Origin of the sequence: Shewanella sp. FJAT-52076 (genome assembly GCF_019457455.1) — a bacterium.
GTDB lineage: Bacteria > Pseudomonadota > Gammaproteobacteria > Enterobacterales > Shewanellaceae > Shewanella > Shewanella zhangzhouensis.
In genome coordinates this window covers 107672-165342 of sequence record NZ_CP080415.1, presented here as the reverse complement: position 1 = coordinate 165342, position 57671 = coordinate 107672, and the positions used below count along the sequence as shown (strand labels likewise).

Annotated in this window: 48 protein-coding genes, 1 pseudogene and 1 riboswitch (2 of these 50 running past the window's edge); of the genes and pseudogenes, 23 read left to right on the top strand and 26 right to left on the bottom strand. The window is 55.8% G+C overall.

Annotated elements, in window-relative coordinates:
• The 7 genes and pseudogenes from K0H79_RS00720 to K0H79_RS00690 form a co-directional block, all read right to left on the bottom strand.
• Positions 1-1913 carry the 5' portion of an NPCBM/NEW2 domain-containing protein gene (locus K0H79_RS00720; RefSeq protein ID WP_220077006.1) on the bottom strand. 1414 nt of this gene lie to the left of the window's left edge, so 1913 of the gene's 3327 nt are visible here — the first part of the coding sequence; its start codon is at positions 1911-1913; the stop codon falls past the left edge of the window.
• Positions 1914-2126: 213 nt separating this feature from the next.
• Positions 2127-2924, bottom strand: a complete 798-nt coding sequence (locus tag K0H79_RS00715; protein ID WP_220077005.1) for a bifunctional 2-polyprenyl-6-hydroxyphenol methylase/3-demethylubiquinol 3-O-methyltransferase UbiG — start codon at positions 2922-2924, stop codon at positions 2127-2129.
• 100 nt (positions 2925-3024) lie between these two features.
• The gene (locus tag K0H79_RS00710; protein ID WP_220077004.1) at positions 3025-3825 is read right to left on the bottom strand and encodes a phosphatase PAP2 family protein; all 801 of its coding nucleotides are present in this window, start codon (positions 3823-3825) and stop codon (positions 3025-3027) included.
• Positions 3826-3879: 54 nt separating this feature from the next.
• Complete coding sequence (locus tag K0H79_RS00705; RefSeq protein WP_220077003.1) at positions 3880-5094, bottom strand: histidine kinase dimerization/phospho-acceptor domain-containing protein; 1215 nt, start codon at positions 5092-5094, stop codon at positions 3880-3882.
• Positions 5091-5750, bottom strand: coding sequence for a response regulator transcription factor (locus K0H79_RS00700; RefSeq protein WP_220077002.1), 660 nt, complete (start codon positions 5748-5750; stop codon positions 5091-5093). Before K0H79_RS00700 ends, K0H79_RS00705 begins: the two co-directional genes overlap by 4 nt.
• Positions 5747-6058, bottom strand: a pseudogene (locus tag K0H79_RS00695) (GIY-YIG nuclease family protein); the annotation flags it as partial. The gene K0H79_RS00700 and the pseudogene K0H79_RS00695, both read right to left, overlap by 4 nt.
• Before the next feature lie 5 nt (positions 6059-6063).
• Entirely contained in the window at positions 6064-8211 is a 2148-nt protein-coding gene (locus K0H79_RS00690) for a S9 family peptidase (RefSeq protein WP_220077001.1), read from the bottom strand.
• 151 nt (positions 8212-8362) lie between these two features.
• Positions 8363-8573: riboswitch (FMN riboswitch) on the top strand.
• 167 nt (positions 8574-8740) lie between these two features.
• Between K0H79_RS00690 and ribB the strand changes: the two genes are divergently transcribed.
• Positions 8741-9409 carry a 3,4-dihydroxy-2-butanone-4-phosphate synthase gene (gene ribB, locus K0H79_RS00685; RefSeq protein ID WP_220077000.1) on the top strand — a complete coding sequence of 223 codons (669 nt, stop codon included), beginning with the start codon at positions 8741-8743 and terminating at the stop codon, positions 9407-9409.
• 326 nt (positions 9410-9735) lie between these two features.
• Positions 9736-12945 carry an EAL domain-containing protein gene (locus K0H79_RS00680; RefSeq protein ID WP_258405513.1) on the top strand — a complete coding sequence of 1070 codons (3210 nt, stop codon included), beginning with the start codon at positions 9736-9738 and terminating at the stop codon, positions 12943-12945.
• Positions 12946-12986: 41 nt separating this feature from the next.
• On the opposite strand, the gene ftnA is transcribed toward K0H79_RS00680, so the two are convergent.
• On the bottom strand, positions 12987-13514 hold the full coding sequence (gene ftnA, locus K0H79_RS00675; protein ID WP_220066315.1) for a non-heme ferritin: 528 nt from the start codon (positions 13512-13514) through the stop codon (positions 12987-12989).
• A gap of 212 nt (positions 13515-13726) precedes the next feature.
• Between ftnA and K0H79_RS00670 the strand changes: the two genes are divergently transcribed.
• The 4 genes from K0H79_RS00670 (at position 13727) to moeB (ending at position 20022) form a co-directional block, all read left to right on the top strand.
• Positions 13727-16807: an efflux RND transporter permease subunit gene (locus K0H79_RS00670; RefSeq protein ID WP_220076998.1), complete on the top strand. Its 3081-nt coding sequence runs from the start codon at positions 13727-13729 to the stop codon at positions 16805-16807.
• Entirely contained in the window at positions 16804-17874 is a 1071-nt protein-coding gene (locus tag K0H79_RS00665; RefSeq protein WP_220076997.1) for an efflux RND transporter periplasmic adaptor subunit, read from the top strand. Before K0H79_RS00670 ends, K0H79_RS00665 begins: the two co-directional genes overlap by 4 nt.
• A gap of 136 nt (positions 17875-18010) precedes the next feature.
• Positions 18011-19252 carry a gephyrin-like molybdotransferase Glp gene (gene glp / locus K0H79_RS00660; RefSeq protein ID WP_220076996.1) on the top strand — a complete coding sequence of 414 codons (1242 nt, stop codon included), beginning with the start codon at positions 18011-18013 and terminating at the stop codon, positions 19250-19252.
• 5 nt (positions 19253-19257) lie between these two features.
• Complete coding sequence (gene moeB / locus K0H79_RS00655) at positions 19258-20022, top strand: molybdopterin-synthase adenylyltransferase MoeB (protein ID WP_220076995.1); 765 nt, start codon at positions 19258-19260, stop codon at positions 20020-20022.
• A 25-nt stretch (positions 20023-20047) separates the two neighbouring features.
• Here the strand turns inward: moeB and K0H79_RS00650 are convergent, their stop codons facing one another.
• The 7 genes from K0H79_RS00650 to K0H79_RS00620 form a co-directional block, all read right to left on the bottom strand.
• On the bottom strand, positions 20048-21241 hold the full coding sequence (locus K0H79_RS00650) for an HD-GYP domain-containing protein (protein ID WP_220066310.1): 1194 nt from the start codon (positions 21239-21241) through the stop codon (positions 20048-20050).
• A 214-nt stretch (positions 21242-21455) separates the two neighbouring features.
• A complete protein-coding gene (locus K0H79_RS00645; protein ID WP_220066309.1) occupies positions 21456-21686 on the bottom strand; it encodes a hypothetical protein in 231 nt (76 codons plus the stop codon).
• The gene (locus K0H79_RS00640; protein ID WP_220078053.1) at positions 21686-22420 is read right to left on the bottom strand and encodes a DNA-binding protein; all 735 of its coding nucleotides are present in this window, start codon (positions 22418-22420) and stop codon (positions 21686-21688) included. The genes K0H79_RS00645 and K0H79_RS00640 overlap by 1 nt, the downstream gene beginning before the upstream one ends.
• 8 nt (positions 22421-22428) lie before the next feature.
• Positions 22429-22986, bottom strand: coding sequence for a core component of ECF transporter (locus K0H79_RS00635; RefSeq protein ID WP_220066308.1), 558 nt, complete (start codon positions 22984-22986; stop codon positions 22429-22431).
• Positions 22976-23557: an energy-coupling factor transporter transmembrane protein EcfT gene (locus tag K0H79_RS00630; RefSeq protein WP_220076994.1), complete on the bottom strand. Its 582-nt coding sequence runs from the start codon at positions 23555-23557 to the stop codon at positions 22976-22978. Before K0H79_RS00630 ends, K0H79_RS00635 begins: the two co-directional genes overlap by 11 nt.
• An 86-nt stretch (positions 23558-23643) precedes the next feature.
• The gene (locus K0H79_RS00625) at positions 23644-25134 is read right to left on the bottom strand and encodes an ATP-binding cassette domain-containing protein (protein ID WP_220076993.1); all 1491 of its coding nucleotides are present in this window, start codon (positions 25132-25134) and stop codon (positions 23644-23646) included.
• The gene (locus K0H79_RS00620) at positions 25131-27218 is read right to left on the bottom strand and encodes a TonB-dependent siderophore receptor (RefSeq protein WP_220076992.1); all 2088 of its coding nucleotides are present in this window, start codon (positions 27216-27218) and stop codon (positions 25131-25133) included. The genes K0H79_RS00625 and K0H79_RS00620 overlap by 4 nt, the downstream gene beginning before the upstream one ends.
• A 352-nt stretch (positions 27219-27570) precedes the next feature.
• On the opposite strand from K0H79_RS00620, the gene K0H79_RS00615 reads away from it, so the two are divergent.
• Positions 27571-28929, top strand: a complete 1359-nt coding sequence (locus K0H79_RS00615; protein ID WP_220066304.1) for an isochorismate synthase MenF — start codon at positions 27571-27573, stop codon at positions 28927-28929.
• A 59-nt stretch (positions 28930-28988) separates the two neighbouring features.
• Here K0H79_RS00615 and K0H79_RS00610 read toward each other — a convergent pair whose 3' ends face one another.
• Positions 28989-29720 carry an ABC transporter substrate-binding protein gene (locus K0H79_RS00610; protein ID WP_220076991.1) on the bottom strand — a complete coding sequence of 244 codons (732 nt, stop codon included), beginning with the start codon at positions 29718-29720 and terminating at the stop codon, positions 28989-28991.
• A 275-nt stretch (positions 29721-29995) separates the two neighbouring features.
• Between K0H79_RS00610 and K0H79_RS00605 the strand changes: the two genes are divergently transcribed.
• Together K0H79_RS00605 and K0H79_RS00600 are read left to right on the top strand one after the other, a co-directional pair.
• Positions 29996-30655: a 7-cyano-7-deazaguanine/7-aminomethyl-7-deazaguanine transporter gene (locus K0H79_RS00605; protein ID WP_220076990.1), complete on the top strand. Its 660-nt coding sequence runs from the start codon at positions 29996-29998 to the stop codon at positions 30653-30655.
• Between the two features lie 82 nt (positions 30656-30737).
• Entirely contained in the window at positions 30738-31199 is a 462-nt protein-coding gene (locus K0H79_RS00600) for a GNAT family N-acetyltransferase (RefSeq protein WP_220076989.1), read from the top strand.
• An 878-nt stretch (positions 31200-32077) separates the two neighbouring features.
• On the opposite strand, the gene K0H79_RS00595 is transcribed toward K0H79_RS00600, so the two are convergent.
• Positions 32078-34204 (bottom strand): HAMP domain-containing sensor histidine kinase, encoded by a 2127-nt coding sequence (locus K0H79_RS00595; RefSeq protein ID WP_220076988.1) that lies wholly within the window; start codon positions 34202-34204, stop codon positions 32078-32080.
• A gap of 2 nt (positions 34205-34206) precedes the next feature.
• Positions 34207-35589: a sigma-54 dependent transcriptional regulator gene (locus tag K0H79_RS00590; protein WP_220066299.1), complete on the bottom strand. Its 1383-nt coding sequence runs from the start codon at positions 35587-35589 to the stop codon at positions 34207-34209.
• Between the two features lie 331 nt (positions 35590-35920).
• Between K0H79_RS00590 and K0H79_RS00585 the strand changes: the two genes are divergently transcribed.
• The 9 genes from K0H79_RS00585 (at position 35921) to K0H79_RS00545 (ending at position 43854) form a co-directional block, all read left to right on the top strand.
• Positions 35921-36679 (top strand): substrate-binding domain-containing protein, encoded by a 759-nt coding sequence (locus K0H79_RS00585; protein WP_408733380.1) that lies wholly within the window; start codon positions 35921-35923, stop codon positions 36677-36679.
• Positions 36676-37383: an ABC transporter permease gene (locus K0H79_RS00580; protein ID WP_220076986.1), complete on the top strand. Its 708-nt coding sequence runs from the start codon at positions 36676-36678 to the stop codon at positions 37381-37383. The genes K0H79_RS00585 and K0H79_RS00580 overlap by 4 nt, the downstream gene beginning before the upstream one ends.
• Positions 37383-38075 (top strand): energy-coupling factor ABC transporter ATP-binding protein, encoded by a 693-nt coding sequence (locus K0H79_RS00575; protein ID WP_220076985.1) that lies wholly within the window; start codon positions 37383-37385, stop codon positions 38073-38075. The genes K0H79_RS00580 and K0H79_RS00575 overlap by 1 nt, the downstream gene beginning before the upstream one ends.
• Entirely contained in the window at positions 38059-38649 is a 591-nt protein-coding gene (gene mobA, locus K0H79_RS00570; RefSeq protein WP_220076984.1) for a molybdenum cofactor guanylyltransferase MobA, read from the top strand. The genes K0H79_RS00575 and mobA overlap by 17 nt, the downstream gene beginning before the upstream one ends.
• Before the next feature lie 15 nt (positions 38650-38664).
• Positions 38665-40464, top strand: a complete 1800-nt coding sequence (locus K0H79_RS00565) for a bifunctional molybdopterin-guanine dinucleotide biosynthesis adaptor protein MobB/molybdopterin molybdotransferase MoeA (RefSeq protein ID WP_220076983.1) — start codon at positions 38665-38667, stop codon at positions 40462-40464.
• A 9-nt stretch (positions 40465-40473) separates the two neighbouring features.
• Positions 40474-41457 (top strand): GTP 3',8-cyclase MoaA, encoded by a 984-nt coding sequence (gene moaA, locus K0H79_RS00560; RefSeq protein WP_220076982.1) that lies wholly within the window; start codon positions 40474-40476, stop codon positions 41455-41457.
• 61 nt (positions 41458-41518) lie between these two features.
• Positions 41519-41965 carry a hypothetical protein gene (locus K0H79_RS00555; RefSeq protein WP_220076981.1) on the top strand — a complete coding sequence of 149 codons (447 nt, stop codon included), beginning with the start codon at positions 41519-41521 and terminating at the stop codon, positions 41963-41965.
• 19 nt (positions 41966-41984) lie between these two features.
• Positions 41985-42800 (top strand): bifunctional DNA-formamidopyrimidine glycosylase/DNA-(apurinic or apyrimidinic site) lyase, encoded by an 816-nt coding sequence (mutM, locus tag K0H79_RS00550; protein WP_220076980.1) that lies wholly within the window; start codon positions 41985-41987, stop codon positions 42798-42800.
• Between the two features lie 163 nt (positions 42801-42963).
• Positions 42964-43854, top strand: a complete 891-nt coding sequence (locus K0H79_RS00545; RefSeq protein WP_220076979.1) for a DMT family transporter — start codon at positions 42964-42966, stop codon at positions 43852-43854.
• Between the two features lie 67 nt (positions 43855-43921).
• Here K0H79_RS00545 and K0H79_RS00540 read toward each other — a convergent pair whose 3' ends face one another.
• From K0H79_RS00540 to coaD, 6 genes are all read right to left on the bottom strand, one after another.
• Positions 43922-44926 (bottom strand): sphingomyelin phosphodiesterase, encoded by a 1005-nt coding sequence (locus tag K0H79_RS00540; protein WP_220076978.1) that lies wholly within the window; start codon positions 44924-44926, stop codon positions 43922-43924.
• A gap of 173 nt (positions 44927-45099) precedes the next feature.
• A complete protein-coding gene (locus K0H79_RS00535; RefSeq protein ID WP_220076977.1) occupies positions 45100-46857 on the bottom strand; it encodes a glycosyltransferase family 39 protein in 1758 nt (585 codons plus the stop codon).
• Between the two features lie 8 nt (positions 46858-46865).
• Positions 46866-47531 carry a TVP38/TMEM64 family protein gene (locus tag K0H79_RS00530; protein ID WP_408733379.1) on the bottom strand — a complete coding sequence of 222 codons (666 nt, stop codon included), beginning with the start codon at positions 47529-47531 and terminating at the stop codon, positions 46866-46868.
• Positions 47532-47539: 8 nt separating this feature from the next.
• The gene (locus K0H79_RS00525; RefSeq protein WP_220076976.1) at positions 47540-48271 is read right to left on the bottom strand and encodes a glycosyltransferase family 2 protein; all 732 of its coding nucleotides are present in this window, start codon (positions 48269-48271) and stop codon (positions 47540-47542) included.
• 136 nt (positions 48272-48407) lie between these two features.
• A complete protein-coding gene (locus K0H79_RS00520) occupies positions 48408-49892 on the bottom strand; it encodes a capsule assembly Wzi family protein (RefSeq protein WP_220076975.1) in 1485 nt (494 codons plus the stop codon).
• 10 nt (positions 49893-49902) lie between these two features.
• Complete coding sequence (gene coaD / locus K0H79_RS00515) at positions 49903-50385, bottom strand: pantetheine-phosphate adenylyltransferase (RefSeq protein ID WP_220076974.1); 483 nt, start codon at positions 50383-50385, stop codon at positions 49903-49905.
• Positions 50386-50673: 288 nt separating this feature from the next.
• Here coaD and K0H79_RS00510 point away from each other — a divergent pair, with 288 nt between their 5' ends.
• From K0H79_RS00510 to K0H79_RS00490, 5 genes are read left to right on the top strand one after another with little or no spacing between them, the layout of a single operon-like run.
• A complete protein-coding gene (locus K0H79_RS00510) occupies positions 50674-51882 on the top strand; it encodes a glycosyltransferase family 4 protein (protein ID WP_220076973.1) in 1209 nt (402 codons plus the stop codon).
• Positions 51883-51905: 23 nt separating this feature from the next.
• The gene (locus K0H79_RS00505; RefSeq protein WP_220076972.1) at positions 51906-52280 is read left to right on the top strand and encodes an HAD hydrolase family protein; all 375 of its coding nucleotides are present in this window, start codon (positions 51906-51908) and stop codon (positions 52278-52280) included.
• A 7-nt stretch (positions 52281-52287) separates the two neighbouring features.
• Positions 52288-53871 carry a capsular biosynthesis protein gene (locus K0H79_RS00500; RefSeq protein ID WP_220076971.1) on the top strand — a complete coding sequence of 528 codons (1584 nt, stop codon included), beginning with the start codon at positions 52288-52290 and terminating at the stop codon, positions 53869-53871.
• Positions 53868-54590, top strand: coding sequence for a glycosyltransferase family 2 protein (locus K0H79_RS00495; RefSeq protein ID WP_220076970.1), 723 nt, complete (start codon positions 53868-53870; stop codon positions 54588-54590). Before K0H79_RS00500 ends, K0H79_RS00495 begins: the two co-directional genes overlap by 4 nt.
• Before the next feature lie 50 nt (positions 54591-54640).
• Positions 54641-55618: a WavE lipopolysaccharide synthesis family protein gene (locus K0H79_RS00490; RefSeq protein ID WP_220076969.1), complete on the top strand. Its 978-nt coding sequence runs from the start codon at positions 54641-54643 to the stop codon at positions 55616-55618.
• 54 nt (positions 55619-55672) lie between these two features.
• Here the strand turns inward: K0H79_RS00490 and K0H79_RS00485 are convergent, their stop codons facing one another.
• Complete coding sequence (locus K0H79_RS00485) at positions 55673-56770, bottom strand: glycosyltransferase (protein WP_220076968.1); 1098 nt, start codon at positions 56768-56770, stop codon at positions 55673-55675.
• A protein-coding gene (locus K0H79_RS00480; RefSeq protein ID WP_220076967.1) for a hypothetical protein crosses the window boundary here: on the bottom strand, positions 56767-57671 show its 3' portion. Its footprint extends 196 nt past the window's final position; the window shows 905 of its 1101 coding nt (coding positions 197-1101); its start codon lies beyond the right edge, outside the window; the stop codon is at positions 56767-56769. The genes K0H79_RS00485 and K0H79_RS00480 overlap by 4 nt, the downstream gene beginning before the upstream one ends.

Genomic DNA, 57671 nt, shown 5'->3' with positions numbered 1-57671 from the left:
CCGTCGTACAGCGCCTCTGGGTACATGGGGATAATGGCACCGGCACGGACAAACACCGGGATGGTGTTCAAATCCACCTGATAATCGATGCTGGCGCCGCCTTCAGGGGCATCCACCACCCGGCCGTCCCAGTAATCAATCCACTGGCCTTTGGGCAGGTACACGTCTTCACGCCAACCTTTGCTGGCTGTCTGTGAGCGATACACGGGGGCCACCAGCATGTCTTTACCCAGCAAAAACTGATACTTGTGCGCTTCTGTGTTGGCAGTGGGGTCGTCGCTGTAGTCCCACATCAGGCCGCGTACTATGGGCGCGCCGGTTTGCTCGGTTTCAAATGCCGTGGTGTACATGTAGGGGGTGAGGCGCATTTTCAGCTTCAAATAGTCGCGGTTGATGCTGCGATAGGGCTCATCGAACCACCAGGGGTGCTTGCGCGCCGCTTTTGACCAACCGGACATACCCATCAGCACAGGGGTAAAGGCCTTCCACTGCAAATCACGGGTAAAGGTTTCCGGGCTGCCACCAAAAATGGCGTCCACATCGCCGGTGGCATAAGCCTGACCGGACAGACCCGAGCCAATGAGGGTGGGAATATGCCAGCGGATATAGTCCCAACTGCCGGACTGATCGCCGGTCCAGGTCACCGCGTAGCGCTGCATCCCGGCCCAGCCCATCACGGTCCAGAGGAAGGGGCGCGAGTCTGAATTATCCAGAATGCCATCGGCGGCGGCTTTGTTGGCATCCAGCGCATGCTGATAACCCTCACCGGTCCAGGCCACATCGAGTTTTTGCGCCCGGGTGCCTGCCTTGCCTACTTCCCAGGCGATTTTATCTACCCCATCTTCGGTCCAAAGGCCGGTTCTGAAGCCGTATTTGGCAAGCCCTTCAACCACCTTGGGCAGGTCGGTATAGCCGCAGCCATAACCGTCGTTGGGTAATATCCAGCCGCCGGGCATATCATGCTCGCGATATTTTTTGGCAACTGAATCAATCACATCCGGCGTAGTGCCCGTAGGGCCATCGCTCCAGCCATCGGGCACAGTGCCGGGCTTTTTGACGTTGTCGCCATCGTTGTAACAGTCGGCGTCGCCGTATTCAAATGCCCAGCGCGGGATGAGTCTGGCGCGGCCGGTGAGCTCGGTGTAGTCGGCCAGCACCTGTTGAATGCTGCCGGGGGCGAAAAAGAAGGCATCGAAGCGGGTTTCATCGTGGCCGAGGCGCAGGGCGTCGCTGCTTCTGAAGTCATAGCTGCCGTTGGCCCAGGTGTTGCGCAGCACGCCATAACCCTTGCTCGACAGGTAAAAGGGCGCCGGACTTGGTCTGTCGCCCTCTTCCCAGCCACCTGAGTATGAGATTTCCAGGCTCTTGCCCTTGAACTCAAACGCGCCGTTTTGCTGGCCGCCACCGAAGAAGCGCTCGTCGGCATCTGTACTGAGGGTCTGTACCGTGCTGGTGTCACCCAGCTCCAAACTTTGCAGCTCCTCGGTGATAAGGGTTTTGTTATCAGGCTGATACAGAGCAAAGCGCAGCGGCGCTTCATAAATTCGCAGTGCCAGCGCCTCGGTTTTCAGCAGCCGATAGTCGCCCTCATCGCTTAAAGTAAAGGCCACCGCCGGGTAATCGTTTTTAATCACAATGGCGGCGGCCTTGCTGCCCTCGCTCACCAGCTTGCCATTGGCCCCCGCCTGAATGCGGATAAGCGCAGGCTTGAGCACACTCAATTGCACCAGGGCACCGCTGTCGGTGCGAATATTGACGGTGGCACCGTCCTGTTTGAGGGTATCCAGCTTGCCCACGGGGGCGGCATTGGCAATAAATCCGAGAGGCGCCATCATCAAGGCCACGGCCAGCGCCAGTGGGCGGGGTCTGGCACGGGAGCGCCATGCAGAAAGTGAGGGTGAGAGGCTTGCCATAATTATCCTTATCGTCAAACGGCCCTGTGACTTGCAGCTACTGATGACACCCTGGCAAACACACCCAAAGGCAGCAGTGACTGTGGTCATCTTTTCAATCAGATGACTATAAGAACAGCTTAAACGAAAGTTTTCAACACTTTTGAAAGCTTTCGATTTTGATTACCAATTTGGCTTAACCCGACATTCTACACCTTGAGAAAAGCGTCACTCTCATGCTATCGGCTTACGGGCCTTGATGGAAAATACCATTGGAATGGGCTTGCCATTGATGCGCTGGCGAAAACGGCCGGGCTCTTCTTCTGCGAGGTTTTCGAAGCAATTGTAGGGGCTGAAGTCATATTCACGCAGCGACTCTATCACCAACCCGGCGTTAATCAGCGCCGAGACCACCTGCCCCAGATCGTGTGACCAACTGACCATGGTGTTTTCGGCGTCGTGGCTGTTTTCGGTATAACTGCCCTCTTGCTCCACATCGGCCTTGCCGGTGTGGAAGTAATCATAACCATCGAGCAGCGCCTTGATGGGGTGAAACTCGGCGAGAAAAAATAGCCCACCGGGCTTAAGACAGGAAGCAATGGTGTTGGCCCAGGCGGTTAAATCCGGCAGCCAGCAAAGCACCCCGTAAGAGGCATAGACCAGGTCAAAGTCGCCCTCAATCAGGTGGCGGGCATCCAGGACATTGCCACACACAAACTGCACAGGCACTCCGAGGTTTGCCTCGATATTAAGGGTATCTGTAATCTGATTCGCGGCGGCAATGGCCTTGGGAGACAGGTCAAGCCCAGTCACGGAGGCGGCGCCCTCACGGGCCCAGGACAGGGTGTCCTGACCAAAGTGACACTGCAGGTGGAGCACACTTTTACCCCGCACATCCAGCTCGGCAAGTTCTATTTCGCGAAGGCTTGTGTTACCGGCCATAAAACCGGGCATATCGTAAAAGTCGGATTCGAGATGCAGCTCGGTACGGTTATCCCAAGCGAGCTGATTGATAGTGAGAAAGTCGTCCATGAGAAGTCATCAAAGCTGGTTAGCGGTAGATGCCGTCAACCATAAGCCCCTTGGCCGCTTTACACCAGCTTTGATTTGCTCCGGGATCAAGGTGCCAGGCTCAACCGGCGAGAGAAACCTTGCTCTCACCGGCGGTCTGCCGGGCACGCATGTGCCGATAGAGTCGTGCAAGCCCAGCAAGTGGCAACAGCAACAGCAGATTCAGCTGGACGCTCACAAGCGGCAGGTCCGGAAATGGCGCGCGGGCTTGCAGGGCCGAGACCAGTACAATGCCGTAAAACACAGACATTATCAGCAACATATGCTTTGAACTCAGTTGGCACTCAGGCACCCAATGCGCCGCGAGTCGGGCCGAGCCCCATCCCAGCCAGGCGCCCATCATCACATCCAGCGGCCAGTGCGCACCATTGGTGATACGGCTCAGGCCAACCATCACGGCCGCGAGCAGAATCAAGGCCTTAATATCGGTGCGACGACACAGGGTCCAGGCCATGCCCGCAATCACAAATACTGTGCCCGTGTGGGCCGATGGGAAACTGTGGTTGAGACGCATCGCGCCAACGATACGGATATGTTCCAGCACAGCAGCCGGGCGCATCACATCAAAACCTTGTTTCATGGCGTTGATCAACAAGGCCGCAACCGCAATAGCGCTAAGAGACTTCCAGAAGATGGATGGACGAAAACAGAGGATAGTCAACCAGATACAGGCTGCGGTAACGCCATTGCCCCAATCGGTGACAAGGGCCAGCGGGGTGTCAGGCACCAGCCTTCCCGTCTGATTAATAAAAAGAAACAACTGCTGGCTGGCCGAAGGCACCAGACTGAAAAAAATGGCCAGCGACCCCAAAACCAAAAAGACGACCTGAGCCCCGGAAATATGCGTGTTACCCAGCTTCATCAGCTGCCCCAATGTTGTTTAATTGTAATCTTTTGGGGAGCAGCATATAGCCACTTATGTCAATGAAGTGTCCACATGCGTCATACTTTGGTTGAACACGACTTGGGCCACCACCCCATCGGGTGTCATACCCATGGAAAAGTGCCAGCCATAACGCTTGCAAATATCTTCCACCAGAATGAGACCAATACCGTGGCTCTCACCATGCGCTATGGTCTCACCGCCGAGGTTGGCGATCTGAATGCCGCTGGCATCGGTACGCAAATATACCCGCGCGCCCACACTGTGGATAAAGGCATTGGCCAGCAGGTTTTCAATCAGGCAAGCAAGCAAAAGCGGATGTGCCGACAGTTGGCACGGGCTGACATGCATGGAGAACTCCGCGGCGCTGCTCTGCCTGCAGATGGCCAATCGCTCCAGCAAAGGCGCCAGGAAGGTCTCATCGAGCAGGCATTGACCATCATCCTGCTCCGTTCGGCGCGCAAGCAGCAGGAGTACGCCGGTAAGATTTTCCATTTCCCACACAGCACGCATAGCCCGCTGCATGGCAGGTGCCTCCCTGTCTCCCATTTTGCTCAGGGCCAGCTTAAGTACCGTCAGCGGTGTGCGAAACTCATGGCTCACGTAATGGGTAAACTTCTTCTCCCGGGCCAGCGCCTCTTTTACCCGGGCATGGCTCTGATTAAGGGCATTCACCAGGGCCACATATTCCCGGGTGTCATCCTTCAGCGTGATGGGTTCCAGCACCCGGGAATCGGTTTCCAAATGCCGGGCAAGGGAATCGAAGGGCTTACCGATACGCCTTGCCGTGTTGCGGATATAGAGACTTGAAAAGAGCAGCAGGCTGGCACCACCGCCAATGAGCAAAGTATCAAGTAAAAAATCCTGCCAGCCCTCAAGTTCAAACAAGTCGGGGCGCTGCACCAGATAGAGAGGTCCTGAGTCCCGGGCAACCACCAGCACGTTGAATTCCACATCAATGTTGGGATGTCGCAGGTTATAAAGACCGGGGGCGGCGGACGGCAACTGGGCGGCAAGCTCAGCCGGGAGCGAAGGCAACAACTGAATTTGCGCCTCATCGGAAGGCGACAAAGCCCCGTGTTCATGCGCATCAATCAGTTGCGGTGCCACCGTCTGCAAAAAGGCGCCACTGAGATGGTTTTCCAACGCATGGATGCCGTATTCAATCAGGAGGGCGTAGCAGCCAAGCAGCACCGCCGCCCCAATCATAAAGCTGCGGTTTATCTTCTGCGCAATATTGGCGTTCACAGCAAGCGATATCCTTTGCGGGCCTGGGTATGGATGCGTTTCTCGGGAAAGGGTTTGTCGAGCTTTTGCCGGAGCAGGTAAATGTGTTTACGCAAAATATCGTCGTCTGGCGGTCCCTCTGGCCAGAGCGCGCGCTCCAGTTCTTCCCGGCCAAGCAACTTGCCCGGATGCCGCATCAGGCAGGTGAGCAGCGCAAAACACACCGGGGGCAGCAGCAGCTCCACACCGGATCTGAAGGCCTTGTGGCTGCGTAAATCCAACTTGATGTCTTTATAGGTTAAGGCCTGGGCAAAGCCCTGACCCGAGCAGCGACGCACCACGGCACCGATACGTAAACGCAATTCATCCAAATCGAATGGCTTAACCAGATAATCATCGGCGCCGGCGCCAAGCCCGGCAAGCAAGTCTTCACGGGTATCCCGGGCCGTCAGTATGATGATGGGAGTATTGACCCCGGCCTCGCGCAGGCGGCTGCACAGCACCAGGCCATCCATGCCGGGCAGATTAAGATCCAGCAAAATCAAATCGTAATGATGCATCTGCGCCAATCGGAATCCCTGCAAGCCATTGATAGCAAAGTCCCAATCGTTATCTGATAACTCTTCAGCCAGGGATGCGGCAATGTCCGCATTGTCTTCAACCAGCAGAATTTTCACCCAAAAACCTCAAGCGCCTTTTTCGGATTAGATGAGGTTCCCGGCGCCGGGTTCCCCGATGCCGTTGGGCTTATGAGGGCTTCCTTGGCGGCCTTTGAAAGTTTCTTGACCGCCAGCTCACGGCGCAGCGCATCGCCACGACTGCCCACATTCTCCTGGTACACCAGGGTCAGTGGGCCACGGCCACGCAAATATTTGGCGGCCCTGGGACCGCCACGCTGATGCTCATCAAAACGGCGTGCCACGTTGGTGGTCACGCCGGTGTACAGCTCGCCGGTGGCGCAGCGGATAATATAGAGTTGCCAGACAGGGCTCACTCTATGCCCCACAGGTGCAGGAAAAATGCGTATTCCAGCGCCATATCCTCAAACTGGCGATAACGGCCCGACTTGCCACCATGCCCGGCTTCCATATCCGTCACCAGCAGCAGTTCATTGTTGTCGGTTTTCAGCTCGCGCAATTTGGCGACCCATTTGGCCGGCTCAAAGTACTGAACCTGGGAGTCATGCAGGCCTGTGGTAACCAACAGATGAGGGTATGGCTGACGGGTCACGTTGTCATAGGGTGAGTAGCTGAGCATATAGTCAAAGCTCGGCTTCTCGTTGGGATTGCCCCACTCGTCGTACTCGTTGGTGGTCAGCGGAATCGACTCATCCAGCATGGTGGTGACCACATCCACAAAGGGTACACCGGCGTGGATGGCCAGATACCTGTCGGGCGCCATATTGGCCACGGCGCCCACAAGCAGGCCTCCGGCACTGGCACCACTGGCCACAACCTTGCCTTTGGCGCCGTAACCTGCGCTCACCAGTGCGTCGGTCACATCAATAAAGTCGGTGAAGGAGTTTTTCTTGTCGAACATGCGACCGGCATCATACCAGGGCCTGCCCAGCATCTCGCCGCCCCGTACGTGGGCGATGGCATAAACCACGCCTCTGTCGAGCAGGCTCAGCGCCGACAGGGAAAAGTCCGGGTCGACCACGCTGCCATAGGCACCATAGCCATACTGGTAGAGAGGATTGGTGCCATCTTTTTTGAATTTGTCTTTGCGATACACCACAGACACGGGCACCAGCACGCCATCCCGGGCGGGCAGCATCAAACGTTCGCTCTGATAGGCGCCTGCTTCAAACCCCGGCACCTGAAGCTGCTTAAGCAACTTACGCTCACCGGTATGAATGTTGTATTCGTAAGTTGCATCCGGGGTAGTCAGGCTGGAATAGCCAAAACGTATTGTATTCGCACTCTGGTCCCGATTGGTGCCAAGCCAGGTCACATACGCGGCCTCATCGAAATGGATTTCCCGGCCCTGGCTGCCATCCGGATCGTAGACCCGTATATGGGTAGCGCCCGCTTCCCGGGTTTGCAGCACCAGGGCGTCTTTGAGCAGCAGCATATCTTCGATACGCACCTGCTCGTTATAGGGCACAACGTCCTGCCAGCGGGATTTATCGGCGGTATCCTTGCCGCTGACTTTCATCAGACGGAAATTGGTGGCCTGCCAGTTGGTCAGCACATAATACTCATCCCCCTGCTTGGTGATGGCATATTCATGGCCTTCTTCCCTCGGCAGGAAAGGAGCGAACTTGCCCAGCGGCTGGTTGGCATCCAAAAGCTGCACTTCGGTGGTCGTGGTGCTTTCATGGAAAAGTAAAATCCGGCTGCCATCGAGGGTCTTGCCAAGTCCGATATAAAAGCTGTCATCGGTCTCTTCATATACCAGCACATCTTCGCTTTGCGGTGTTCCCAGGCGGTGGCGATACACCTGATAGCCAAGCAGGGTCTGGGGGTCTTTGGCGATGTAAAACACATGTTTGCCATCGTTGGCCCACACGGCCTCGCCTTCGGTGTTTTCCAGCACATCGGCCAACAGCTTGCCGCTGACCAAATCTTTGAAATAGAGCTTGTAAATGCGGCGGCTCAGCAGGTCTTCCCCGAAGGCCATAAGCTTGCCATCTTCACTGACGCTGACATTGCCAAGGGAGTAAAACTCCTGCCCTTCGGCGCGTTCGTTGGCATCCAGCAGCACTTCTTCCACGCCGTTCAGGGACGCCTTGCGGGCGATGATGGGGTACTCTTTGTCACCTTCCACCCTGCGGTAATAGTATTTGCCATGCCACAGATAAGGCACAGAGCTGTCGTCCTTCACCATGCGGGCCGTCATTTCGGCAAACAGTTTTTCTTTTAACCCTTTCCAGGGTGCCGTTCGGGCTTCGGCGTAGGCATTTTCGGCATTGAGATGGGCTATCACATCCGCGTCGGCGCGGTCATCGTCCCGCAGCCAATAGTAATCATCCACCCGGGTGACCCCATGGTGCGTCATTTCATAGGGCACCTTGGCCGCAACAGGGGCCACAGGCGCCGCATCTTCCCGGGCAAGGGCTCCTGAATGTTTATCGATATTGTGACTGCATGCGGACACCATTAAACATACTCCTGCGACCAACGCCTGTCGTTTCATACCCAAATCCATCGGTTATTCACATTATGGGGAACATCAAAATTATGCCGAACATAGTGCCTCGGCCCATCACATCAAGGCAAGGGCAAGGTTTGCATTCGGCGCACCGGTAGCAGACAATGTGCCCGCCCGGTGCAAACACCGGGTGAAGTTACATTCTCAGGGCGGGGTGAAATTCCCCACCGGCGGTAAAGGGGCATCTTTGGATGTCACAAAGCCCGCGAGCGCCTGCGAGCATGGTTTTGCGCAGGGTCAGCAGATCCGGTGATCCCGTTAACGGGTATTCCGGAGCCGACGGTGTTGTCTTGGTGCCGGGAGTTATCCCTGTCAGCCAGGCTCAGTCCGGATGGGAGAGAATGGTCGAGATTATCCGGTTAGGACACCGTCTCAGCCCCGGCTGAAACGCGCCTGCCTGCGGTCTGATGACCGCGGTCAATACCGGTTTTCGCACCTTAACACCTTGCCGTGTGGCACAGGTGTATCCTGCTATGCCCTGATCCAATAACCCTATGTGCTTTAAGGAACTATTATGGATCAGATTCAAACATCCCCTTCACTGCTGGCGCAGTTCGGTAATCCGCTTGCCCGGGTCGATGCCGCCCTCGATGCACTGCGTCGCGGCCAGGGTGTGCTTGTGGTCGACGATGAAGACCGTGAAAACGAAGGCGACCTGATTTTTGCCGCCGAGTCGCTTACCAATGCGCAGATGGCCATGCTTATCCGCGAGTGTTCAGGCATTGTGTGCCTGTGTCTGACCGATGAGCGGGTGCGCCAGCTTGAATTGCCCCCCATGGTGGAGCAAAACAGCAGCCAATACGGTACTGCATTTACCGTGAGTATCGAAGCCAGGCAAGGGGTCACCACAGGCGTGTCTGCCGCTGACAGGGTCACCACCATCAAGGCCGCCATTGCCGATGGTGCCAAACCCAGCGATCTTGCCCGTCCTGGTCATGTGTACCCGCTGCGGGCACACCCTGCCGGCGTACTCGGACGCCGTGGTCATACCGAAGGCACAGTAGACCTGATGCGCCTGGCGGGGCTTAAGCCATTTGGCGTTTTGTGCGAGCTGACCAACCCCGATGGCACCATGGCGCGCCTGCCTGAAATCATCGCATTCGGCCGGACTCACCAGATGCCGGTGCTCAGCATCGAAGATCTGGTGCAATACCGTGAGGCACTGATGAGCCAAAGCGCCTGACGCTCATTGGGCCATTAAGTGCCTGTTCTGTCAGGCACTTAAAACAAAAGGCGACCAGTGGTCGCCTTTTGTTTTAAAAGACCAGGGTCGCATATCTGTGCCATCACCGAGCACACTCCAGGGAACACGTCACCCCCAAACGGGTAAATAACCGAATGATTACTCTGATTCACACAGTTTTTTCGTGGCTTTTGTGATGTGGATTAGAAATCCATGAACTAGTGGTGCCCCTCGGCCAAAGGCTGTGTTAATTCTTTGCGACTCTATAAGCCCCGGCAAGGAAGAAGTAGGGGACTATCTCGATTCACCATGGAGCTCTTTTGCAAATGGCCTCGCTGCACGACTACAGCCTCAGACAGAAGCTTATCCTGTTTGCAGTGCTGCCTATTCTTACCCTGGCTATCTTTGGCATCATTCGCGCCATGGGCCTGCATCAGGAATTTCAAACAGCCAGTCGCAATGCCCTCGCCATTCAAATCAGCGGTGAAACCGCCGAACTCGTGTATGCGCTGCAGCATGAGCGCAGCCTGAGTATGAATTATCTCAGTGATAAACCCACCATCACGGAAATGGATCTCAAGGCGCAGCAAGCCAAAACCGATTTAAGTTATCGCCATTTGCTGCAAAGTCACGTACTCGAAAGATTCAGCCAAGGCCTTGCCGGTGACGAGGCCATGACCTTCAACGAGGTCATGGGCAATATCAAGACCAGTGCCAATCGTCTGCCTCTGGTGCGTCAGGCCGTACGGCAACATCAGTGGGATGAGCCGGGTTTCTTCAATCGTTTCAATGATGAACTCCTGCTGCTGGTCAATCAGTTGCAGCACCAGACCAATGATGCCGCCCAGTCGCGGGCTTACTCCGATCTCTTGCTGGTCCTGAGAATTCAGGAACTGGCGGCGCGGGAACGGGGCCTGATGACACGGCTGCTGAGTGCCAACACTCTGGAATTATCCTCATTCAACCTGCTGGAAACCCTGATAAAAGAACAGCGTCATGGTGAAGACCTGGCGTTGGATACCTTTGAAGAACACCACAGGGTGCTGCTGCAAAAGCTGCAATCATCCCTGCCCAGCCAACAGGTGGAAAACATCCGCGCCCAGGTGGCACAGCAACGTAACATCAGCCAGTTGGCCTGGGAGATGTCCGACAGCCTGGGTTACGGTGGGCTAATCCACAGCTATAAAAATTTCCTGCTGCGGGGCGATGAAGTTTACGCCGGCCAATTTAACCAAAAATGGGATGACATGAGCCTGCTGCTGGCCAAACTCAAGGCACTGCCCAATCTCAGTCCTGAGCAGCGAGGGGCCATCGATGAGATCAAACATACCTTGCTGCAGTACCACACGGGCATACCCAAAATCCGCCAGCTCAGAGCCGCCGGTATGCCTGTGCAAGCCATTGATGCCCAATTAAGGGTGGATGACTCACGGCTGCGAAACGCCCTGGACACCCTGAGATACCCGGCTCCGCCGGTGAACGCCCGCCTGTGGTGGGAGCTGGCCAACGAACGCACCGCCATGTTGCAGGACATGGCGCGCAGCATTGCTGCCCATATCCAAAGCCTCAGTCAGTACCAGATGACAATATCACTAACCTATATCGGCATTTATGCGGCATCGGCGTTGCTTACCCTGATACTGTCTTTGCTGCTGGGGCGTAAGATCACTGCCAGCTTTATGGGGAAAATCGAAAGCATTGCCTCGGACATGCAAAAAATGGCCGACGATCCCAAGCTGGAGCTGACGATTAAAACCAAGGGCAGTGACGAGATTGCCGCCATGGCCGAGGCCATGAACAAGATGCTCAAGGAGCGTAAAAAGTACCGCCAGGCCCTGGTCAGGGCCGCTGCCGTATTTGAATATTCCGCCGAAGGCATCATGGTGACCGATGCCGATAACCACATCGAGCTTATCAACCCCGCCTTCAGCCAGATCACCGGCTACGGCATTGAAGAAGTGAAAGGCCGAAACCCCTCCATTCTCAGCTCGCACCGCAATCCGCCGCATCTCTATGACGCCATGTGGGAGTCGCTGCGCAGCACCGGCAAATGGGAAGGCGAAATCTGGAATCGCCGTAAAGATGGTGAGGTCTACCCCGAATATCTGGCCATTACACTGGTGCGGGATGATGAAGGACAGATAGTCCATCATATCGGCCTCTTTATGGACATCAGCCGCCGCAAGCAATACGAGCAGGACATCTGGTACAAGGCCAACTTCGATACCCTCACTGACCTGCCAAACCGCAAACTGCTATCAGAAAGACTCGGCCACGAACTGAAAATGGCCGAACACGACGGGCGTAAACTGGCGGTGATGGTGCTGGATCTCGATAGATTCAAGTACATCAATGACACCCAGGGCCACGATTGCGGCGACCTGCTGCTCAAAGCCGTGGCCAAGCGATTGCAAACCGTTATGGGGTCCACCGACTTTATTGCCCGCCTCGGTGGCGATGAGTTTGTGATAGTGCTGCCCCGTCTGGCGCAGGAACATGCCGTCGAGCAATATGCCAAACGTTTGCTTCAATCCATGGCGGACCCCTTCAAAGTCGAGCAGGGCACAATGTCTGTGTCGGCCAGCCTGGGAATCGGCCTGTATCCCCAGGACGGGCTGGATGTGGAAACCCTGCTCAGTAATGCCGAAACTGCCATGTATGGTGCCAAGGACGAGGGACGTAATCACTTCAAATACTTCACCCAGGAAATGAACCTGGCGCTGATTGAGCGCCTGGGCATGGAACATGACTTGCGCCGGGCCGTGGCCAACGACGAGTTTTGCTTGTTCTACCAACCCGTGGTGGACATGGAAAGTGGCGAGGTCACGTCACTGGAAGCCCTGCTGCGCTGGCAGGACCCCGAGCAGGGACTGGTCTCACCGGTGCGCTTTATTCCGGTGGCGGAAGACATGGGATTGATGGGTGAACTGGGGCAGTGGGTGATGGACAAGGCACTGGCCGATTTGGCCCGCCTCCATGCCATGGGGTTTGGTTTGAGCATGGCCATCAACGTGTCGGCGTGCCAATGCCACTGTAAGCGCCAGAGTCTGGACGAGCAGCTCAGAAGTGCACTGTCCCGCCATGGTATTGCGCCCCGCCATCTCCATGTGGAAATTACCGAGAGCCTGCTGCTGGACAACAGCCATCACTGCCTGGACACCCTGAACAATATTCGCGACCTGGGCTGTGCCATCTATCTGGACGATTTCGGTACCGGCTATTCGTCCCTCAGTTATCTGAAAAAATTCCCGATTTCAGCCATCAAAATCGATAAAAGCTTTGTGGAGCAGCTGCCGGGTTGCGAGTCGGATGCCAGCCTGGTGCGCGCCATTGTCAACATGAGCAAATCATTGGGCATGAAACTGGTGGCAGAAGGCATCGAATCCAAAGATCAACAGGCCTTTTTGCAGGCGCTGGGCAGTCAGTTTGGTCAGGGTTACCTGTATTCGCGCCCTCTGCCCTTTGAGGAATTGCTGCCGTGGCTGGAACGCCGCCAGCACAGTCAGCCGGACGGATTTGCCTATCAAAACAGTTAAAAAAAAGCGGCCATTGGCCGCTTTTTCATTTCAGAGCAGCATTACTGCGCCGAGGGTTTCATGATGCTTTCGGCCTCTTGGGTCGCCAACATGGCCAAATCTTTATCGATAAAGAACAGCGCCTTGCCATCTTCGCCAACCAGGCGGATTTTATCGACAATGCTTTTGAACAGCTTTTCTTCTTCATGCTGCTCGGCCACATACCACTGCAGGAAGTGGAAGGTGGAATAATCCTGTGTTGAAAAAGCCGCATGGGCCAATTCATTGATTTTACGGGTGATGGTTTGCTCATGCTCGTAGGTGTACTCGAACAGAGACAGCAAAGACGTAAACTCGGCTTTGGGTGCGGCAATGGCGCCAATCAGCGGCACACCCCCGGTTTCGCTGACATAGGTAAACAGGCGGCGCATATGGCCCATTTCCTCGTCGGCATGGGCACGCATAAAGTGGGCGGCCCCTTCAAACCCTTTATCCTCACACCAGGCACTCATCTGCAAATACAGATTGGAAGAGAAAAATTCGAGGTTAATCTGCTCGTTGAGCTTTTCAATCATGGTGGCAGCCAGCATTGTTGCGTCCTTTATACGTCTTTTTCATGAATCGGCATTGTCACCAAGGCAATAGCAAAGATCAATAAAATTTACCTAAATCAATGATTTTCAAATAGTAACACTTATCATTATTGCTGATAGTCGAGTTACATTTGCTTACCAAGCAAACATGTTCTGTTTACATATAACCACTAAGCTCCTTTGCATAACTATGCCAAGTGCGCCACAACATGAACCTGACCCATTCCAGCACACAAAACCCGGCCGCCACCACAGTGGCGCTAATGCTGATCCTGATGTTTGGCCTGCTTGCCATTGCCAAGTTGCCGATACAGCTGCTGCCCAACATAGAGCAGCCCCAGATTTCCGTTTTCAATAACTGGCGCGCCGCGGCGCCCCAGGAAATGGAATCCAACATCATAGAACCCCAGGAAAACGTGCTCAGGCAAGTGGCCGGAGTTCAGGAAATGACATCCAACATTTCCCAGGGGTTTGGTGGCATTACGCTCACCTTCGAGGTGGGCACCAATATGCAGGAGGCGATGATTAACGTCATCAACGCCCTCAATCAAACGCCCCCCAGGCCGCTGGATGCGGGCGAGCCCTTTATCAACGTGGGCGGCGGCAATGGTGGCACCCCCAACCTGGCATCCCTGCTGATTTACACCCTGCCGGATAATCCGCAAACCGATTTATCCCAATACCAAAAGCTCATTGATGATTTGGTTGAACCCAGACTCAGACAGATAACTGGGATCGGCGCCGTGCAGCTACAAAGTGAATTACCCAAGGAGCTGCACATTGAATTTGACCCCTTCCGGGCGGCTGCACTGGGTATCACGTTAGACCAGCTCAGAAGCACCATTTCCCGCGCGGCAGACATCTCCGGCGGCACCGCCAAGGTCGGGCGGCGGGAGTACACGGTACGTTTTGCCGGCCAATATCGCCCCGAGACACTGGGGCAACTCATCGTGGCCTACAATGCCGGTCGCCCGGTGTATCTGCATGAACTGGCTGACATTCGGGTCACCACAGCCGAGCAGCGCGGTTTCACCAAACGTAATGGCTACCCCGCCTACTACATCACCTTGGAAGGCACCTTCGATGCCAACACGGTTGAGGCCCTGGATGGGGTCAATCAGGCCATCAAAGATCTGAATCGGGACGTACTCAATCCCCGCGGGCTGACGCTGGAGCTGTCATTCGATGCGTCGGTCCACATCAAACGTGCCATCCTGCTGGTTAAAGGCAACCTGGGTATTGGGGTGCTGCTGGCACTGCTGATTTTGTATGGCTTTCTACGGGATATCCGCGCCACCCTGATGATTGGGATCACCATACCCCTGGCACTGCTGATAGCCTTTATCACCCTCGAAGCCATGGGCAGAACCCTGAATATCATCTCTCTGGCGGGGCTCGCCTTTGCGGTGGGCCTGGTACTGGATGCGGCCATCATAGTGCAGGAAAACATCGTCAGGCTGCGGCATCAGGGTATGGCGCTGGCTCAGGCGGTACTCACGGGCACGGCACAGGTGAAAGGTGCGCTGCTGGCCTCCACCGCCACCACAGTGGCCATCTTTTTGCCGGTACTCTTTATGCCCGGCGTTGAGGGGCAGCTCTTTTCGGATTTGGCACTGACCCTCTCGGTGGCCGTGGTGTCGTCTTTTATCAGCGCCATCAGTGTTATCCCGATGCTGAACATGCTGTGGCTGAAAACCGATACTCAGCAAAGCGGCAAAGACTATTGGCAGCCGCTGAGCGCCTGGGTCAAACGCCTTACCCTCACCCGCAAGCTCGCGGCCTTCTGGTGTGCGCTGCTGATTGTGGGCACGAGTGCCCTGAGCCTGCTGCTGATGCCCAGGGTCGATTTTTTACCCCAGGCCAGTGGTGACGGCATCTTTACCTTTTTCTCTCTCCCTCCCGGTGCCAACATTGATGCCATGGAAGCCGAACTGGGTACCCGCCTTATCAGCAGGCTGAAACCCTATTACGACAAAGAAAAACAGCCATATATCAAGGGTTATAACTTCTCGGTTTTCGGCGCATTCAACGTGCTATTTATCTACCCGGAAGACCCGACCCGTATCGATGAGATGCTGGGGCTGCTGAATAACGAAATTCTCAAGGATCTGCCGGACACCCAGGCGTTCCCCAATCGCAGCACCCTGCTCAACTTTGGCTTTAACGGCGGCCGCGCCATCAATATCGACCTGATTGGGCCGGATATGGAGCAGCTGATGTCGGTGGCGTCGGCGGCCATGCCCCTGATCAACAACGCCATGCCTGGCGCCGTGGTACGCCCCATTCCGGGGCTGAGTCTGGCACAGCCCGAACTGCAGCTCATCCCGGACGAGCACCGACTTGCCCAGGCCGGGGCGGATCGCACCCAAATTGCCAACGCCATCCGCGCCTATACCTCGGGCCTGTGGGTGGGCGAGTATTTCGACGGCAACGAGCGCATGGATGTGCTGCTCAAGGGCCCCGAGTGGCAATACCCGGAGCAACTTGCCGCCACACCGGTTTATACCCAGGGAGCAGGCGTGCAGACCATAGGCGAACTTGCCACCATTCAGCGCACCGTTGGCCCCACCCAGTTGCAGCGGGTCAATGGACGCCGGGCCATCTCGCTGCTGGTGATCCCGCCCCAGAATCTGTCAATGGATGAAGCCATGGAGCAGCTCAATGGCGGCACCCTGGATGAGATCCGCGCCCTGCTGCCCGCCGACGGCTCGCTGGCGTTTCGAGGCACCGCCGACCGCTTAAGTCACACCATCATGCAAATGGGCACCAACTTCCTCATGGCGGTGGTTATCCTGTTTTTGTTGATGGCAGCCCTGTTCAAATCCGTGAAGGACAGCCTGTTGGTGATCCTCTCCATGCCCATGGCAATCTGCGGCGGTGTATTGAGCCTGCGACTGCTGAATCTTTTCAGCTTCCAGAGCCTGGATTTGCTCACCATGATTGGCTTTATCATATTGCTGGGACTGGTGGTCAATAACGCCATCCTGTTGGTGGACCAAACCCGGCAGGGCAGCCGTGAAGGCCTGTCGCTGGACGATGCCATCTATCAGGCCGTCGCCACCCGAGCACGCCCCGTGTACATGAGTACCCTCACCAGCATTTTCGGCATGCTGCCCCTGATGCTGGTCCCAGGCGTGGGCAGTGAAATCTATCGTGGTCTCGCCGCCGTGATTGTGGGCGGCATGACCTTCAGCGCCCTCTTCACCCTCGTTCTCATGCCCAGCCTGCTTCGTCTTACTGCCACCCAGGCCATCAGCACCAAAGCCCTGACACAAGAGGTAACTCAATGACTTTTTTTAAAACTTCCCTGCTGGCATTGGCGCTGATACTCAGTAATCAGGTGCTGGCAGCAGATGCGCGTTCCGTCGGGGTGGCCACGGTGGAACAGCGCCCCCTGTCACCCAAACTCATGGTGGTGGGTACAGTGCACAGCCGCAGTCTGGCCCAGCTGACCACGGGCGTTACCGGTAAGCTCGAGTGGGTGCAGGAAGCCGGAACCCGGGTCGCAGCCGGTGAGGTAGTTGCCCGTTTGGATGCCACGCCGCTGACGCTGCAACTGGCCGAACAACAGGCACTGGTCAATCGGGAAGAAATCGCACTGGCGCGCCTTGAGCGGAATCTGACCCGACTGGAACGTCTGGCGGCCAGCCAAAGTATTTCACGCACCGAAATCGACGATACCCGTTCCGAGCGGGATCTGGCCAAAAGCAGCCTGGAGCTGGCCAAAGTCAGGCTGGATATCATCCGTGATAATCTCGCCCGCACCCAGCTTAAGGCGCCCTTCGGCGGCATTGTTATCGCCCGCAGTCATCAGGCGGGTGAAGATGTAGGCCCGGCCGAGCCGGTACTGACCATCACAGACCCCGACCATCTGGAAATAAGACTCCATGCCCCCCTGAAACACAGCCGCAGGGTGAATGCCGGAGATGAGCTCAAGGTGTATCACAGCAACGGCGAATTCAGTGCCCGCATCCGTACCCTGATACCCGTATCGGATGTGCGCAGCCAAACCTTTGAGGCCCGCCTCGACCTGCCTGAGGACATGGCCCGGGAAATCAACATAGGTGAACTGGTGTCCATGGCCCTGCCGATAGCACCGGCGACCTTAACCACCCTGGTGCCCAGAGACGCGCTGGTACTGCGATCCAGCGGCGCCAGTGTGTTTCGGGTTACCCCCGAGCAGACCGCCGAGCGTATTTCCGTGACCCTGGGAGACGGTGAAGGCCCCTGGATAGCGGTGCGGGGCGAACTCAGCGCCGGTGATACCGTGGTAATTCGCGGCGCCGAGACCCTGACCGACGGCATGAAACTCTCCGTGCAGCAGGCAGCAACCCAGGCCACGGCCAGCGCCAAATAGCCCAATTTGCACCTACCCAGACAGGCAAAGGTGAGCCAATTCACACTTTTTGCCTGTCTGGATCATACAGTTACCCCGCCATGCCATGGCATAATGGCTGCCTTACATCCAAGCAAACCAATCCCAGGGAGCCTGAATGCCCAGCCAAGACCCATGCAGCAAACCCGAACTCATGCATCCGGATGAGGCCATCAAGAAACTGCTCGAGCAGGTGAATACCATTTCGGATACCGAGGTGGTTACCCTGAACCACGCCTTGGGACGGGTATTGGCCGAAGACTTGAAGAGCCAGCTGGACTTGCCCCCATTCGATAATTCCGCCATGGACGGATACGCCTTCCGCTTTGGGGACCTCGAGACATTCAATGGGGTATTGACCCTCAAGGGCCAGTCCTTCGCAGGCCATCCCTTTAAGGGCCAACTGGCCGCCGGGGACTGTGTCCGCATCATGACAGGCGCGCCGATTCCGGCAGGCCTCGACACTGTGCAGATGCAGGAAGAAACCCGCGCCGAGGGCGATCAGATCCATATCAAGGCGCCCAGGGCCACCGGTGAGCATGTGCGCCGCCGCGGCGAAGAACTTAAGGCGGGTGATACAGTCCTTTGCTCCGGGGTACGCATTCGCGCCGCCGAGCTTGGGGTGTTGGCCACGGTGGGCATCAGCCAGATCCGGGTATATCGCACCCTCAAGGTTGCTTTTTTCTCCACCGGCGACGAGCTCATGCCCGTTGGCAGTGAACTGGCACCGGGGCAAATCTATGACTCCAACCGCTACTCCATTCGCGGGTTGCTGGAAAAGTCCGGTTTTGAATGGCTGGATCTCGGGGTGATCCCCGATAACCCCGAAGCCATTCGTCAGGCGTTTCGCGAGGCGGCGAGCCGCGCCGATGTGGTGCTGACCTCAGGTGGTGTGTCAGTGGGAGAAGCCGATTTCACCAAACAGATCCTGAGCGAAGAAGGGCAAATCACCTTTTGGAAACTTGCCATCAAACCCGGCAAACCTTTTGCCTGTGGCCGCATCGGCAAGGCATTGTTCTGTGGTTTGCCCGGCAACCCTGTGTCCTCCATGGTGACCTTCCAGAAACTGGTCTGGCCCATGCTGCGCAAAATGCAGGGTATGCCCCAGCGCCCACCGCTGTTGGTGGAGGCCACACTGGCGAGCGCCATTCGACGCCAGCCCGGACGGGTGGAATATCAGCGCGGCATACTGACCCGTGAAGACAAGGGCCTCATGGTGCGTACCACGGGTGGCCAGGGTTCGGGTATGTTGACCTCCATGAGCCTCGCCAACTGCTTTATCCATTTGCCCCAATTTCAGGGCAGTCTGGAGGCGGGTGAGACTATTCTGGTTGAACCCTTCGACAGCATTTTGGACTGAATCCGATGACCGACGACATACTCTCAGACACAGAGCTACTGCGCTACAGTCGCCAAATCTCCATTAAATCCATGGACATAGATGGGCAAGAAAAGCTGAAACAGGCTCGGGTGCTGGTGATAGGCGCTGGCGGCCTGGGCTGCGCCGCGGCCCAATATCTTGGCGTAGCCGGTGTTGGTGAGCTGACCCTGGTGGACTTTGATACGGTGGAGCTGTCGAACCTGCAACGCCAGGTGCTGCACCGGGACAACCGCATCGGCATGCTCAAGGTGGAATCGGCCAGGCTGGCACTCAACGAGCTCAATCCCCATGTGCAGATAAATCCCATCGGCCGGGTGCTGGACGACCCTGAAATGGATGCCCTGGTCGCCGATCATTCTCTGGTGCTGGACTGCACAGACAATGTGGCGGTGCGTCAGCAGCTGAACCGGGCATGCTTTGCCCATAAGGTACCGCTGGTATCGGCTGCAGCGATTCGCATGGAAGGCATGATCACCGTGTTTGACTATGCCGGAGGCAGCCCCTGTTATCAGTGCTTCGCCAGTCTGTTTGGTGAGCAGCAATTGACCTGTGTCGAGTCGGGTATTCTGGCTCCCGTGGTGGGATTGATGGGGTGCTTACAGGCGGTTGAGGCCATCAAGCTGATAACCGGCATGGGCAAGCCGCTGCTGGGGCGGCTGTTGATGGTGGATGCCATGACCATGGAGATGCGCCAGATGATGCTGCCCACGCAGCCCAATTGCCCCGTTTGCGGTGATGCCACAATTTAAACTCCGGGCAGGGCGGCTTCGCTTTTCAGTAAAATGGCTTGGGATCGACATCCAGGCTGGATGGGGAGACGCCCCGCTCTATGTTCAGGTCTGACTTGAGCAGGTCGACAAAATTCACTTCGGTGTAGCGTCTGTGCTTGAGTGAGTAAAAACATTTCACTATCGGGCTCAGGGCATCCCTGTCTTTGGATTCCCAGACAATGCCCACACGCCCATCCGACAGCTCCACCAGCGACCCTACAGGATACACACCGATACAGCGGATAAATTCGTACACCAGGTCTGTGTCCAGATGGAAAGGGGTCAGGCTCAGCAAAATCTTAAAGGCGGCCGCAGGGCTCATGGCCTCTTTGTAACAGCGGGTGGCCGTCAGGGCATCGAAGATATCCACGATACAGGACATGCGGCCATGGAGCGGGATTTCATCGCCCTTCAAGCCACGGGGATAACCGCGACCATCGAGCTTTTCATGGTGCATCAGGCACACATCTTTTGAGATTTGCGACAAGTCCGAAGCTTCGGCCATGATATCCAGCGCATAAAACTGGTGCAGTTTCATGTGCTCAAATTCTTCCGGAGTCAGCTTGCCCGGCTTATGCAAAATCTTGTTATCAACCTTGATTTTACCAATGTCGTGCAGCACACCGCCCACGGCCATCTGCTTTAAGGTGTCACGGTCGAGGTTTAAATACTTGCCAAAGGTCACCAACAGGAAGGCCACATTTACCGAATGCTCAAGCAGATAGGCGTCTTTATCGCGCAGCGCCGACACACATTTGAGGGCATCATCATCAAGCATGATGGACTCAATCATGTTGTCGGCCAACGCTTCAAAAGGCTCCACTTCAATAGCTTTGCCTTCGAAGGTTTCTGACAATACCTTGCGGATAAGCTCCTTGGCTTCATCGAGGAGCTTTTTAGCCTGGGTTTGGCGCAGGTCACGGTTGGCGCGGGAGGGACGTGTTGCCCCGGCAGGTACTGAAGTTCCCGGAGGTGACTTGGGTTTGAGACCGGATTCGTCGGAAGAGCGCTCCACATCCACCCACACATGGTGAATGCCGCTTTTGACCAGCTTGGCGATGGTTTCCCGGCTCTTGATTTGCCCGGCATTGGCAACGGCGACCTTGCCGTTATTTTCAATGGCCGCCACAAACATGCCTCGGGTGAGCTTGCTGACAGGCAACTTTAACAATGCCGCTTCTGGCGCCCTATCGGCCATGTCACTCACCCCCAACGTCAACAATGAAAGCCTGAGTATAATGCCAAGCCACAGAAACGCAGCCTGCCCGACGCCCTGGCTGCCACATTAACGTTTTGTGGCCAAGCCCCCGGGAGTCGCATTGTATGACGGCAGCCAGTACCTTTCCAGCATTTACGCGAATCCTTTTTGTAGCATTTATGTGCAAAATGACACTGGCTTCAGGGTCCAAGAATTAAAGGCTGTTGTCGGGATGAAGACGTTTGAGATACAGACACTGAAAGCTGCCCTGCTCCCATCGCCGCCAGGCGCAGTTCACACAGGATAGGGGCACATCGTCGACTTGCTCGTCCTCATCATCCGGGACAAATCCCTGACACGCCCCGGCCGCAAGGCGTGCCTCGGTCAGCGACACGCCGTGGCGATACCACCAGCGGCCCCCACGGCATTCAAAAAAGTCGGTCATCAGTACTCCTTGAGTTCCTGTTTGCCGGCGTTGCGCCAGGCACCGTCGCGGAAACTCACCAGAATGGCACTGCGTCCCTGACGCCACACGGCCTTGAGTTTACCCCTAACCCGCACCGGCACCTCGTCGGCAAGCTCGGTATCGTCAAGGGCAATCACGGCATCCACACCGGTTTGCGCCAATAAGACCGATACCGGCAGGCTGAGCTCATCGTCCCCCTGCCCCACATCGAAATGGCCCTTGAGGCGACCATCGTTGCCCTCGAGCCGCAGCCCCAGCCCGGCCAGCGCACCTATCACGCCCTGCCCCGTGCCACCGTGCTCACTGAGGTGGACCCCAATGTCTGCGGCCAAGCCATATGCCTCATCCTTGGTCAGTACCCGGCGTTTGGCGGCGAGACCGAACTCAACCAAGGCCGCGTTTGACGTAAAGGAAGAGAGGCACATGAAGGCCAGGCCCGGATCGGCCGCCGCGGCCGACTCGGCTTCAAGCAACTCACTCGCCAGCTGCTTGAGCCGCTGGGGCGATATGTCACCTTTCAGCGCAAAACACATGGCGCTGTTGTGTGAGGTGTAGGGAATATCCGGATGCACCAGCAATTGGTGGCGCGTCACCGGGGACGCCACACCGCCGCAATCAGTCGCCAGTATCTGTCCCAACTGCTGGGCTATATCCCCTGTGCCACGGGTGCCGATATCGTCGGTGTCATCGATGGCAATCAGGTATTCAGGCAAAGTCGACATCAGGATTCCTCCGACGAAGCAATAAGGTCATGGGCCTTAAGTCGCCGGATGACCGGCGGAATAAGGGCAGCGCCCACCAGGGCAAACACAAATCCACCGGCAAACTCCATGGCACCGGCCAGCAAGGCGGCAGGCAGTGCCATGCCCGCAAGCAAGGTGCCCACCACATCTCTGAGGCCCCAGGCCAGGGCACCGGCAAACGCCAGCATGCCAAGACGCAGGTAAAGCCCTGCCATGCGATTGCCGGGCTTGATGGCAGGCAATATCAGCGCCATCAGCTCCATCGCCGCCGCCGGCGCGCCAAATTTCACCAGCAACAATACGCCCGATTTACCCACGCCTAACATCATGGCAAGGAGACCCGACAACAGGCCACAAGCCAGCATGGCGCCGGGACGCGCTACCACCAGATGGCAAAGCAGGTAGAAAAAACTCATCAGCAGCATGGAATGGCCGGATAACCCCAGCTTGAGCCTCAACATGCTTTTGAGGGCAATCATCAGGGCAGCACAAAAGCCGATAAACAGCGCTTGTTGTAAACCCAATTCAGTCTTCATCGTGCTTTCCTCTGTGGGGCCAGTGACTGGGGTTGGCACTCTGGCCAAACCCACGACTCTTCGCTGCCAGTGCCTGGCGCCGGGATAATTTCAATAACTCAATCAGCAGTGGGCTTATTACCGTGTGAACCAGCTCTTGCCAATTCAGTGGATTAACCAGGTCTTTCGCCCCAATTCGTGCGCCCCTGAGCCGCTGTAGCCGGTAGATGTCCCGCGCCTCGCTCAGCACAAAGGGCAAGGCGTTGAGCGAGGCCGACAGTACAAAAGCCCAGCGCGGTGACAGCCAGTTCGCAAAGAAGGCGCCAAGGCGTTCGGGCGCAAAGCGTATTGCCAGATACCAGGGCGGCAGAAATGCCAGCAGCAGCCTCAGCGCCACCAATGCCGCCTCGCCCAAACGTTCACTGCCCCAAAACAGGCCGTAAATGGCACTGGTGAGCAGCCATTGCCAGACAAACAGCAGTACCAGGGGTCTGGGGCTGGCAAAGCGGCTGCCATCGATGGCCATGGCGAGCCCGGCAAGTCCGGGTAACCACAGCCAAACCGGGGGCGACATCAGGGCCAGCATAGACATACCAAGAGTGCCAAGGATGGCCAGTCCACAGCGCCCATCTACCAGCAGCGGCCTGCCAGCTCTTCGCCTGGTTGGAGATAGCAGCCTCACCGAGCCATTCCCCCGGCAGCCAGCTCCCACTGCTTCGTTGGCGCTCCCCCCCGTGCCACAGGCGCTTGTTCGTTGGCCTCAACTTCAATTAAACGGCCATTTCCAAGCTGCCAGCGCGCCACATTGTCGAACCCGGCAAGGTCCCTGTGGCACGCCAGCACGCAGCAGCCGCCACGTGACAGGTACCAGTTAAGCAGCTTGATGCAGGCCATGAGACTCTGTTCATCCAATCCGGCAAAGGGGTCGTCCAGCAGCAGCAACCTGGGCTCGGTAATCACCAGTGCCGCCAGCAGTACCAGATGCTGTTGCCCCCAGGAAAGCTTGTGGGGTGAGACCGCCGCCAAGTGCTCAATGGCGAGAAACTCCTGCACCCAGGCGACCTGCGCCTCATCCAGCCCACGACGCCTGATGCTGAAGCTCAGCTCTTCCAACACCGTCAGTTCAAACAATTGCCGACAGGGGCGCTGCAGCATCAGCGCCACCTCACCCGAGGCCGTGTTGGGAATGCGGCCGTCGAGTTTCACCGGCAATTTCACCCCATCCTGCAAACCGGCAATCGCCTTGAGCAGAGTGCTCTTGCCACTGCCGTTGTCGCCGAGCAGCAACCTGATGTCACCGCTTCTGAGTACCAAAGGTGTATCCAGCCTGAATAAAAGACGACCCTCGGGCGGCGCGGGTGCAAACCTGGCAGACAGAAACCCTTTACGGCCAGAACTGCCTCTGCCGCGCTGATTCTGGGTTGGGAGTACCAACTCACAGGGTGCCAGGGTCAGGCATTTGCGCCCCCCACTCTGGCTTGGGTTGCAACGGCAAAATAGGTCTGCCCGCCGCGCTTCGGACGCCTTACGGGCGCCAGCCGGTTGTAAACGGCCTTGCTCCAGCATCCAATGAAAATCCAGCAATCCGGCAAAGGCCGCCGGGTGATGCTCGGCAATGATCAGTGCCAGGCCGTCGGCTTTGAGGCGGGCCAGTGTCACCATCAATTGGCCAACACCCTCGTCATCCAGCTGTGCCCAGGGTTCATCCAGCAGCAAGACTCTGGGGTTCAACACCAATTGGGAGGCCAACATGACCCGGTATTTCTGCCCGAGCGACAGGGTTTCTATGGGGGTATCCAGCGACAGCTCCAACCCCACTCTGATAAGGGCGGCTTTCACTGCTGCAGGCATATCGTCGGCAGCCACACCATGGTTTTCAAGCCCAAAGGCCACTTCGGCGCCCAGGGTTCGGCGCAGCAGCTGCACCTGAGGGTCTTGCATCACCAGCGCGACCAGGGCTTCCGGCTGACGCACCATCACGCCCACAAAGGGGCGTTCATTCAAACCGGCAATCAGCGCCAAAAGGCTTGATTTACCGCTGCCCGTTGGCCCGCTGATGCAATGGCACTCGCCGTCGTGAATACGCAGCGACAGGCCATCAAACAGGCGCTGCCCTGGACCATGGCCAAAGCCAAGGTCCTCGAGGCTGACGAGCGGAGGCTGTGTCACAAGCGCCAATCCATACCGATAAACCACTGGCGGCCCGCCTGGGGCAGAGACTCACTCTCGGCGTAATTTTCGTCCAGCAGATTGGTGGCCCTTATGTAGAGCGCCAGCTTATCATCGTAAAACGACTGCGACAGCTTGAGGTCAAGCAGGTCATAGTCGGGCAGGTCACGCTCGACCATGATCTTGCCGCTGCGCTCGAAATAGATCTGATCCATCACCTTCTGCCAGGACAGGTGCACCCGGGTATCGGTTTCGAAGCGATAGTCCAGGGTCAGGCCGTACTGATGGCGCGGGCGATATTGCAGCGCTTCGGTGCTGTCCGGCGTTTTGTCTTCACTGTCGAGGAAGCTGTAGCTCAGTGATACATCCAGTGCCTGCAATGGCGATATCAACAGCCGCGCATCCACACCACGGAAACGATAGTCACCCAGGTTGGCGTAGATACCATCAGTGTCTTTGGCGATGTACTCATCGGCGCGGGTTTCGTAACCATAAACCTCAAAACTGCCGAGGGAGAAGCCCTGTTCCAGCCCCAACTCCCAATGCTCTGACGTCTCAGCGGTCAGCTCGCCGTTACCCGCAGAAAGTGAATACAGATTTTCCATGGAGGGGAAGCGCACCTTGCGTGCCGCCGAGGCGCTCAGGCGTGTTTGAGACAGCGCCTGCCAGTACAGCGCGGCCATCGCCGAAGGCTCATCCACAGAGGTATCGCCATCACGCTGGTACCAGGCACCGCCAAAGGTTGCACCCCAGGTATCCCGCTGATATTGGTACTCGGCTGCGAGACTGTACACCCAGGCACTGTCGTCAAAGCCCGTTTCAGTGGGTACGCCGCTGCTTGAACCCGCACCGGAGCCGCTGCCGGAGCCGCTGCCGGAGCCGCTGCCGGAGCCACTACCGGAGCCACTACCGGAGCCACCGCCCGAACCACCGCCTGAGCCACTGCCTGAACCACTGCCGGAGCCGCTGCCGGAGCCTGAATCAGACGTTGAATATTGGGTCGCCAATTCGTCCCAGCGCTGTTCTTCGGCGCCGGCACCCAGAGTAAGGAGGCTGTGGCGACCAAGCTCTGTGATCAGTTGCAGATTCAGCCCCTGCACCGTGGACTCGCCGCGCTGCTGGCTGTCGAGGTCACTGAAACTGATGTCGGTGTAGGCTGACTCCAGGGTTTCGGTACGGTTGTAGTAGCCATAGCCCCTGAGCGTCATGCCGTTGCCAAAGCGATGGGCCAGGCCCAATTGACTGCTGGTATTCTGGTAGTCATCCACACGTTCATACTTGGCGCGTCCAGAGCCGCTGCCGTCACGACCCGGCTTACCCCACTCGCCCTCGCGCAGATTAATGTTGGCAGTGAGCTGCGTGGCATCTGACAGCCAGTAGCTGCCCTGGGCGTAAAAATTATCCACTTCCTTGTCGGCGTTGAGGCGATCACCTGCGGGTTGATTGGGCGCTTCCTGGTAATCATCCGACAGCGGCCAGCTGTCGCGCTTTTGCTTACCCGCACTGACAAAGCCCTGCCAGTTGTCACCACCGCCACCCAATGCCACGTCAGCGTTGAGGGTATCCGAACCGGCAAACTCCAGCTTGCCGGATACCTGAGCATCGTCGCCACTGCGGGTAATCACGTTGATTACGCCCCCTGCACCACCCGGGCCATAGAGCACGGAGGCCGGGCCCACGGCAATATCGACGGCGGCAATCTGGCTGGTTGGGATCACACTCGGGTCGAATTGGCCATCGACGGCACTGGCAGCCGGCACCCCGTTAATCAGCAGGGTGACGTGGCGGGTTTTAAGACCACGGATATCGATTCGGGGTGTACCTTCACCACCGGTACGCACATGGATGCCGGGCACAGTCGCCAGCACCTGATCCAGCGTTTGCGCGCCACTGTCGCGAATGTCCTCGGCATCGATGCGCCAATGGGTGGTTGCCAGCGCTTCGGCGGTGGGCTGTTCACCGCGAACCACAATCACATCGGCAATATTGAGCAGAGGGTCGCGGGTCTCGCTGGCGTGTCCCAACAAGGGGAGCAGGGAAACTGACAGAAGCGAAAGTGCGAAAACGGGAGGTTTGATTGTCATTCTGATTCTTCGTTGGCGTAGGAATAGCGTCATTTCAAAGAGCTGCCGAATCAGGCTCAAGCAAAAGAATGACAAAATCTGCCCCCGATCGACCTATTGGCAATATTTCCGAAGACGTCTTGGGTCAATTGGACATTTTGTCTGACTGTTTTTTGCAATCTGGGTCAAAAGGAGGCAGATCACAAAGCGCGGCAAATTTGCAATGTGTCGCACAAAATCAGCAAAGACTCATATAGCTTTTTGGCACCATTCACAGCTTGGGTTCTGGACGATTGACACCGGCACCCATGCTATTTAACGTTGGGTAACAACAATAAAAGCAGTGTGTTGTATTACAACCGGAGACCCTTTTTTGTCAGTCATGTCCCTGCCCGATGCCTTGCTGTCACTCGAGGCAAAGATTCAACATCTCAGCACTACCCAGGGCAGTGAGCCCTTGGTGCAGCTGACAGAGGCAGTCCCTGCCTTGCCCTTGATATCCTGGCTGGCTTCTCAGGAGCTGTATCCCAGGATCTATTGGCATGGCCGTGATAAAGAAGAAGAGGTGGCAGCCATAGGTTGCACCTGTGATTTCTTCTTTGATGACAGGGTGGCCGATCAGCAGCTGGCAGAGGTTTATCAACGTCAGCGCGCGTTGAGTTATAACCAGAATTTCCGTTATTACGGTGGTGTAGCCTTTGACCGTGAAGTGGAAGGCTGGCCGGAGTTTGGCCGGGCCCGTTTTGTACTGCCCCGTATTGAGCTGCGCCGCAGTGGCAAGGAATTCAAACTGCTGCTTAACCTGAATTTTGATGGCAACGACAGACTTGCCGAGTGTCAGGCCGCGCTGCAGGCCCTGAGGTCGCTGAAGCGTCCCAAGCCCCTGACACCACCCGGTAAGGTAAATCTGCTGGGGCGCAGTGAATATCCCGAATATCCCCGCTGGCAACAGTTGGTAGAGCAGGTGACGGCGGATAAATTTAATCGCCACACCCCCAAGGTGGTGCTCTCCCGGCTGTCGCAGCTGGAAATCAATGACCCGGTTGATCCCTGGATGGTGCTGGCCTGCTGGCAAGGCCGCTGCCCAAGCAGCTTCCAGTTTGGGTTTCAATTTTCCAAAGACAGAACCTTTATTTCCTGCTCACCCGAGCGGCTGTATCTGAGGCGGGGGCAAGAGCTTTTCACCGAGGCACTGGCTGGCACCACGCTGCGCGGCCATACCGAGGAAGAAGATGCTCTGCTTGCAAAACAATTGCAGGAAGACAGTAAAAACAGTCACGAGAATCAGCTAGTGCGCCAACACATAGTGGAGCACCTCTCTCCACTGAGCCACTATGTGGGTGCCGAAGAGTCGCCACGTATCTTTAAGCTGCCACATATCCAGCATTTGCACCGTGCCATTCGCGCCGAGCTGAAACCCGGCATCAATGATTTTCAGCTATTGCTTGCATTGCACCCCACCCCAGCCGTTGGCGGTCTGCCAAGACCCAGCGCCTTGAGCTTCATTCGCCAACAGGAAGGATATAACCGGGGTTGGTATGCAGGCGCCTGTGGTTACCTGAATCGCCATGAGAGTGAGTTCTCCGTGGCCATTCGCAGTGCGCTGATTGAGCCGGGACGAATTAACCTGTTTGCCGGTGCCGGTATAGTGGCAGGGTCAGACCCCGAAGCCGAATGGCAGGAGTTGGACAACAAGCTCGCCACCATCCTGTCGATTCTGGTGGAGCTCTGACCTTAACGACCCACCTTTAGGCTTGCATGCTGTGACTGTGTGCCCTGGAGCCTGTCCCGCTATGGGATCAGGCCGAGTTTGCGTTGGGTAGCCTCAAAGAGCCGCTGCTGCAACCCCGAGGCTATCACCTCTTTATGGGCCTCATCGAATCTGAGTTTAAGTGATTCACCAAAGCGGGTATCTGCAAAACCGAAATACACAGCCGCACTGACGACATCATCCACAATCACAAAATTCGGCTCGTTATCCAATAACCTGGCGGCATTTTCCATACCCGGCCTGTAATCGAGCACCGCATCGATACGCCCGTCGTTGAGCCGCTGCAGCATATCCCGCAGGCTGCTGCTTTCTTCGTAGTACATGGGATAAGGAATGAGACGGTCAAAGCCATAGGCTATGTAGGCCTGTACCTTACGCAGGTTTAAGCTCTCCAGCCCTTGCCAATCGCGGGCCATGGCGGGCGTCAGCGCCACATCCACTGTATCCATTTCGACGGCCGCCGCGCTGTAGAGCCCCTTGCGTAAATCGCCCTGGTACACGCCGAGCACTATGTCGGCCTTGTCGTGCTGCAGCAGTTGAATACTGCGGGCGAAGGGCACGACAGTGATCTTGAGTTGCCACGCAGGGGAGGGAAATGCCCGGCGCAGAATTTCAAAGTAGTAACCTTCTCCCTGGGCATTGGCATAACCCATCCAGGCTGCGGTAACCACCCGTACTTCCACCGGCGCCGCCGGTGCTGCGATGCTAAGCACCCAGATTACTGCGCCAAGCCAGACAGATTTCAGTCCCATGCCCAAGTCTCCCCGCCACTGCCGTGCTGCATGCCTGCATCGCCAGTAGTGTTGTCAGAGCATTAAGTGTAGTGGAAGCAGACTCAGGCGGCGATTTTCTGCGCTTTTTCCTTGCGTTCCGGACTACCATTCTTATAATGCGCAGCCCGGCAGGCGACTGAGTAAAGACTCGGCCACCTGCAGGCACCTTTTACAGGCACTATGCGAAAGCGTTGCGCCAACTTGTACCACTGCGGGTTCCCTCACCCCGCCTAACCCAATAAAAAGGCCACAATATGTTGCAGTTATCTCACGCGCAGTACAGGCGCGCCCTCTTGCTGTTGGCTGGATTTCACATTCTGGTTATCAGCGCCAGTAACTATCTGGTTCAACTTCCTTTTCAGCTGTTTGGCTTTCACACCACCTGGGGTGCCTTCAGTTTTCCCTTTGTGTATCTGGCAACCGATCTGACGGTCCGGATTTTTGGCCAGCAAGCCGCCCGTGGCATTATTTTTCGCGCCATGATGCCGGCCCTGCTCATCTCCTATTTTATGGGCGTACTCTTTCATCAGGGTCAGTGGCAAGGCAGCGCGGCCGCGCTGGAATTCAACAGTTTTGTCTTCCGTATTGCCTTCGCCTCCTTTGCGGCCTATTTCGTAGGGCAACTGATGGATATCAGGGTATTTGACCGCCTGCGCCAAAATCGCCGCTGGTGGGTGGCCCCAGCCGCATCGACCCTGATAGGCAATTTGCTGGATACCCTGGTGTTCTTCAGTGTCGCCTTTTATGCCTCCACTGATACCTTTATGGCCGAACACTGGGTTGAGATAGCCATGGTCGATTACGGCTTTAAGTTACTGGTAAGTCTGGCACTTTTCTTACCCGCCTATGGTGTATTGCTGCGCGTTCTGCAGGACAGGATCCTGGCAACAGAATCCAGGCAGCAAACCTGCTGACCCAACTGGCCAGACCTGTTATAATACGGCGTTTTTTTGTTCAGCCGTCGCTGGGCGACGGCATCTTTCCCGGGAGAAAAAGATGTACTCCATTAAGATACAGGCCGTAACTGAACTATCGCTGGCGGACGCCCAAACCGCTGCCGACCTGATGCAACAGATCCCTGAATTTGATGCCCCAGTCAGTGCCAAAGCCATATTGGAACGCCTTGGCGATTCACCAGCCCTGTTGCTGCTTTGCTATGTTGAAGGCGAGCTGGCAGGTTTCAAACTGGGTTATCAAAAGGCACCGGGCGCCTTCTACAGCTGGCTTGGCGGCGTCTTGCCTGACTACCGCAAGCTGGGTCTGGCACAGCAAATGCTGGACGTGCAGGAGCGTTGGGCCACTGAGCAGGGATACAGTGAAATGAGCGTGAAGACCCTCAACCGCTTTGGCGCCATGCTGGCGATGTTGGTGCAAAATCGCTATCAGATCACTGAACTCAATGGCGCGGGATTACCGCTGACCGAGCATAAAATCAGCCTGCAAAAATCGCTGGTGTGAGTAAAGACTGAAAAAAGAGCTTGCAAACGCGATTGATAATGATTATCATTAACTTGCGTTCCAAAACTCATCCTTAACTAAAGCGAATGCTTCGGGTTATGGTGTTCCTGAGTTTGCAAAGCACGACATTGCTCACACACTCATTTAGTGGCCGGGTCCTGGACCCGGCTCTTTTTTTATCTGCCGCATTTACCCATCTGTCCAGTTGCTTGTAACAGCTGCAATCTGCGCCAGGGCGATGCCAAAAACGCCTTCATGCAGTTCCCGCCTTTCCCTTCAGATTGCCGGCGCTCCCCTCTCTTTAGTTGAAGTTGCTGTTGCCAGGGTCAGTTTCGGCGGCAGCAGAAAACAACCAGATTCCGGACTCTGCTCCGATGTGCTCTTGCTGACACGTGGCGTCCCCCTATCTCAGGCGGATGAAACTGACCGTTGGTGTGGCAGGCAGCGCCTGCCATAGCGGCATCTCGGGTGACATCAAGAGCAAATTCACCTTAGATCTGAGAGCGATTGAGTCGGCTCAAGCGGATTCGCTCGCCAATGCAAATACCGAAGACAGGGGAAATGAGTAACGCACTTTGAGTCGGTAAAAGTGCCAACACCTGGACGTATGAATCCAAACGTTGGCTCGTGAAGATGGCTGGTAAAGATGACAGTCTGGCCAAAGAGCGTGTGCAAACAAAAGAGCCACGCAGAAGGCAAAGCAGATAAAAAGTCACAAAAGTGCTTGCATTAAAGATGAGAATGATTATTATTTAAATGCGTTCCAAACTCATCACCGCTCTGCAAGTGGGCCGGTGCCTCCGAGTTAACATGCACGACATTGCTCACACACTTTTGTGGCCGGACCCAGCGTCCGGCTTTTTTTTACCCAATTGGTTTTAAGCCAAACCACCGGCGCCCAGCATCAAACCTTCGTAGGGATTCAAGCCACTCTCTTCCCGTGCCTCATGGTAAAGACCAATGGTAAACAGGGTGCCTTTACCCAGGGTAGAAGTCACTTCTATGGTGCCGCCAATCCGTTTGATGATGCCGTAGCTCAGAGACAAGCCCAAACCCGTGCCATCCGGACGCGTGGTGTAAAAGGGGTCGAAGATACGGCCAAGTTGTTCGGGAGCAATACCACAGCCCTCATCTTCGATTTCAATCTTGACCCCAACCGGCTCATCCTGCACCACCCAGTCGTAAGTGCGGATCCAAATCCGCCCCTTCCCATCCATGGCATGGGCCGCGTTAACCACCAGGTTAATCAAGACCTGCAACAGCTGTGGCCGGTTGATTTGTACCGGACAACTGGCATTGAGCTCCTGATGCAGTACCACCTCTTGCTTCTTGATGGAATGGCGCACCAATACCAGCATTTCTTCGATAATGGGGGTTATCTGGTGCATCTCCAGCGGTGCGTTAAATTCGCCGGGGCGGCTGTACTGCAGCAGGCTGCGAATAATGGTGCTGATGCGGCCCACCTGTTGGATAACCAGGTCGATTTCTTCCTCCACCTGCCCTGCCTTGTCGCCAAGCTCAGAGCGCAGCAGTTCCATATTGCCGAGGATCACTGCCGTGGGATTATTGATTTCGTGGGCAATACCCGCAGTAAGCTCCCCCAGTGCCGTGAGCTTTTCGTTGGTCACCAGCTGAGCACGGGTTTCGTTGAGCAAAGACACGTTACGCTGCAGCTCTTCGGTTTTTTCCTGCAGGCTGCGGGTACGCTCTTCCACTTTTAATTCCAGCTGCTCGGCGGCCGACTGAATTTGGGCATTGCGCCTTTGCAGCAGGTCGAGCATACGGTCAAACTGCTCAGCCAGGTTGGCAAGCTCGTTGTCTTTCTCCAGTCCCAATTCACCGATGCGCACATTACGGCCAGACTGCACCGCCTTTACCACATGATGGATCCGCTCAATTGGCTGCAGCAGGCTATACGCGCCCCGATACACCAGCATGCCGGATACCAACAGCACCAACATGAGTATGGTGCCCAGCTCTATGATGTTAAGCAGGTAGTTATGGATAAAGGGCGCTTCCGAAAAGCCTGTGTATATCATGCCGATACGCTCGCCGCGTACGTCTGTGAGCGGTGCATAGGCCGAGATAAACCAGTCGTTGTACACAAACGCCCTGTCGACCCAGGTCTGGCCCTGTGTCAGCACCTTGTGTTTGACCTCTTCGGATACCAGACTGCCCAGCGCCCGCCCCTTGTCTTCGCCATCCCGGGGGAAGAAGTGCAGCGGCACGTTGGTGCTGATACGCACATTGTCCAAAAAGATGGTGACAGTGCCGATGGAGCGCTCAGGCAGTGTGCCCTTGTCGTACACTAGGTCGCGGATGTGGTCGACAATTCGGGTATCCCGATTCAGCAGGGTGCCGCCGTCCAGATACCAGGCCACTTCACCCTCGTTGTCCACTATGGGCATCAGGCTGCGGCTCAGCATCCCCCGGTCTTCGGCTTCCCTGTCCGGCACATCGGCACGGGGAGTGGGCAACAGTGTCAGCCGGGCTCGCTCGGCCAATGCCGGATCCAGCCGGGCAAGGCGTTTTGATGAGAGCACCATCAGGCCGGTAAATGGCTCGCCGCCCTTCACTTTGGTCAGCAGATGGCGCAGGTCAGGATCGGCGGCGGCACGTTCTACATTGATCAGCCGTAAAAAATCCAAATCCATGGCAAGGCGGCGCTCGGCCAGAAATGCATTAAATTCCGCCGCAAGCTGCTGTTTATCGAGGTGGGTGGCGCGGAAAAAGTTTTGAAATTCCCAGGACTGCAGCAGGTTCTCCAGCTCCTTTTCCTGCCGCCGCTGCACCTGTTCCAGGGTGTTGTTGGCCACCGTGAGGTCGGCTTTTACCTTCATAAACAGCTGCTGGCCGGTGTAGCTGATATTCCAGTAGATGGTGATAAATACCAAACTCACCAGGGTCAGTAAGATTGGCAGCAGAGTAAGAATAAGAATGCGATAGCGCACCTTGGCCTGCATCTGGCGCCAGTTAACACCAAACAATTGGGTGAAGAAGGACATGGTTATTCCTCCTCGTCACTGTCAGTGCCAAACCACTCTTTGAATTTTCGGTCCAGGGTCTTGCGGGACACACCCAAATCACGGGCCGCAGCCGACTTATTGCCGCCATGGGACTCAACCACCGCCAGTACATGATGTTTTTCCACATCCTTGAGAGGCCACTCCAGCGGGAACCCAAACTGGCCCGGTTCGGCTTCCTTGATGGTGGTTTTCCAATATTCTGCCGGTGGCTTTCCTAAAAGGATGCTGCGCTCAATCATATTACGCAGCTCACGGATATTACCCGGCCAGTCGTGCTGCTGAAGGCGGCTTAAGTCTTCGTGGCTCCACACCAGTTCGCGGACCCCCAGCTCCGCCCCAAGCACCCGGGTGAAGTGATGGGTCAACTCGACCACATCTTCGGGCCTGTCTCTCAGTGGGGGGATTTGAATTTCGAGCACGTTCAAACGATAGAAGAGATCGCGGCGGAAATGTCCGGCCTCGACTTCATCGGCCAGCTTGCGGTTGGTGGCCGCCACCACACGTACATCAATACTGACCTCTTTTTCACTGCCCACGGGACGGATGGCCTTTTGCTCCAGCACCCTCAGCAACGCGGTTTGCATCTTCAGCGGCATTTCGCCGATTTCATCGAGGAAGATGGTGCCCCCCGACGCAAAGCTGAACAGCCCTTCACGGGCACCCTTGGCGCCGGTAAAGGAGCCCGCCGCATGGCCAAAGAGTTCACTCTCCAGCAGCTCAGGCGCGATGGCACCGCAGTTGACGGGCACGAAGGGACCCTGCCGGCCAGAGAGTTGATGCAGTTGTCTGGCCACCAGCTCTTTACCTGTGCCCGACTCGCCTTCAATCAGCACCACGGCGTTGGTGGGGGCCACCCGGGCAATGATGTTTTTCACTTCCTGCATGGCGGCGCTGTTGCCAATGATGCTGGAGGAATAGCCAATAGACACTTCGCGGCGCAGCATCAGGTTTTCGCGCTTGAGCAGCCTGCGCTCTATGGCCCTGTCCACCGCTTTTAGCATCTGCTCCAGGTGGAATGGCTTCATGATAAAGTCAGACGCGCCTGCCCGCAGTGCCTGAATGGCCACTTCCATGTCGGCGTAACCCGTCATGAAAATAATGTCCGAGCGCCTGTCTTCATCCGACAGGGCTTCATGCCATTCAATACCGGAACGTCCCGGCAATCGAATATCGACAATGATCAAATCGAAGTGACAGCGACTTCTGAGCTGCTCTGCTTCTTCCACGCTGCCGGCGGTTTCCACCAGGGCAAACTTTTTCGACAGCGCCTTATTTAAAAAGGAACGCATGCCCGGCTCATCATCAACAATCAGCACAGACACGGCAGTAGGCAGAGGTTTAGCAATGGCTTCGTTCTGGTTCATCTTGTCTTCTTCTGGACATTTTGACGCATAATGCGGTCATTCTATCACCGGAAAATGGTCGATAGGTCACTATGGACCAGCTAAAGTGTGCGTTGGGACAATTTGTCTGAAGGTTTTTGTTGCACTTGGGAGCTGCTTCACACTTTGTTGAAAGGATTGTGAAGCAAATCGCTATATATTCTTTGGCACTCAAATTGCTTATTAGGTGTGGCGCTAATTGCCCGCAATACCTGTCGGGCCCGATTTTAAGGCGACGAACTAAAGCCAAGGAGAAAGCATGTTCAACACCAAACATATTCTGGGCGCAGCCCTGACGGCCACCCTGCTGAGCATGACGCCGGTACAGGCCGAGGAAGTGATTAAGCTGGCCACCACCACCAGCACAGAAAACTCAGGCCTGCTCAAAGAACTGCTGCCCACCTTTGAAGCCCAAAGCGGCTACAAGGTACAGGTTATCGCGACTGGTACCGGTAAGGCGCTGGCACTGGGCCGTCAGGGTGACGTTGACCTGGTGATGACCCACGCCCCTGCCGCCGAAGCCAAGTTTGTTGAAGAAGGCTACGGCAGCGAGCCTCGCGGCATTATGGAAAACGATTTTGTGGTGCTCGGCCCCAAAAATGACCCTGCCAAAATCAAGGGCAGCGCCAGCGCCGAAGAGGCCTTTGGTAAAATCGCCGCTGCCGGCGTGCCTTTCATTTCCCGTGGCGATGACTCAGGTACCCACAAGAAAGAACTAAAAATTTGGCAAGCCGCCAATGTAAAACCTGACTTCAAGGGCTATACCTCTGTGGGCCAGGGCATGGGCAAGACCCTGCTGATGACCAACGAACTGCAGGGCTACACCCTGACTGACCGTGGTACTTACATCGCCTACAAGGGCAAGCTGGATCTGGATGTCGACTTTGAAGGCGGCGCCACCCTGGCCAACCCTTATCAGGTTATCTTGATTAACTCCGCCAAATATCCCAATCTGAATCACAAGGGTGCCAAGGCCCTGAGTGACTGGCTGATCAGCGCCGAAGGACAGAAGATGATCAATGACTTTAAGGTTCAGGGAGAGCAGCTCTTCAAGGCCACTTATCGTCAATGAGTCAGAGTTGGTTTGAACTGATACAGCAGGCCTTGGGCCTGCTGTTTTCCCTCGATAAAGATCTCTGGTCGATTATCTGGGTCTCTTTCAGCGTTTCCCTCGCGGCCCTGCTGATCACCCTTATCCCCTCAATGCTGCTGGGCTTTGTGCTCGCCTTTAAGCAGTTCCCCGGCCGTCACTTTGTCCTGAATCTGGTGCAAACCCTGCAATCCATACCCACAGTGGTGATTGGTTTGCTGGTGTATTTACTGCTGACCCGCATGGGGCCTTTGGGCGACCTGCGCTGGCTCTTTACCCAGCAGGGGATGATCCTCGGGCAAATGCTGATCTGCGCCCCCGTGCTGATTGCCATGAGCCAGGCGGCCTTTACCAGCGCCGACAAACGCGCATGGGAAACTGCCCTGACCCTTGGCGCATCGCTGCCCCGAGCCATTCTCATGGTCAGTGGTGAGCTGCGCGGCCCGCTGCTGTTGGCCGTTATCGCGGCATTTTCCCGCATAGTGACCGAGGTGGGCTGCTCCATGATGGTTGGCGGCAACATCGAGTATGTTACCCGTAATATTCCCACCGCCATTGCGCTGGAAACCAGCAAGGGCGACTTTGCTCAGGCCATAGCACTCGGGTTGGTGCTGCTGTTTCTGGCCATTATTATGAACTTTGCCCTGGGGAACCTCAGGGGTAAGAATCAGGTAAGGAGTCACTGATGGCGAGGATCCTTGCCCATGATTTGGGTATTCGCTTCGGCCAGCGGCAGTTGTTTGAGTCGGCTAATCTGACCTTTGCCGAGGGCGATTGCATCTACCTGATGGGTGACAACGGCAGCGGCAAAACCACCCTGATGAAAATTCTTGCCGGATTGCAGGCCCCTTCCCATGGCACGGTAACCGCCCAAGGTTTTCCATCCCGTGGCCTGTGGCAAAAGAACAAACTCCACGGCTGCGCCGTATACCTGCATCAGCATCCGTACCTCTTTGAAGGCAGCGTGCTGGAAAACCTGAACCTTGCCCTTAAACTGGGATGTCTGGAAGACTCCCGTATCGAAAAGGCATTGGACATGGCGCAGCTTGGGCACCTACAACACAGCCAGGCAAGCCATTTGTCAGGTGGTGAGCGCCAGCGTCTCGCCATTGCACGGGCCTGGTTGCTCAGGCCCAGATTGCTGATGCTCGATGAGCCTGTATCCAATATGGATAAGGACTCCCGAGAGTTAGTGCTCGACATGACAGAACAGCTCAAGGCAGACGGCACCGGCTTGCTGATAGCCAGCCACCAGCATGGCCGCTTAACGGCACTGTGCCAACATCATTGGCTTATCCAGGACGGCCGCATACTCACGGGACGCCTTGAGATCAAAACGCCACAACCACAGGAAAACGAATATGTCCTTGCGCATTGATGCCGTCATCCTTGCCGGCGGCCAGGCCCGCCGCATGGGTGGCCAGGATAAGGGGCTGGTAGCGCTCCTTGGCAAACCCATGATTGAACATGCCATTACGCGCATTCAACCTCAGGTTAAGGAGATCCTGATCAACGCCAACCGCAATCAAAACCTGTATGCTCAGTTTGCTGACTGCGTATTCGGTGATGAAGACAGAGGCTTTTTGGGACCGCTCGCCGGCATGGTAACTGCCATGGGCAAAACCCAGGCCGATCTGCTGTTGGTGGTCCCCTGTGACTGCCCTTGCCTGCCCACAGATTTGGTTGCCAGGATGGCGGCAGGATTGGAAGCCGAAGCGGCTGACCTCGCCGTTGCCAGCGATGGCGAGTATGAACAACCCGTGGTGATGCTGCTCAAGCCATCACTGCGCGATTCCATGAAGGCTTTTTTAGCGGCCGGCGAGCGCAAAATTGATTTTTGGTACGCCAAACACAAGGTGGCGGTGGTTTCCTTTGCCGACCAGCCCAATGCCTTCGTAAACGTCAACACGCCAGAGCAAATAGAACAACTATCCAAGGCGCTGACACAGTGATTTTTTGAGGTGAGCATGACGACAGCCTTTCGCAATCCCCTTCCCGTGCCCGTATTGGGATTTTGTGCCTACAGTGGCACCGGTAAAACCACCCTTCTGTTGAAACTCATCCCCGAGCTGAACCGCCGTGGATTAAAGCTGGCTGTCGTTAAACATGCCCACCACGACTTTGATGTGGATATTCCCGGTAAGGACAGCTATGAGCTGCGCAAAGCCGGTGCCCGCCAGATGCTGGTTGCCTCCCACGTGCGCTGGGCACTGATGACCGAAGACGCCCGCGACTCTGACCCCGAACTGCCCCATCTGCTGAACCAAATCGAAGCCGACAAGGTGGATATAGTGCTGGTAGAGGGCTTTAAAAAGCTGTCGCTGCCCAAGATAGAGCTGCACAGAGCCGCCCATGGCAAGCCATTTATTCATACCCAGGACCCGGACATTCTCGCCGTGGCCTGCTGCGACGACACCCAGTTGCCGTCAGACCTGCCAAGACTCGATATCAACAACGTGGCCGAAATTGCCGACTTTGTGCAGCAGTATATTGCCGACTGGTGCCCGGCCACCCCGTCATTGCCTCTGGCGCCCGCTTGTGGCTGCGAGGCCGATATGAGCAAGACTCTGTCGGTCCGTCAGGGGATGGATGCCATTCTTGCCAAAGTCGTCCCTGTCAGTGAAACCGAAATTGCCCCGCTGGACGAACTCGATGGCAGGGTGCTGGCCAGCGAAGCCATTTCGCCGGTGGACGTGCCCCAGCAAACCAACTCGGCCATGGATGGATTTGCCTTCCGCTTTACCGACCCCATGCCAGACTCGCTTTCCATTGTTGGTTCCTCTTTTGCCGGACACGGTTTTGCCGACACCCTCAAGCCCGGTGAGGCCGTGCGTATCATGACGGGCGCGCCGCTGCCCGCCGGTGCCGATACGGTGCAGCCAAGGGAACTTGCCGATGACAGAGGCGACACTGTGTCGCTTCAGGGGAAGCTGGAAGTGGGCCAGCATGTGCGGCTGGCCGGAGAAGACATAGCCAAAGGCGCAGTGGCACTTGGCGCAGGTGAGCGCATCGATGCCGCCGCCACCGGCCTGTTGGCGTCGCTTGGCTTTGACAAGGTACAGGTAAAGCGCCGCCCAAGGGTGGCAGTGTTTTCCACCGGCGATGAGGTGAGCGCCCCGGGAGAGCCCCTCGCGCCCAGCTGCATCTACGACTCCAACCGTTTCACTATCAAAAACATGGCCAAACGCCTTGGCTGTGAAGTGATTGACCTTGGCATTATTGAAGACTCGGAAGCCAGCCTGATGGCGGCGCTTGAGCAGGGTGCGAGCTGCGCCGATGTGGTGATAAGCTCGGGCGGCGTATCTGTGGGCGATGCCGACTACATCAAGACCGCACTGGCAAAGCTTGGTCAAATCGGCTTCTGGCGCATCAACATGCGTCCGGGGCGGCCGCTGGCCTTTGGCGAAATCAATCAGGCACTGTTTTTTGGTTTGCCCGGTAACCCGGTGGCCGTGATGGTGTCTTTCCTGCAGTTTGTGCAACCGGCCCTGCGCAAACTCGCCGGTGAAAATCAGTACCAGCCCAAATTTATTCCCGCTATCACAGACGAGGTGCTCAGAAGCCGTGCTGGCCGAACCGAGTTTTTCCGGGGTATTTACCAGCTGGGAGACGATGGTCAGCTCCATGTCAAAACCACCGGGGCCCAAGGCTCAGGCATGCTGAGTTCAATGGTAAAAGGCAATTGCCTGATAGTGCTCGCTGAGCCCGATGAACAGCTTGCCATCGGCAGCAGGGTCTATATCCAGCCCTTTGCCGATTTGCTCTGAGGCCAGTTAATGTCAGCCCTGTGCGACAGTTTTGGCCGCAAGGTCGAGTACCTGAGGCTATCGGTCACAGACCGCTGTGATTTCCGCTGTGTTTACTGCATGGAAGAAGACCCCTGCTTCCTGACACGGGAGCAGGTGCTCAGCTTTGAGGAACTGGCGCTCATTGGTAAAGCCTTTACCGAGCTGGGGGTGAAGAAAATTCGCCTCACCGGCGGCGAGCCCCTGGTCAGGACCGATTGCACTGATCTGGTGGCGCAACTGGGGCAACTGCCCGGCCTGCAGGAGCTGTCGATGACCACCAATGGCTCGCGGCTGGCCAAACTGGCACCGGCCCTCAGGGCTGCCGGGCTCAAGCGCCTCAATATCAGCCTGGATACCCTTAACTCCGAGCGGTTTGAACAGATCACCCGTAATGGCAAGCTTGAGCGGGTAATAGCCGGTATCGATGCCGCCAAACAGGCCGGTTTCGAGCGCATCAAACTCAATGCCGTTATCCTCAAGGGGCGCAACGACGATGAAGTGCTGGACTTGGTGGACTTTTGTCGCAGCCGCCAGCTCGATATCGCCTTTATCGAAGAAATGCCCATAGGTTTGATGGACGAGCGCGAAACGGCCCGTCACCTGTCCAGCGACCAGGTGCGCACCATCATTGAACACCGTTATCCGCTGACGCTTTCAGACAAGCGAACCGGTGGGCCTGCGCGTTATTATCAGATGTCGGACAGCCCAGTGCATATCGGCTTTATCTCGCCCCACAGCCATAATTTTTGCCACGAATGTAACAGGGTGAGGGTGACGGTTGAGGGCCGTTTGTTGTTATGCCTCGGGAACGAACACTCGGTCGACCTCAAGGCCATTCTCAGAAGCCATCCCGGCGACACAGAAGCCTTGAAAGCCGCTATTCTTGCAGCCATGCCTCTGAAGCCCAAATCCCATGAATTCGATACGGGTGCCGTGCAAATACTGCGCTTTATGAATGCGACCGGAGGCTGAATCTTCAACCTGGGGCATCTCGTGTTACACTCAACGCCAGGGTTTCGCTTGATTTTTTCCCATGGGACTTAAACGCCGCACCTGGAACAACATCATTATCATCGCCAGCATCCTAATGGTCTCGGTGCTGACTTTGCTTGACCAGCGCATGAACAGCCTGCCGGAAGATGCCGCGCCACTCTTTGACGACTCCACGCCCCTCACGGGACTGCAACTGGACGGTGTCGCGCTGGAGCGTACCAATGGCATCTTTGCCTGCGACAGCCAGGTCAGCAACTGTGATGATTGGGGTAATGCCTGGTTAAGCCTTAAGGTCTCAGCCCTGTCTCAACCGCCGGGCCAGCCCACTGGGCCGAGGGAGCTGACTATCCTCATCGGCCAATTGCCCGCACAAACCTGGCTGCTGTTTGATGACGGACTTTTGCAGTCCCCCCAGGGTCACTGGTACCTTATTCCTCCCAGCCTGCGTCAGGCACTCGAACCCCATTTGTCAGTCCAACCCCAATAACCCGCAGTGCGAGAGCAAGATGCCAGAATTACCGGAAGTTGAAGTGACCCGCCAGGGCATTGCCCCCCACCTGGAAGGCAACCGCGTTGAAGCCCTCATTGTGCGTAATGCCAGCCTGCGCTGGCCAGTGCCTGAGCTTGCACAAAACATCGTTGGCCAAACCATTTTGAGCGTCAGACGCCGGGCCAAATATCTACTGATAGATACTCAGGCGGGTACCACCATTGTCCATCTGGGTATGTCCGGCAGCCTGAGGGTGCTGCCGAAGGATACCCCGGTCGAGAAGCATGATCACATTGACCTGGTCATGCAAAACGGTCGGGTGCTGCGCTTTAACGATCCCCGCCGCTTCGGCGCCTGGCTTTGGAGCGAGTTGCCTGAGGCGGCCCACCCGCTGCTGGAAAAGCTGGGGCCCGAGCCACTGTCGGCCGCGTTCCATGCCGATTACCTGCAAGGGGCACTCAAAGGCAAAAAGAAGGCCATCAAGCTGTGCCTGATGGACAACGCCATAGTGGTTGGAGTGGGTAATATCTACGCGAACGAAGCCCTGTTTGCCGCCGGTATTCACCCCGAGGCCGAAGCGGGTAAAGTGGATGCCGAACGCCTTACGCTGCTTACCGCCGAGGTAAAGGCCATACTGGCACAGGCCATCAAACAGGGGGGCACCACCCTCAAAGACTTTACCAACGCCGACGGCAAGCCCGGTTACTTTGCCCAGAAATTACATGTGTATGGCCGCGGCGGCGAGACCTGCACCGAGTGTGGCCACCTGCTGAGTGAAATCCGCCTCGGTCAGCGCACCACGGTATTTTGCAGCCTATGTCAGACAAAATAATTTCATCCGTAATCAGATAAAACATGGCCAACTTGCGTTTTTGAGTTCTTTTTATTCATCTATAAATGCACTTTGGCAGAATGCCAGTTACCGAACGCTGGAGCATTAATAGCCGAGTCTCTATAATGGCGCCCCCGAATCCCACTGACTCACAGGCAAATCCTTGAGCTTTGAATACCTGGCGTTACTCGCCGCTGCCTGCTGGGCCGTTGGCAGCCTGATGTCGGCCACCGCCGCCACACATCTTGGCGCCTTTGCCTTCACCCGCATCAGAATGCTCAGTGCCAGCGTTATGCTCTGGCTGCTGGCGCTGCTCCTTGGCACCTGGCACAGCCTGACGCTGGACAGCCTTTATTTGCTGGCACTTTCGGGACTTATCGGCATTTTCATTGGTGATACGGCGCTGTTTGCCGCCATGAATCGGTTGGGCCCCAGAAGAGCCGGGGTACTCTTTGCCACCCATTCCCTGTTTTCGGCTGTACTGGCCTATTTGTTTCTCGGTGAAACCCTGTGGGGATGGACCCTGTTTGGCAGTAGCCTGCTCATCAGCGGCGTGATGGTGGCCATATTTTTCGGTAAACGAAAAAACGAAGAACATGCCTGGGAAAACGGTAATCAGCAGGTCAAACGCGGTATGGCACTGGCACTCTTGTCAGCCCTGTGCCAATCGGTGTCGACCCTGATGGTCAAACCCCTGATGGAAACGGATATAGATGCGGTGGCGGCGTCGGCAGTGCGCATGAGTACCGCCTTTGTGCTGCATTTCGCCCTGTTGCTGCTGGGCTTTTCCGTTGCCAGGGCCAGAACCCCTGCCACTCCCAAGGTACTGGCACTCACCATCGGCAACGCTGCGCTGTCGATGGTACTGGGTATGACACTGATATTGCAGGCACTGAAACACGGCAACGCCGGCCTGGTAGCGATATTGTCGTCCGTCAGCCCTATTCTGGTGTTGCCACTGCTGTGGTTGGTGTATCGCAAGAGTCCCGCAGTGGGGGCCTGGCTCGGCGCCATCATGACGGTGGCCGGCACTGTACTGATACTGGCGCATTAGGTGCTGGGTCTTTCGCCGGAAGCTACATTATCAAAGCCCCTGAACGGGGCTTTTTCATCCGACGTAATCAGTTGAACTCGAAGTTCACCTGTACCGGGTAGTGATCCGACAGCTCGTTGTAGTAGCCATTGTGATAATAGCGGCCCGAGCTTAAGTTCCAATAACCTTTCAAATACCACCAATACCAGCTGATTTCAGCCTTTGGGTAGCGCACTGACATCGCCGGGTTATTGACTGGCTGCTTGTGGTCCTGATGCCAGAATACGTAGTCGAGGGTATCGTTGTAGTCGAGGCTGTAGTCAAAGTAGTAGGCATTGGCCTTGGTAAACCAGTTATCCCTGGCGCTGAAAGAACCTGTTCCCGGAGTAGTAAAATTCAGCCCGGCATTGATAGTGGCCAGCATGTCGGCCACTTCCTGCTGTTTGCTCCATTCCACATTCATGTCACCACCGATAATGACAGCCTCGGTTGCCGGGATCTGCTCGGCCTCGATAAAAGCCTGAATTTCCCCCAGCTGCCCCAGACGTACCTGATGTTCTTGCGCTGTGTCATCGTCGTGGGTTGCCTGCAGGTGAGTGCCAATCAGGTGGAATCGCTCGCCATTTTTCTCGATGGCGACATAGGCAAATCCCTTGTTGGCATAATAATCCCAACTGCCCTGCAGGCTGTGATTAAACACATGGGCCTTGCGGGTTAATATGGGGTATTTGGACAGGATAACCACGCCGCCACGCACCACCATGGGGGAGTTGGAGCAGTTTCCGGTGAGCGCATCCCAGCCGGTGCCGCTGCAGTTTTCACCCACATTAGCGGTTTGATAAGGGTATAGACCGGCAAGGGAACTCAGTGCCGTTTCCGCTTCATCGTTAAAGGCTTCGCTTACAAGTATGACGTCGGGCTGATCCGACAGCTGTGTCAGCACGGCAGGCAAACGTGCTGCACGATTGACCTGATCCCAATCCTGCACATTGAGCTGCATTATGTTGTAAGCCATCACCTTGAGTGATTCGGCATAGGCCTGAGGTTGCAGGGCAAATATCAGGGTAAATAGCAGTGCATGATGTTTTCTCATCAAGGCATCTCCAGTTTGTGATTATGAGTTATTTGGGTGCTACTCAGTTACTCGGGTAGCGGCCCATACTGGAACACAGCCGAATGTCATTAAGACGTCAGGGAGATGTCATTGAGATAAAGGTTTTATGACTGGCACTGGCACAAAAAAGCCCCGCATGCGGGGCTTATTCATTAGTCCGTCAGCCAATGGCCAGGATGGTCAGTGTGGTAGCGGTAGACCCGTTTGGGTGCATCACAGCTGGCCGCCATGGCTTGGTCATCCAGCAACAGCCAGTTGTCCCTGTGGGCTATGCCCATGCTACGGCCCCTGGACATATCAAAACAGCTCAGGGTTGTGCCTTCGGGAACCAGCAAGTAACGCTTTGGTGCAGAGGCGCCCTCTGTCATCCCCTCGTTCATCCAAGCCCAGGCATTGCGCTCCTGCTCTTCGACGCTCGCCAGGTAACTGAAGTGGGTCACAGACACAGGAGAAAACAGAATGAACTGCTCCTTGAACTTAATCAGCCCAAGCTCGGCATCTTCTCCTATGGTTTCGGCCGTATGTTGCATCAGTTGCTGCGGTGTACGCATGCTATCGAGCAGCATATAGCCCCAGGTGCCCACCAGCAGCCAGCCCACTAATGTCACGGCACCGGCATTGAGCAGCGAGACTTGTTTTCTAAGCCACCACAAACAGGCAAGCCAAACACCCCCTAGCGCCAGCAGCATCATACCTATGCCCGTTAAGTCGTCGGTGTAATCGGCGAGCCTGGCAGCCAGCTTGGGATGATGCATAAGTGCCAGCACACCCGCCAGCAGCAGTACGGCGCCCAATACCCACAATACGCCCTTCACCAAACCCTCAAACCAGCGCCTGGGCTGCTCACCATCGATGATAGCGGCCATAGCCAAACAGGCCATGGGCAGAGCAGGCAAAATATACACGTTGCGCTTGCCCGGGCTCAGGCTGAAAAACACCACCACCAGCAAAACCCAAAGCAGCAAAATAGCAATAACGGGGTCTTGCTTGATGCGCTCAATAACGCGTTTACCATGGGCAATTGCCAGCAGCGGCAGCGGGAACCAGAGCCAGGGAATAACGCTGAAAATAAAGAAATACCAGGGTTTGATATGGTGCCATGCGTTAACGTAACGCTCACCGGTTTGCTTGAACAGGATGTTGTTCATATAGGCCTGGTGCTCAGGCGTGGCATCCAGCCACACCGCCAGCAACATGGGCACCAGCCACAGGGCAATCACACCCAACATCGCCAGAGGCCCGAGGGCAACCCTCCAGCGCCAGGCCTGGTGGGGCAACAGTGCCCTGCCGGTGACCATTTGCCAGCGATACCAGGCCAAAGGCAATAACATCAGCAGTGGTAAGAAGCCCACACCCTTGGTGATAACCCCCAACCCCATAAAGGCCCAGGACGCAAAAAACCAACGCCAATGGGGCCCGAGTACAAAATGCCTCACCAGCCCGTAGCAACCCAGGGTAATCCAGCAGGCCACCATGGCATCTATCTGGGCATTCTTTGCCTGCATCAAAAATTGCGGCACCAACAAGAGCAACAAGGCGGCGTTGCGGCCGACCCTGACGCTCCAGAGACGACAGCCCAAGTCATAAACCAGCATCACTGTCAACAGGCCGCAGAGGGCGTTGGGAATAAGAAAGGCCAGTTTCAGATCGCCAATCAACCAATACACAGCGGCAATGGCCCACATAAATACCGGGGGCTTATCGGGATAAAATTCTCCGCCGCGGGTGGGAAACAGCCATTCCCCGCCCATCACCATTTCCCGGGCCACTTCCACAAAGCGCGGCTCATCGGCGGGCCAGGGCGAGCGCATGCCAATGCCAATCAGCATCACCAGCAGCGTGAGGCTGAAGAGCGCCCAAAACACCCTTTTCTTATCATCATCGGCAAAGAGTCTGAACAATGCTGTCATGGGTATCCTTACGATTCTTCGGCAAATTCATCTACCTGCCGCTTAAGATGGCTGCGGTACAGGTAAGCGCCAATGGCGCTGGAGAGAATAAAGAGCACGACGCTGACCCCAAGCTGGATATGATCCGCAAGGCCAATGCCGGCGCCGGCAAAACTGAAAATCAACATTTGTGGCAGGTAACCCAGGGCACTGCCAAGCAGGAAGCCGCCCACCCCGACCCGGGTGGTGCCGGCAAGGAGATTGGTGAGCAAATTACTGCCCACCGGCAACAGGCGTATCATCAATACCTTAAGCCAGGTTTTTTGAGCCAGCAGTGCCTCAAAGCGTTGCAATCTGTGGCCAAAGCGGCGGCTTAAACTGCTTCTTACCGTGAGTCTGGCAAAATAAAAGCTCATCAGGCAGCCCAGCAAGGTCGCCAGGGTTGAGAAGAGTGCGCCATAGAGGCCACCCATGGCAAAGCCGCACACAAAAGCAATGGCCTGCCTTGGCCCACCCACCGCAGTAAAGAGGCTGCCGGCAAGCAGCAATACCGCCAACGCCTGCACACCGCCCTCTTTGACGAAACGGGCCACCCAGTTGCTGTCGGTGAGATGGTCGAACCATCCCTCCCTGGCGGCCAGCATCAGCAAGATGAGCATTGTCAGGGTGAGAGATAATTTACCGAGCCGTTTCAGGTGGGTCTTCATGGATGATTGTAACCGTCCACCCGCTCCACCTCCGCTATCTTGCCTCTGCGGATAAGCCACATGACGCCCAGCAGGTCGACAATGCCCACCCAGGCACGGTTCCAGGCATTGTATTTGGACACGCCGGCGCCCCTGTCTCTGTGGTTGACTTCGCTGATACGGATTTCGCCGCCAAGACGGCGGATCAGTGCCGGCAAGTACCTGTGCATATGGTTGAAATGGGGCAAGCGCAGAAAGGTTTCACGCGGGAACAGCTTCAGGCCGCAGCCGGTGTCAGGTACCCCATCGTGCAGCAGGGCATCGCGGATACGATTGGCGACTCGCGACTGAAAACGTTTCCAGGCGGTGTCTTTCCGATTCTTGCGATACCCGGCAATACAAAAATGCGGATTAGTGATAGTGCGGGCAATGGCAATCATGGCGGGGATATCGGCAGGATCGTTTTGACCATCGGCATCCAGGGTCACAATCCAGTCACCCTTGGCATGCAACACCCCGGAGTGCACCGCTGTGCTTTGGCCGGTACTCTTGCGGTGACGCACAACACTGGCATTACAGCCACAATCGGCCGCCGCCTGCAACACTTCCCGGCCGGTTGCATCCGTACTGCCGTCGTCAACTACCACTACTTCGAAGTCTGATTGGCCTTCGAGCGCCGCCGCGATTTCTTTGACCAGATTGCCTATGTTTCCGGTCTCGTCTTTCGCAGGAATAACCACTGAAATCATTGAGTCTACTTTCCTTTTTGGCAAAAGCCCACTCGCCAGCATATCGCACGGCTGCCGGAAAGGATACCCATCTAGGTTGTCATAAAAATGACAAAACGCGCCAGATGGCGCGTTTTGTGTTCAGAAATCAGGACACTCAGAATCGATATTCATAACTGCCATACAGGGTGGCATCATTATGGGTATTTGTGTCGAACTCTGAGCGGGAGACAGTGCCTCCAAGAGTTACCATACCTTTGAACATTGGTTGACGGTAAGACACTTCCAGCATCAGCAAATCTTCCTTGGCAAGCTGTGGTACCCACTCACCACCGCGGTTTTTGCCATCTTTGTTAAGCTGGGCATAGCGCAGATAGGCATTTATGCCCTTGCTGTCGCCAAACTGACCTATCAGGCCCAGCACCCAGGTTTCGGCATCACTGTCATAGGTTGAACCCAAAGAACGGCGATAATAGCGCGAGCCGGAAAGATAGGTGGTGTGCTCGTAGAAGCAGTTGAATGCGTTATCGTCACTGCCACAGGCCACCAGGGTATCTGTGTATTCGAGGAACAGCTTGTACTGCTGATCTTTAAATCCAAAACGGGTGTCAACACCCGCCAGTTTGGCACAATCGGCCAAATCCCATGGCATGGGACCGCTGGAGTCTTCGCAGGTACGCTCGAGGTAGAGGCCAACGGGCACATTGAACCATGTATCGGCGTAGCGAATATCCCATCCGGCCATCTGGTTGCCCAAACGCGAGTTCTGAGCCGAATCACAATCTACACTGCCATCGGCACATTCACCGCCGCCCGAAATCGTGTCCCAGAAAGTGCCCAGACCACAGTCCTGGCCTTCACCGCACATCTGCACAGTCCAGGAAGCGCCAATTTCCAGCTGTTGAAAGGGCTTTAAGGTACCGCGAAAATTCCACAGCAGGGTGTCTTCCACCGCGCGATTATCGTTCATCCAGCTGATCCCCGTAGTCAGGGTCCAGGGACCAATCCACGACAGCCAAGGCGTTTCAAAGGCCGCCGCATTGTTGCGACTCAACAGTAACGATGGCATGGGGCGGGCGTTACTGGACTTGTGCAGTGCCGTATCAAATCCGGGCCCCCACCACTGTTCAACCGTACCGGCGGTAAAAACCCAGTTCCCCAATACCAACGCCGCCCAGGAATCATCCAGACGGAAGTCTTTGTCGTCCTTTGCATCATAGGCTGCCGTCGCAGACACCTTGAACGCAAAGCGATTATCCATGTACTCGTGGGAGGCCTTGAGTTCACCCTGCTCACGGTAGTCACTGCCGAAATGTTGGAATCTGGCTTCATCGGTTGCGCCAACCGCTTTGAGTCGTGTGTTACCCCGGTTTTCCACCGCCTGACGATAGTAGTAGTTCACCCTCACATAGGCAGCGGCCAGATCCGGCGTCAGTAATGAGGGCTCGGCTTTATTCAAATCCACCCCAATGCCGGACCACATCAGCGGAAACGTATTTACTGGCATTGTGATAACACCGGCATCGGCCAGAGCCTGAATATCGGCACGCAGGTAGACATCCGAAGAGTCCACCCAGGGTGTGGCCAGAGCCGACGCAGACAGTAGCGCCAAGCTCAGCGCAGATAACGACATGTACTTCATAAAGTCCCTTTTACTTGCGCGGCAGCGCCAACAATTCAGCGGCAACGTCCGGATGTACAAATTGGCTCACGTCGCCCCCGTGGAGCGCCACCTCTTTCACCAGGGTTGAGGAGATGAAAGAGTTTTCTTCAGCGGGCGTCAGGAACACGCTTTCCAGATCCGGGCTCAGGCGACGGTTCATGTTGGCCAACTGGAATTCGTACTCAAAGTCCGACACGGCTCTGAGCCCCCGCACCAACACACTGGCCTGCTGGTCTTTGGCAAAGTCCACCAGCAAGCCGGTAAACCCCACAACTTCCACGTTATCCAGATGAGCTGTGACTTTTTTCAGCAGCTCCACCCGTTTTTCCAACGAGAACTTTGGCTGCTTGGACGGGCTTGCTGCCACACCTATTACCACATGCTTAAACAGGTTGGCGGCCCGCTCTATCAGATCCGCATGCCCATTGGTGACAGGATCGAAAGTACCGGGATAGATGGCTCTTGTATGCATATACAGACCTGTGTCGTATCGAGTTAAGGGTTGATTGCCCAAAGAAAGTTTGCCCATTCTGCCACAAGTGCGCCTCGGGTGCATGGCCTCACAACAGGCAAATTACAAGCCTGCATCCGGCAACCTCAAAACTCCGGGCCAAATACGTAACACACCATTCACCAGTCACACAAAAACAAAACCAAAGTTTCAATAAATACACATTTAAAGTCATGATTTTATTAATTATTTTGCGATTAACAGCCGAGTTAATACAATGCCCGCAAACGGGCAATCCAGAAAGCATTCATGAGTAAAATTAAGGTAGCACTGCTGGTAGATGAATATTTTGGCGGCGCCAAAACCAAATATGGCGGATATGGCTTTTTGGCCAGACATCTGGTGGCCAAACACCTTCCTGACGATCAGGTCGAAGTGGACGTTTTGCTGAAAAAAGACTGCGGCAAAGTGCGTCTGTGGCCCAAGTGTTTTATGGTCGATGGCATCAAGGTATACAAGTTGGCAGCACGGGCCTTTGATTGGGTAAATAACCTGTTTTTGAGACAGAAAAACTATGATGTTTTTCTTTCCATCGAGATGACCACCCACTCCTACCGCATTTTCAGTAAGGCACCGGGAAAAGACAAAAAACTGCTGTTTTGGATCCAGGATCCGAGACCCACCTACGAGTGGGATGAAATCCAGACGGTGAAACTCTTTCCCGAGCCCAGCTACTGGGATGCAGAGATTTACGATTTTGTGAATCAATACGCCCGGAGTGGTCATATACGCTTTATCAGTCAAGCCAAGTGTCTCGATCAAAAGGCCAGAGACCTGTATCGCTTACCCGCCAATACGCCCATCAACTACCTGCCGAACCCCATCGAAATTGATGAGACGTTTGACCTGGACAGTTTCCCGAAGCAGAACAGCATAGTATTCCTTGGCCGTATCGAATCCGTAAAGCGGGGTTGGCTATTCGCCGAAATCGCCAAGGCCATGCCTCAGTACCAGTTTTATATGCTGGGTCAGGCGCACAGGCAGGCTGACGAAAACAATGCCGTAATGTCAGGCTACCAAGCCATTCCCAATCTGCATTTCGTCGGTCATGTGGAAGGCGAGCAAAAGAATCGTTTCCTGAAAGAGGCCAAGGTGCTGGTCAATACCTCCATTCATGAAGCCCTGCCGATTTCTTTCCTCGAGGCCTTGTCCTACGGCACCCTGCTGGTGAGTTGCCAAAATCCCGATGAGCTGGCGAGCAAGTTTGGCGTGTATACCGGCAAGGTGCTCGGGGATGGCTTCGACAAGGTGGAGCTCTTTGTCGCAGCAATAAATCAGCTGCTGGCAAATGATGGCCTCAGACACCAACTCGCAAAAGATGCCATTGCCTATATTAAAGAAGTGCACTCACTGCCTCGCTTCACCCGGGACATCAAGCATGAACTGTTGGCCGTTTGTGCAAACCGTAAGGAGCCAGTGAAAGCAACTGGCCGCACCACCAGCAGCGCAGTACAATAGCCTTTTATCTGTGTGGAACAGAGATGAAACGACTTATAGTAGATTTGGATGGCACCCTCACCAAGGCCGACAACACAGATTACAGTGCGGTGTCGCCCCGGGAAGATGTGATTGCCCGATTGAGACAATATCAGGCAGAAGGATTTGAAATTGTCATCTCCACAGCACGCAATATGCGTACCTTTGAAGGTAACGTGGGCAAGATAAACATCCATACTCTGCCGGTGATCACAGCCTGGCTGGACAAACATCAGGTGCCCTACGACGAAATTCTTGTCGGTAAACCCTGGTGCGGTCATGAAGGCTTTTATATCGATGACAGGGCCATCAGACCGTCTGAATTCGCCCGTCTGAGCCGGGCCGAAATTGAGCAACTGTTCGAAGACGACAAAGCATAGGACGTGCATGTACCTCATTACTTCTGCCGCAATGGTGGCCTCAGAGTTACAGTCTGAGTTCGGACCTCTGCCCCCCTGCTTTTTGCCGGTGGGCAACAAGCGCCTGTTCCATCACCAGCTGGCGTTAATACCCGCTGGCGAACGCACCATCATTACCCTGCCGGAGGGCTTTACCCCCGGCCCTTATGACAGCCAAAGCCTCAAAGACTATGGTGTTGAGCTGTTGTACCTGCCTCCCAGGCTGAATCTGGGAGAATCCATCGTCTATGCCCTTATCCAGCTGGAGTTTGCCGACGATGAACCTTTATATATTCTCCACGGCGATACCCTGTTCGATAGCCTGCCCCGCCAAACCGATTGTCTGGGTCTGAGTCAGGTCGAAGACAACTACAACTGGGCCGAATTTGATACCAAGACTGCCACTCTGCGTCCGTATCATGCTGAGCTAAGACCTTCCAGCGAACTGATTTCAAATGGCTTTTTCAGCTTCTCAGCCCCAAGAGCCCTGATAAGGTACATCACCCAGGCCAAGGGTGACTTTATTACGGGTCTGAATGGCTATATGGATGACAAGGGCCTGACCCCGGTAACCTTGCCCCATTGGTATGATTTTGGTCACAGCCATACCTATTACCAATCCAAAAGCCGGATGACGACTCAGCGCGCTTTTAACGGGATGGCAATTCAGGGGCAGGTCGTCAGAAAATTCAGCCACAAAAAACATAAGCTGGCTGCCGAGGCCAACTGGTATCAAAGTTTGCCAGGGCCCATGCGCGGCTACATCCCACAGCTGCTGGGCTGTGATGAAACTTCTGATGTATTTGGCTACAGCATAGAGTATCTGCACCTGACAGCCTTGAATGAGCTTTACGTATTCAGCCAGCTACCTGCCTTTGCCTGGCGTAAGGTGCTCAAAGCCTGCTGCCAGTTTCTCAAGGATGCCAACAATCATACGGTGGCCGATGCCCAAACCCTCAATGGGCTTTTTATGGATAAGACCCTGAGCCGACTTGAGGATTTCGCCAGCCAGAGCGGCGTCTCTGTCGCCAAGGAAAACCGGATCAATGGCGCCCTGCGCCCTTCTTTGCTGGAGCTGGCCCGGACAAGCTGCAAATATTTGCCCAAAGACAATGGCAGGCAGCACCTGCTTCACGGTGACTTTTGTTTCAGCAATATTCTATATGACTTTCGAACCTGCAATATCAAGGTCATAGACCCGCGTGGGCTGGATGGGAATGACAAACAAACCATCCACGGCAATGGCTTATATGACATAGCCAAGTTGGCCCACTCGGTATTGGGGCTCTACGACGCCATTATTGCCGGTTATTTCAGAGCCGAGCAGCTGGGGCCGGATATTGACTTCAGTATTGCCATCACGCCCAGACGCGAGCAAATCATGGCCGACTTCGTCCAGCTGATGGCCAGCGAGTTCGCCGTCAGCGAAGCCGAGCTCTACGCCATGCAAATTCAGTTGTTCCTCTCCATGTTGCCACTTCACAGCGACAGACCCGATCGGCAGCTTGGCTTTATCGGTAACGCCTATCGACTCTATGACAGGCTGCTTGCCTGCACAGGAAATCCATCATGATAGTGATCCCCATGGCGGGGTTAAGCTCCCGTTTTTTCAACGCTGGCTACACACAGCCCAAATACATGCTCGAAGCCGGCGGCATGCCACTGTTTGACCACGCCCTGCTCAGCTTTGCGGCCTATTTTGGCAATACGCCTTTTTTGTTTATTGTGCGCGACCTGTATGACACTGTGGCCTTCGTCAAAACACGCTGCCAGGCACTGGGCATTAAAGAGTTCAGGATTATTGCCCTGGAGCAGCCAACCCGAGGACAGGCCGAAACCGTGTACCTGGGGCTGAAGGAGGTGCAAGACGCCGAGCCGCTGACGATTTTCAATATAGATACCTTCAGACCCGGATTTACGTTGCCTCCCATCGCCGATACGGCCGATGGCTATCTGGAGGTGTTTCGCGGCGAGGGCAGCAACTGGTCATATGCCAAACCCGCCGATGCCCAGAGCACCCGCGTAGTGCAGACCGCTGAAAAGCAGCCCATATCCGATCTGTGCAGCACAGGGCTTTATTATTTCCGTTATGCCGCCGATTTTCGCCAGGCCTATGAAACCGAAGCCGCACGGCCAGCAAGCGAGTGGCAAAAGCAAGAGCTCTATATAGCACCGCTATACAACCACCTGATAACTCTGGGTAAGGACATTCACTACCACCTTATCGATGCCAGTGAGGTAATCTTCTGCGGTGTGCCAGAGGAATATCAGGCCCTGCTGGCCCAATATTGATATCGCCAAGCCGTGCCATGGTACGGCTCAAGCTCGCTGGTATTAAGCCTATGACAATCAAATTCAGTGATATTACTGTGGTGGTACAGGGACCGGTTCAGGCCTATCAGGGGCGGGATCAGCAAACCGGCATCACCCAAATCTGCCTTGACAGCATCCGCACCCATCTGCCGGGTGCCCGTATCATCCTCTCCACCTGGGAAGGACAGGACTGCACAGGGCTTACCCCGGATCTCTTGCTGCAACACCCGGATCCCGGTGCCAATGTCGTTGCCTACAATGCTCAGGGTGAAGCACAAAAGCTCAACTTTAACCGACAGATAGTCTCTACCCGCGAGGGACTCAAACGGGTCCAGACACCCTATGCAGTCAAGTTAAGGTCGGATAATTTCCTGACCGGAAACGGGTTTGTCGCAGCACTGGCGCAGTTTCCCGCTCGCTGTGCTTCCGATATCCGCTTTACTGAGCCCGTGGTGGTGAATACCAGTTACTTCCGGCGTTATGCCGAAGGGCAGCGTGTCATCATGCACCCCAGCGATTTTTTCCATTTTGGGCGTACGGAAGATCTGCTGAAAATCTGGGACTTGCCTCTGTTCAAAGACAGACCATTCGACCCGGCTCAGGCCGGTAAAGCCCAGTACCACGGGGCACCGCTGACCAGCCCCCATGCCGAGCAAATCTATTGCGACCTGTGGCTCAGACGTCTTGACGATGGCTTTTTGCCCCTGGCGCACCGCCACCAGTTTTCTGCCGGGCAGGCAGAGCGCTGGGACAGGTTTATGGCATCCAACCTGCGGGTGTTGGAACCGGCGCAGTTGGGACTCGGCTTGATTGCGCGCTTTATTCCAAAAACCAAGCGCCCCAATGAAATGAGCCATCTCGATTGGCTGTTGCTTTACCGCCGCTATTGCGACCCCGCGTTTCCCGCATCAGCATTAAAGCTTTTCACCTCTTTGGGCTGGCGACGCCTGCTAAAAATGCCGCTGAGTTATCTCAAATTCCGTCTGACTCTGGGAAAAAAAGCCTGAAAAAATCCCGGCCAGGCCGGGATTTTTTATTATGTGCTGGCCGAATAAAACGTCTCAGACTGTCAGCAGCTTCAGGTACTGGCCTGCGACTGTGGCAGCTCCTACCTGGGTCAGAATTTGTGCATCATCGCAGTTCGGATAGTGGCTCAAGGCTTCATCCATGGCGACCGCCAGCGCTGCTGGATCACGTCTGGGAACCAAAAAGCGCCGCAGTTCTCCGGTGAGAATTTCTTTGGGGCCATGGCGACAGTCGGTACTGACGACCGGGGTACCCACAGCCAGCGACTCAATCAACACCGTGGGTAAGCCTTCATAGTCTGAACTCAATGCCAACAACCTGGCACCCTTTATCCAGGGATAAGGGTTGGTTTGGAATCCGGGAATGATCACCCTGTCCTCAACCCCAAACTTGCGGGCCGACTTGATAGCTTTCTTCTTGTTGTTGCAAAGCAGCACCAATGGTAAGGGGTTGCGCATCTGTTTAAGCGCCGCAAAAAGCACATCATGGCGTTTTTGGCGCGCAAAGCGGCCAACGTGGATGATGTAATCTCCTTTGGGCAGTGCCTCGGGTGTTTGATTGGCCTGGTGCTGAATTTTTTCCAGTTCGAATGGATTGTATATGGTTTGCACCGAGGCGGGTGTCACCCTGCCCACCTCGGCAATCTCATTGGCTATCCCTTTGGAGACGGTGATCAGATGCTGGCCGTTGAGTGATTTTTTCGCCCGCAGCATACTCAGATAGGCAAAGGGACCCAACTTACGCTGGCGTTGCAACTCTTCTTCAATAGAGTTGTGCACCACGCAATATAGCGGTGCCACGCCGGTGCGGGTCATCAGCAGATTGGTTTTATCCAGGTTGGACAGAAACAACTCAAACTTGCCGAAACGCGCCTCAAGCCCTGTTATCCACTGTTGTAACTTCTGTACCGAACCACGGGTACGCCAAAAGCCGTCAATATTGCGCTCATCACCGCCAAAGCAGAAGTGCACCTGCAGGCCAGGTGGAATTTCATGGTGGCAGTCCTGCTGCAACACCAGCAAATGTGGCTCATGGCCCAGCTCCACCAGGGTGGACGCCAGAGTCAACATCACCTTTTCTGCACCGCCACCGGCCAAACTGTCGATGGCAATGGCAATTCTGCGTCCTGTCATGGCTGAACCTCCAGCAAATGCTTAATCTTATTCATGGTCAGTTGCAGGCCATCCATATCGGCTTCGGCTGCCAGAGCCTGCTGCAGTGACGCTGTGGTTTCATCGGAAAACAAAGCGGAAATGTTGGCAGCAAGCTGCTCGGGCTCACAGGCAAGCACCAGCCCTCTGTCGGCACAAACAGCGATGCGTGGCGGCTGGTCTTTGGAAACCGGAGCCGTAAGTACCAGTTTTTTCAAGGCGATAGCCTGTAGCAAGGTATCACCACCGCTCAGCACCGCCGCTTTGGCGGCCACCAGCAAGTTAATAAAGTCGCTGTTGGCGAGAGCACTTAAGCAAATCACCCCCGATGCCTCGGGCAGCGTCTTGGGGTAATTGGGACCAAACACCATCACGGATTTGAGCCCGCTGGCAGCATGGCTGGCTTGGGCCGCCTCAAAAAAGCGGTCTGCCGCGAGGCCACCGGCCAACTTATGCCCGCCTGAGCCGGCGTTAAAGAGCACAAACTCCCCTTCGGCCAGCCCATATTGGGCGAGCAACTCCTGCTGTCTTGCCTTATCCGGCGCGCTGAACACGGGCCCAATACACTCAGGCAGTGGTTTACCAATCAACTTCAGCTTAAAGGCTTCGAAAGCGGAAACGGGGCCAATCACAAATTCCGGCTGTACGACCAGATGGGCATCTGTCACCCGGGCGCGGCCGATTTTCATACCGCGGCTGCGCTTGCGCCTGTGCTGGCTGAAAAACACGACCTTGGCGCCCTGGGCATGGGCCCGAGCCAGCTGAGACTTGCGGCCGGATGCATCAAAGAGCACCACATCGGGGCGAAATGTCTCCATGATGTCGTTCACGGCTTTCACTTCTTTGGTGGGCGTGCGATCCAGCAGTTTGGTTGGATATGGGC

Excerpts from the sequence above, each read along its gene's own strand:
- K0H79_RS00715 (WP_220077005.1), bottom strand. The coding sequence starts at position 2,924 with ATGGACGACTTTCTCACTATCAATCAGCTCGCTTGGGATAACCGTACC.
- K0H79_RS00710 (WP_220077004.1), bottom strand. The coding sequence starts at position 3,825 with ATGAAGCTGGGTAACACGCATATTTCCGGGGCTCAGGTCGTCTTTTTG.
- K0H79_RS00690 (WP_220077001.1), bottom strand. The coding sequence starts at position 8,211 with ATGAAACGACAGGCGTTGGTCGCAGGAGTATGTTTAATGGTGTCCGCA.
- ribB (WP_220077000.1), top strand. The coding sequence starts at position 8,741 with ATGGATCAGATTCAAACATCCCCTTCACTGCTGGCGCAGTTCGGTAAT.
- K0H79_RS00680 (WP_258405513.1), top strand. The coding sequence starts at position 9,736 with ATGGCCTCGCTGCACGACTACAGCCTCAGACAGAAGCTTATCCTGTTT.
- ftnA (WP_220066315.1), bottom strand. The coding sequence starts at position 13,514 with ATGCTGGCTGCCACCATGATTGAAAAGCTCAACGAGCAGATTAACCTC.
- K0H79_RS00670 (WP_220076998.1), top strand. The coding sequence starts at position 13,727 with ATGAACCTGACCCATTCCAGCACACAAAACCCGGCCGCCACCACAGTG.
- K0H79_RS00665 (WP_220076997.1), top strand. The coding sequence starts at position 16,804 with ATGACTTTTTTTAAAACTTCCCTGCTGGCATTGGCGCTGATACTCAGT.
- glp (WP_220076996.1), top strand. The coding sequence starts at position 18,011 with ATGCCCAGCCAAGACCCATGCAGCAAACCCGAACTCATGCATCCGGAT.
- moeB (WP_220076995.1), top strand. The coding sequence starts at position 19,258 with ATGACCGACGACATACTCTCAGACACAGAGCTACTGCGCTACAGTCGC.
- K0H79_RS00650 (WP_220066310.1), bottom strand. The coding sequence starts at position 21,241 with ATGGCCGATAGGGCGCCAGAAGCGGCATTGTTAAAGTTGCCTGTCAGC.
- K0H79_RS00645 (WP_220066309.1), bottom strand. The coding sequence starts at position 21,686 with ATGACCGACTTTTTTGAATGCCGTGGGGGCCGCTGGTGGTATCGCCAC.
- K0H79_RS00635 (WP_220066308.1), bottom strand. The coding sequence starts at position 22,986 with ATGAAGACTGAATTGGGTTTACAACAAGCGCTGTTTATCGGCTTTTGT.
- K0H79_RS00630 (WP_220076994.1), bottom strand. The coding sequence starts at position 23,557 with ATGTCTATGCTGGCCCTGATGTCGCCCCCGGTTTGGCTGTGGTTACCC.
- K0H79_RS00620 (WP_220076992.1), bottom strand. The coding sequence starts at position 27,218 with ATGACAATCAAACCTCCCGTTTTCGCACTTTCGCTTCTGTCAGTTTCC.
- K0H79_RS00610 (WP_220076991.1), bottom strand. The coding sequence starts at position 29,720 with ATGGGACTGAAATCTGTCTGGCTTGGCGCAGTAATCTGGGTGCTTAGC.
- K0H79_RS00605 (WP_220076990.1), top strand. The coding sequence starts at position 29,996 with ATGTTGCAGTTATCTCACGCGCAGTACAGGCGCGCCCTCTTGCTGTTG.
- K0H79_RS00600 (WP_220076989.1), top strand. The coding sequence starts at position 30,738 with ATGTACTCCATTAAGATACAGGCCGTAACTGAACTATCGCTGGCGGAC.
- K0H79_RS00595 (WP_220076988.1), bottom strand. The coding sequence starts at position 34,204 with ATGTCCTTCTTCACCCAATTGTTTGGTGTTAACTGGCGCCAGATGCAG.
- K0H79_RS00590 (WP_220066299.1), bottom strand. The coding sequence starts at position 35,589 with ATGAACCAGAACGAAGCCATTGCTAAACCTCTGCCTACTGCCGTGTCT.
- K0H79_RS00585 (WP_408733380.1), top strand. The coding sequence starts at position 35,921 with ATGACGCCGGTACAGGCCGAGGAAGTGATTAAGCTGGCCACCACCACC.
- K0H79_RS00580 (WP_220076986.1), top strand. The coding sequence starts at position 36,676 with ATGAGTCAGAGTTGGTTTGAACTGATACAGCAGGCCTTGGGCCTGCTG.
- K0H79_RS00575 (WP_220076985.1), top strand. The coding sequence starts at position 37,383 with ATGGCGAGGATCCTTGCCCATGATTTGGGTATTCGCTTCGGCCAGCGG.
- mobA (WP_220076984.1), top strand. The coding sequence starts at position 38,059 with ATGTCCTTGCGCATTGATGCCGTCATCCTTGCCGGCGGCCAGGCCCGC.
- K0H79_RS00565 (WP_220076983.1), top strand. The coding sequence starts at position 38,665 with ATGACGACAGCCTTTCGCAATCCCCTTCCCGTGCCCGTATTGGGATTT.
- moaA (WP_220076982.1), top strand. The coding sequence starts at position 40,474 with ATGTCAGCCCTGTGCGACAGTTTTGGCCGCAAGGTCGAGTACCTGAGG.
- K0H79_RS00555 (WP_220076981.1), top strand. The coding sequence starts at position 41,519 with ATGGGACTTAAACGCCGCACCTGGAACAACATCATTATCATCGCCAGC.
- mutM (WP_220076980.1), top strand. The coding sequence starts at position 41,985 with ATGCCAGAATTACCGGAAGTTGAAGTGACCCGCCAGGGCATTGCCCCC.
- K0H79_RS00540 (WP_220076978.1), bottom strand. The coding sequence starts at position 44,926 with ATGAGAAAACATCATGCACTGCTATTTACCCTGATATTTGCCCTGCAA.
- K0H79_RS00535 (WP_220076977.1), bottom strand. The coding sequence starts at position 46,857 with ATGACAGCATTGTTCAGACTCTTTGCCGATGATGATAAGAAAAGGGTG.
- K0H79_RS00525 (WP_220076976.1), bottom strand. The coding sequence starts at position 48,271 with ATGATTTCAGTGGTTATTCCTGCGAAAGACGAGACCGGAAACATAGGC.
- K0H79_RS00520 (WP_220076975.1), bottom strand. The coding sequence starts at position 49,892 with ATGAAGTACATGTCGTTATCTGCGCTGAGCTTGGCGCTACTGTCTGCG.
- coaD (WP_220076974.1), bottom strand. The coding sequence starts at position 50,385 with ATGCATACAAGAGCCATCTATCCCGGTACTTTCGATCCTGTCACCAAT.
- K0H79_RS00510 (WP_220076973.1), top strand. The coding sequence starts at position 50,674 with ATGAGTAAAATTAAGGTAGCACTGCTGGTAGATGAATATTTTGGCGGC.
- K0H79_RS00505 (WP_220076972.1), top strand. The coding sequence starts at position 51,906 with ATGAAACGACTTATAGTAGATTTGGATGGCACCCTCACCAAGGCCGAC.
- K0H79_RS00500 (WP_220076971.1), top strand. The coding sequence starts at position 52,288 with ATGTACCTCATTACTTCTGCCGCAATGGTGGCCTCAGAGTTACAGTCT.
- K0H79_RS00495 (WP_220076970.1), top strand. The coding sequence starts at position 53,868 with ATGATAGTGATCCCCATGGCGGGGTTAAGCTCCCGTTTTTTCAACGCT.
- K0H79_RS00490 (WP_220076969.1), top strand. The coding sequence starts at position 54,641 with ATGACAATCAAATTCAGTGATATTACTGTGGTGGTACAGGGACCGGTT.
- K0H79_RS00485 (WP_220076968.1), bottom strand. The coding sequence starts at position 56,770 with ATGACAGGACGCAGAATTGCCATTGCCATCGACAGTTTGGCCGGTGGC.